Raw genomic sequence first — 57,671 nt, forward strand, 5'->3', positions numbered from 1 at the left:
TCGTCCTGAGCCAGGATCAAACTCTCCAATAAAGTATTGAAAAGAGCGATTAGCTCATTTTGAATCTGACGAGATTAAAAATCTCATTTGTGCTTTGAAAATCATACCGTCCGAAGACAAATACCGATTTCTCAGCGTCGATCTTGCAAGCAAGATCATTACTCACTCGTTGTTCAGTTTTCAAAGATCAAACTTATTTCATTGTTGTGCGTTGTTCGCCACAGCAACTTTTATATCTTATCACATCCGAACCAACTTTGCAAGCTCTTTTTTTAAGTTTCTTACGAAGCTTATTTGATTTGCTTGCCGCACCGTGTTTCTCGTGTTTTCTTGGCCGGAATTAGAATATACCATGTACAGATTTCGATTGCAAGCTTTATTTTCAATAAATTATATCTATGCGGATCACCTTTCTCTCACGGATAATCCGCACGTTCTCCCACCTTATCCAGTTATATGTTACTTCACTTTGTTCACAGGCATCTTTCGAGGCCATAAGCTATAACTGAAGCTGATTATAAAATCGATCCCAAGTATGATTCCCCATACCCTTATGAGATTAGAGAATGCCGCAGTACGCTCCGCATCACCAATCCACCAGATCATCGCGAGCAGAAACAAGCTACCTATACTCCACGCCAATAGATGTCTAAGCCATCCCATTCTCTCACGACTAGCATGCTCACTGCCGTACACCTTGCTGCTCCGAGGATTATCTCCACCCTTGAACCAGTACAAGAAATAACGATCAGCCCAAGCGATCATCTGATGACCATAGGCAATACTCACACCTATATATATCGCTGCAATGCCATGAACCATACTTGCCGTAGCCCCACGTTGAAGATCCATTACCGTCGCAATCATAAGAAGAACATCCACAATGGGTGTCGCCAATAACAGCGCCATCCCTATCCGTTTCATCCCAAGCAGATAACGCACACTCAGACCTGCGGCAACAAATATCCAGAAAGCAATCTCACATCCAATGATAAAATAGGCAATCAAAGAATCCACTCCCTTTATAATACAAATGTATTAAATACAATTTAACACGTTTGTATTATAATAATCAACAATGATATAATCCTTTTATGCCTAAAATAGTTGATCATGATAAGCAGCGTCTGCTCGTGGCTGAAGCGGCCTGGCGCGTCATTCGAAGAGATGGCATGGAACAAGCCTCTGTTCGAAATATTGCAGTAGAGGCTGGCATATCAGCCGGATCTATGCGCCACTACTTTTCAACCCAATCGGAACTACTCCTATATGCAATGAATCTGGTATCGGAACGGGTCTCGAATCGAATTGCCCAGATGTCCTTTGATGCTTCTCCATTGGAGAATATGAAGCTTCTGTTGCTAGAACTCTTGCCAAGTACGGATGAAAAAATGGCCGAAATGGAGGTGTGGTACGCTTTTACAGCCAAATCCAAGACCGAACCCGCTCTCAAAGAGCATGCCGACAAATTATATGATGAACTCAGACACGCGATGGCTACGGTTATCACCTACCTTATGGAGCTCAATCTCTCCCGTACAGATCTCGACAAGGAACTGGAAATTGAACGGCTGTACGCTTTGATCGACGGTTTGGGAATTCATGCGATTCTTCGTCCTGACCAAATGAACACCAAGATCATGGATGACATTCTTACCATGCATCTTGTAACGTTATGCCGGGATCCAGAATAGCATTCAGTCCCGCAATTAAATACAGCTCTATCCATCACACAACAGGAACCGGGTAAATACTTCTATAAAACAAAAAAACCGCAAGGCATTCGTTGTGACTACCCTTTATATATCCATATTAGGGTTAGTCCTAGATGCCTGACGGTTTTTCTTTTTATCCGATAATAATCCGACCTTCCGGATGGCGATACAATTTCTTTTCTTTGCGTGGACGGAGCGCGTATGCAATGGTTAATGGCCCAATCCGTCCTATAAACATGGTAAAAACGATAATGATTTTGCCCCAATCGGTTAATTCATGCGTTACTCCCACCGACAAACCTACCGTTCCGATCGCTGAGGCCGCCTCAAACATAAGTGCAAGAAATGGGGCATCCTCTGTCGTTAACAAAAGCATCACCACGACCATGAATATGATCAGGGAGACCATAATAATCGTCAACGCTCTCATCAATAGCTCTTTGGGAACACGCTGACGGAAAAACACAATATCTTTATTACCGCGAATCATGGCATACACCGCCCCGATCATGATCAGGAACGTTGTTGTCTTGATCCCGCCCCCGGTTGATCCTGGAGATGCCCCAATAAACATCAACAGAATAAAGAAGAACTGGGTAGCCTGCCTCATTTCGGTAATATCAATGGTGCTCGTACCCGAAGAACGTGTGGAGACAGATTGGAAGAAGGAGGCGTAGATCTTTTCACTCCAACTAAGAGAAGCCAGTGTGTGCCCATTGGTGAATTCAAATACAAACAGTACAATTGCACCGATACCAATCAGTGCACCCGATACAGACAATACCAGTTTGGACTGTAATGATAAACGACGTCGCTTGCGAAACTCAAACAAATCATTCAACACCACAAATCCGAGTCCACCCGATATAACCAGCACGGAAGCTGTGACGTTAAACAGCCAGTCCCCTGTATAATATTGAAAACTGTTCCCAAACAGATCAAAACCACCATTATTAAATAATGAAACCGAGTGAAAAGCGCCATAGTATACCGCCTGTCCAAAAGGCATTTCCGTTGCCCAGCGCACTGCCAATATAATGGCAGCCACTCCTTCGATGGTAAACGAAAAGATCAGCACCTTGCGTATAATGCGTACAATGCCTTCCATACTGTCAGAATTGATAGCTTCTTTGAGCAGCAGCCTGTCCTTAAGCGAGATTCGCTTGCCCAGAACCAATGCAAACAGCGTTGCAATCGTCATGAAGCCAAGACCACCAAGCTGCATAAGCACCATAATCACGATCTGACCAAACAGGTTAAAGGTCGTACCTACATCCACAACAACTAACCCGGTCACACATGCAGCAGAAGTCGAAGTAAACAGCGCATCAATAAACGCCAAATGCCTTCCGCTTTGATTGGATACAGGCAACATGAGCAGAATCGTACCGATCGTGATAATTAGCATAAAACCACCAACCAGGATCAATGGAGGCGATAGGAATTTAGCAATGTGAAGCCTAAACTTCATGGAGGGCACCTCTTTTAACATATTACAAGCAGATAGGCGAACAAGGTCTGTCACCAAACTTTGGAAAAACAGGCTCGGACGAATCACTTCGATGCCTGTGTAAACCTAAAGAGGAACTTGCCACCAGCAACATACTGAACGGCAGGTTCCTCTTCTATTATGAACGCGTTAAACGTTCCTTATTTAATCCTGTGTACGAGGACGCATGTGCGGGAAGAGCAGTACGTCACGGATAGACGGCGAATTGGTCAACAACATGATCAGACGATCGATACCGATTCCCAGTCCACCTGTTGGTGGCATACCATATTCGAGCGCTCGGATGAAATCATCATCCATTTCGTGCGCTTCGTCGTTTCCGTGTTCTTTCTCGAGCAATTGTGCCTCAAAGCGCTGACGCTGATCGATTGGATCATTCAGCTCCGTAAAGGCATTGGCATGCTCACGTCCAACGATAAACAGCTCGAAGCGGTCCGTGAAACGTGGATCTACATCACTCTTCTTCGCCAGCGGAGAAATCTCAACCGGATGCCCCATGATAAAGGTTGGTTGAATCAACGTTTCCTCTACAAAATGTTCGAAGAATGCATTCAGGATATGCCCAAATGTCATATGTTTTTCAACTGGAACCTTATGTTCTTTCGCCAAACGGTGAGCTTCCTCATTTGTCATATGCACGGAGAAGTCCACACCCACAACTTCCTTAACAGCATCTACCATCGTAACGCGGCGCCATTGTGGCGTAAGATCCACTTGATAGTCTGCATATTGGATAACTTGCGTGCCAAGCACTTCCTGTGCGATATGGGCAACAAGATTCTCAGTCAAACGCATGATATCCTGATAATCAGCATATGCCTCATAAAGTTCAATCATCGTGAACTCAGGGTTGTGACGTGTCGACATCCCTTCGTTACGGTATACACGCCCGATTTCATATACTTTCTCCAACCCGCCTACAATCAGACGTTTCAGGTGAAGCTCAATCGCGATCCGCATGTACAATTCCATATCCAGCGCATTGTGATGCGTGATGAATGGACGGGCAGCAGCTCCACCAGCAATGGTGTGCAGCGTCGGAGTTTCCACTTCCAGATAGCCCAGGGAATCCAGATACCGGCGCATCGACTGAATGATCTTGGAACGGGTAATGAAGGTCTGCTGCACTTCACGATTCATAATCAGGTCAACATAGCGCTGGCGGTAGCGCAGCTCCACATCCGCGAGTCCATGATATTTATCCGGAAGCGGGTAGAGTGACTTGGACAGTACTTCGAGATTTTGAACCTTAACCGAAGTTTCACCTGTCTTGGTCTTGAAGATTACACCCGAGACACCCACAATATCCCCCAGATCAAGCAGGCTGAATGCAGCGTATTTGTCTTCCGGCACAGTATCCTGACGAACATAGATCTGGATTCTGCCGCTCAGGTCCTGAATATGTGCAAAGCTCGCTTTACCCATTCCCCGCTTCGCCATAATCCGTCCGGCAATACTGACTTCGATGTGCTTCTCTTCCAGCTCTTCCTTGGTCAGTTCATCATACTTCTTCAGAATGGAGCCGGCTTCTTCCGTACGTACGTATTTTTGGCCAAAAGGGTCGATCCCCAATTTGCGGAGCTCGTCCAATTTGTCGCGGCGAATTTGTAAAAGCTCACTTAGTTCGGTTTCCTGATTCAAGACTTCATCCGTCATGATCTATATTCATCTCCTTATTTACATTGCAGACATCTTCAGAGGTGTTCTTCCTCAAATGTTGAAAAAAGCTTCCCTAAGGAAGCTTTTGTCTCAGTGCCCGACTGCTTCATTGCTTATATTACTTTTTAATATCTACAATTTTATATTGAATTACGCCAGCAGGCACGCTTACATCAACAACCGTACCTTTTTTCTTACCCAGAATGGCTTTTCCAACAGGGCTTTCGTTCGATATTTTGTTCTGAAGCGGATTCGACTCCGCAGTACCTACGATCGTATATTCAGTGATGTCGCCGAACTCAAGATCTTCTACTGTAACTGTCGCACCAACGCTTACGGCTTCGGTATCGATCTCGTCGCTATTGATAATCCGTGCATTCCGGAGCAATTTCTCCAACGTGATCACGCGGCCTTCAATGAAAGCCTGTTCGTTCTTCGCGTCTTCGTATTCGGAGTTCTCACTAATATCTCCATACCCGATGGCCACTTTAATCCGTTCAGCCACTTCGCGGCGCTTCACCGATTTTAGCATTTCCAGTTCTTCTTCAAGCTTCTTAAGTCCCTCTGGTGTAAGGATAACTTCCTTATCGCTCATCTCAACCGATTCTCCTGTCATGGGAATAATTTGATTGCACGGCAACGGAACCAGTGCTGTTTACAGAGCTCCGCCCGCATACATCTTCAAAAACTATATGAAGTTCTCCGGAGAAACAGAACGTTCCTCCTGATGCACTAGCCTTATGACGCACATGGCGAATTTATACTGTGAAATTATAGGGTAACGGTCTCGAAAAGTCAATGTTAGGCCCCTATAGCTGTAAACGTTTCACAGCCCCGGTTCAGGATACATTTTCGACTACTGCCGATTCTTGCTCCAGATTGCCTTCAATATGCAGCCCACTTACAAAGTTGTTCAAGATTTGAACCATCTCATCCCGTTTCGTTTCTTCCATAATAACATCCTTGATACGTGCAGAACCTTTGAGGCCTTTCAGATACCAAGCCAGATGTTTACGCATCTCTCGTACGGCAACCGCCTCACCCTTCAGTGCGATCAGGCGATCCATATGCAGGATGGCCACACGGATCTTCTCTTCTCCATTTGGGTCAGGAAGCAATTCACCCGTACTCAGGTATTGAATGGTACGATACAGCATCCATGGATTACCCAGGGCGGCACGACCGATCATAACGCCGTCACAACCGGTTTCATCCAACATGCGACGGGCATCTTCTGGTGAAGATACATCTCCATTGCCGATCACCGGGATGGAGACAGCTTCTTTTACATTTTTGATGTGTGACCAGTCCGCTGTACCTGTGTAGAGCTGCTCACGCGTACGGCCGTGAACACTGACCGCCTGTCCACCGGCCCGTTCAACCGCAAGTGCATTCTCAACCACGTAGATATGCTCGTTATCCCAGCCGATCCGCATCTTGACTGTAACTGGCTTATCTACCGCGTCCACTACAGCGGATACCATCTCATAAATTTTGTTCGGATCAAGCAACCAGCGTGCACCTGCATCACAGCTCGTCACTTTTGGCACAGGGCATCCCATGTTGATGTCGATAATGTCTGCATTGGTTTCTTTGTCCACAATTTTGGCTGCTTCTACGAGGGCTTCACGATCTCCCCCCCAAATTTGCAGGCTCAGCGGTTTCTCACGCTCATCTACAAACAACATCTCACGTGTACGCTTGTTGCCATGCACGATGGCTTTGCCACTCACCATCTCTGCACATACGAGACCTGTTCCGAATTCTTTTGCGATCAGACGAAAAGCCGGATTACACACGCCAGCCATCGGCGCAAGTACGACCTGGTTTTTCATTTCAATGTCACCAATTTTAAGCATGGTAGTCGTTCCACTCCCTTTTCAATCCGCAGACTCTTGCATAAATCCTGGCTGTGGTTAATTTGCTGTATAAATAAACGGATAATGACGATGTTTTCTGGTTCATAAAAAAGCGGCTTAGTTACCCTGTAATTCCTCAGTACTGATCAACAGTACCCCGGCAATAAGATTCAACTCCCGTTCGGATACCTTGCGGTTGCCCCGTTCGATCATACCCAGAGTGGCCAGCGATATGCCTGTCTCCGCAGCAAGTTCCTGTTGTGTTAAACCTTTCAGCTTCCGGAAAGCCCGGATTCGATTGGCCAATTGCACGTTTTCCAAAGCTGTATTCCATCCTTTCCATCCAGTACAGACAATGATGAATGCACAAAAGTATACAAACCTGAATGCTCATCTTCGGTTACGATGTCAGCCAGCGGCACCAATACAAACGCCCGTTCACCCATCCGTGGATGCGGCAATTGCAGCCGTTCGGTATCACTCGTCTCTCCATCCATCCAAAGCAGATCCAAATCGACTGTACGCGGGCCCCAACGGATATCACGAACTCGCCCAAGCCGTGTTTCAATATCCAGCAGTTCCGTGAGCAGCTGCTCCGGCAAAAGTGTGGTCTCTACCGCCGTTGCCATATTCAGAAACGCTGGCTGGTCCACATAACCTACTGGCTCCGTCTCATACAGCGCAGAACAGCGCAGGACGGATATATGAGGATGTGCATCCAGCAACGTTAATGCCTCAAGCAGCGTCTGTTCCCGGTCACCCAAATTAGCCCCTAAAGCAATATAAGCCTCTGAAGATTCAGAGGTCGAATGTGCAATCATGATCGGTTCTCACTTTCTTGTGCGGCGAAGCTCTACCGTCACGCCCCCAAAATGAATATCAAACGGCGGATGCGGCTTCGTCACTTTGACTGTCAATGCATTGATAACAGTATAAGTGTCAAGTAACGAAGATGCAATATGTTCGCCCAAAGCTTCAATTAACTGGAATGATTTATTTTCGACGATCTGTTTTACCAACTCATGGATTTCCGCATAATTGATGGTTTTGGTCAAATCATCGTTACGCCCAGCCTCGCCCAGATCCATATCGATCTCCAAATCAATATAATAACGCGCCCCCAGCTTCCGTTCCTCGGCAAATACGCCGTGATATCCGTAATACTCCATTCGATGCAATACCATTCTATCCATAAGTTCCGCCTGCCCTCTATATATATTGAAATCATGGTTCGATGTTCGTTCCTATTGTAAAACGCTACGCTTCAACTGGACGGGTCACCAGACCCGCCAGCATTATGTCCTCCGCAAGCCTGGAGATGCATATAGCATGGCATCACACATGTCCACCGTACGTCGTATCGGCTTCACATCATGAACCCGGACCATCTGGCATCCTTGGGCTATGCCAAAAGCAACCGTAGCGGCTGTACCTTCCAGCGCATCATCCGATTGTACCTGCAAGGTGTTCTGGATGAATCTTTTACGCGAGGTAGCGAGCAGAACAGGATATCCCATCTCATTGAGCAATCCTAGCGATGACATGAGCGCCAGATTTTCGTTCAGATCTTTTACAAAGCCAATGCCCGGGTCCAGAATAATCTGATCAGGATGTACGCCAGCCTCCAACGCGATCTGTATACTTTCCTGAAGATCACTGACTACATCAACCAGATAGTTGGTATAGTCTCGTTCATGCCGGTTGTGCATCAGGATCAAAGGGCATCCCAGTTCTGCGGCAGTGCGTGCCATCTCGGGGTCAGCCTTGGCACCCCACACATCATTGATGATGTGTGCACCAGCCTGAATAGCCTGCCGAGCAACATCCGCCTTATAGGTGTCCACCGAAATCGGAATATGTGGAGCCTGCTGCTGCAGTGCCTCAATGACCGGAATGATCCGGCTGAGCTCCTCATCAGCGCCAACGATATCTGAACCCGGACGTGTAGATTCCCCTCCAATATCAATGAGATCCGCGCCGTCTTCCATCATCTGAATGGCGTGAGCCACCGCTCGCTCCACACGGGTATAACGTCCCCCATCCGAGAAGGAGTCCGGTGTGACATTCAGAATGCCCATTATAAGCGTACGTGTGCCAAGTTTTAACTCTGCCGGGCCACACGCATAATTCCGTTCATAGATGACTGGTGTAAGTGTCATGAAGTATACCCCGCTTTCTGCCGGTACATACCCAAAAGCGCTTCTGTAACCGGGCCTATATGTCCGCTACTGATTACCGTTTCCGTTCCATCCAGATCCCGTAATATAGTAACTGGAACGAGTTCAGCAACAGAGCCTGTCAAAAAGATCTCGTCTGCCTGTAACAGTTCCTCCCAAGGGAACAAACCTTCCTGGCAAGGCATTCCTTGTTGTGCTGCAAGCTCCAGTACGACGGCTCTTGTGATTCCTGGCAAAATGCCAGTCGCAAGTGCTGGCGTGTAGAGTACGCCTTTTCCCACCCAGAACACATTGCTGACAATACCCTCAGCTATATAGCCATCTCGGGTTAATTGCAGCCCTTCCGCACTCTGCACAGGCTGCCCGTATCCGTTCAGCTCCCGTTTCGCCAGAATGCTATTCATGTAATGCAGCGATTTGAACCGCACCTCTCCTTCAGGCGTGTTACGGGGCGTCGAGAGATGTTGCAGCATTTTTCCATTTTCATATAGCGATGGGGAGGGTTCAGGTAGTGGTTTTGCCAATACGATATGATTGGGTTTCCCATAATCCCCTGAAGGGAGCCCGAGCGGTGCTTCGCCCGCAGATACCGTATAGCGCACATAGGCATCCTGGAGTCCATTAGCAAGCAGCAGGTTTTTGATCCAGTCCGTTACCTCCGCTGCTGTTGTTGTAAAAGGAATGCCCAGCTCACGGCACCCAGAAGCCATTCGTTCCAAGTGACGTTCCAGCAGAAAAGGAACTCCATGGTACGTCCGAAACGTCTCAAACAATCCGAGTCCGTACAAAAAGCCGTGATCCGTTACCGGAACCACGGCTGCCGCCATATTGACCAATGCTCCGTTTATCGCGGCATATTTCATCGTTATACCTTTACGTGCTGAGACAGGAAGTTACGCAGCATTTGATGACCATGATCCGTAATAATGGATTCGGGGTGGAACTGAACGCCTTCAATGGCGTAATCCTTGTGGCGCAGGCCCATAATCTCGCCTTCTGCCGTCTCAGCCGTAATCTCCAGACAATCTGGCAGACTACTGCGCTCTACGATCAAAGAGTGATATCGCGTTGCTGTGAAGGGAGATGGCAATCCGGTAAATACGGATGTTCCGTTATGGTGCATCTCCGATGTTTTGCCATGCATCATGCGTTCCGCTCGAATGACGTTGCCTCCGAATGCCTGTCCAATCGCCTGATGTCCCAAACAAACGCCGAAGATCGGAATGCTTCCTTTGAAGTGATCAATGACAGCCAAACTGATGCCTGCCTCATTCGGAGTACATGGGCCCGGCGAGATCAAAATATGATCAGGTGCCAATGCCTCGATGCCTGCCAGATCAATCTCATCATTACGGCGAACTTCCACCGTCTCTCCCAGTTCACCCAAATATTGAACCAGGTTGTACGTGAAGGAATCATAATTGTCGATAACCAGTATCATATCCTTGTTCCTCCTGTTCTTCCGTCCACACCTGGGACGGTTGCTTGATTATTTTAATCTAACGGCTTCAGCTTCCTCACTGTAATTCACAGCTCTCATCATGGCTCTTGCCTTGTTGCGGCACTCCTTGTATTCCCGGTATGGATCGGAATCAATAACAATGCCTGCTCCTGCCTGCACATATCCCATGCCATCTTTAATGGAAAGTGTACGAATAACAATGTTCAGTTCCATGTTCCCACTGTAACCGATCCACCCGATCGAACCTGTATACGGTCCGCGGCGCACAGGCTCCAGCTCTTCAATAATTTCCATCGTGCGTACTTTGGGTGCACCCGTAATCGTTCCACCAGGGAACGTCGCTGCGATCACATCGAATACAGAGAGTCCGTCAGCCAGCGTTCCCTCGACTTGAGAAACCAGATGCATGACATGCGAATATTTTTCGATCGTCATCAGCTCAGGCACATGGACCGATCCATAGGCTGCAATTCGTCCGATATCATTGCGCTCCAGATCGACCAGCATAATATGCTCTGCCCGTTCCTTCTCGCTGTTCAGCAACTCAGCGACCATCAATTCATCCTCAGCCTCATCCCGCCCTCTTCTCCGTGTACCAGCAATAGGACGAGCGCTCACCTTGCGATTATCCACTTTGACGAGCAACTCAGGTGAACCGCTCACCAGTTGGAAATCCGGACTGCGCAGCATTCCCATGTAGGGAGATGGATTCACGAGGCGAAGCCATTCATAGATATGCTCTGCACTGGACTTCAGACGTTTCTCCTGTCGCAGCGACAGGTTCACTTGAAACACATCACCCTGCCGGATATATTCCTGCACCGTGCGTACCGCCTGCTCAAAGTCCTCTTGAGGAAAAGAAGTATGCCATCCTTCCGTCTCCCGATCCGAATCTGCTGTCTGCGAAGTGAGATGAACCTGACTATGCCGATGCTCCAATGCCTGCTGTTGCTCTTCCGCCTGTGCAAATCCCAGAATATGCAGCCAGCGGTGCTGCATGGCTGCTGCTCGCTCTTCTGCTTCTGTGTATAGCCTGCGAAGCTGAGCTTCATCCTGATCCGGCTGCACAGCCAGATGAACCATGCAGAACAGCGCCTGCTGTTCATGGTCATACGCCCATATTTCTTCAAAACGCATCCACCAATAATCCGGAAGAGCCGGGGTATCTTCAGCCAAAGTTGGCAGCTTTTCCAGAGATCTGGCTACGTCGTAGCTGAGATAACCCGCACATCCGCCACCAAAGTCCGGAGCCCCACTCACCTTGGGTGCACGGTATGGCGCAGCCCACCTTTGTAACACCTCAAGCGGTTTTCCGCTGTCTGTTTGGATATCGCTTTTAATAAGATCATGAATAACAGCCTCGTTGCCTTTGCCGGAAATAACGGATACCGGGTGCAACCCCAGAAATGTATATCTTCCGCCCTTTCCATTCTCCAGCACCATGGCATAAGGCGAAGCCTCTTGCCAAGCTGCTTCCCACGTTAACGGTAAACCGCCATGATACGGCCCTTCATCCGACTTAATCATATAAGGCATCATGGTCCATCCTTGTCCGGCCCACTCTGTCCAGTCGGCGTATGTTGTCATCAGGTGTGTCATTGCGGTTTGCCGCCCTCCATCTGTCGCTAGTTCTATTGTCTGATAGTATACTAAAGCGCCGCTGCTTTTAAAAGCATTCAGCAAAAAATCCTCCACACCCGACATCCGGGCAAGGAGGATTTGTTTCATCACTGGTTAACCTTAAGCTTCGAAATTGTAAAGAGGCGTGCTGAGGTAACGTTCGCCGTTACTTGGTACGATAACCACAACGCGTTTGCCTGCGCCCAGTTGTTTCGCCACTTGCAGACCTGCACGAATAGCTGCACCGGAAGAAATGCCGGACAGAATGCCCTCTTCCTTCGCTACCTGACGAGCCGTCTCAAACGCATCGTCATTCTCGATGTGAATGATCTCGTCATAGATTTCCTGATCAAGAATCTCAGGAATAAAGTTAGCACCGATTCCCTGAATTTTGTGGGGGCCTGGTTTGCCACCTGCCAAGATTGGGGAAGCTGCTGGTTCAACGGCAACGATTTTAATCCCAGGGAATGATTCCTTCAACACTTCACCTGTACCTGTAATCGTTCCGCCGGTACCGATTCCTGCAACGAAAGCATCCAACGTACCACCTACAGATTGAATGGCTTCAACAATCTCAGGGCCAGTCGTTTCACGGTGGATCTTCACGTTGGCTTTATTTTTAAATTGCTCAGCCATGAAATAAGATGGATTTTCCTTAAGCAATTCCTCAGCTTTTTTTACTGCACCATTCATACCTTCGGCTCCCGGTGTAAGCACAAGCTCAGCTCCGTAGGCGCGAAGAAGGTTACGACGCTCCATGCTCATCGTTTCCGGCATAACAATAACAGACTTATAGCCTTTGGCTGCAGCCACCATAGCCAGTCCAATTCCTGTGTTACCACTTGTTGCTTCGATGATGGTATCACCCGGTTTCAGCTTGCCTTCTTTTTCCGCTTCTTCCACGATGCTAATCGCGATACGGTCTTTGACGCTTGAACCTGGATTCTGGTATTCCAGTTTCACGAATACTTCAGCACTGCCTTCAGGTACGATACGGTTCAGACGAACAAGCGGAGTACCTCCGATAAGTTCTGTTACGTTATTAACTACTTTAGCCATATGAATGCCCTCCTTAGTGGGATGAATACTACTTAAGTCCTGTTGCCATATACATGTGTGGCCGAGCAGCCTCTAGATGTTATAGAAGAACTGCGGAAATCCGTCTGAGTTCATTCCGTCTGCAATAGACCGGGCAGAAACTGGGTTTCCGAAGATTTCTTTGTGCAATTTCATGGTTTTATTCCGAGTAAACGAGTAGGTATTTGATTGTTTTTATCTTATCAACGTTATACTCTATTGTCAATATGAGTTCTCAAAAAAATACTCTGCCCTAGGCCCTAAGGCCGTAGACAGAGTATTTTTATCACGATGCAGCAGGATATTGAATTGAGTGAATATCAGGAAGCCGGAATTTCGGCGATGATGACAGCTTCGTACTTGTTGCGCAGCCATTCCTCGACTTGGGACAACGGATCAGCCTGACTCAGTGCCAGCTGCATTCGAATCTCTTCACGTGCCTCTTCTGCTGACTGCACTTGACGCTCTTGCTTGTCGTTCAATTTGATGATAGCGTAACCTTCTTCAACCTGAACCGGTCCTGCAATATCACCAATTTCCAATTGCGCTGCAAGTTTCAGGATTCCTTTGGGCTGGAACGGATCATTCTGCTCAATCCAGCCCAGTCGGCCTCCCGAGTCACGAGAATAACTGTCTGTCGATTCATTCCGTGCAGTTTCTTCAAAGTCAGCTCCCTTGTCCAGCGCATCCAGAACCGATTCCGCTTGCTCTTCTTCCTTCAGTACAATGATGGACAGATCATACTTCTCCGGGGACACATAGTCTTCATGGTGTTCGTTCCAGTAATGTTCAATATCTGCATCCTTGATCTGAATGCCGATTGTTGCAATTTTCTCAAGTAGCAGTCTGTACCCCGCCTCTAATTCAAGATCCTGCCTGGATAAACCAAGCTGAGATTGCATTTCGTCAAAATAAGCCTTCTCCGAGTCATACCCGTCCATAGCTGCGGCAAGTTCCTTCGCAATTTCTTTGGGAGACACTGTCAGATTATGGTCGATCGCTTCCGCATAAACGGCTTTGCGGTTGAGCATCTGGAGCAGCAGCTCGCTTCCATAACGTTTTTTTAATGCCTCGGTCCATTCCTTGTCCGTAATGACTTCTCCATTGATCGTGGCTACAGTACTCCCTTCTTCCTGGTTGGCATCCTGAGTGGAATCCGCTTCATCACGCCCAGTCCGCAAACCATGCACAACCATCAACGTACCCATGACCAACACGCCAAGCGTTAAGACAATTACAGCTGTCCATAACCCTTTTTCCTGCTTTGTCATTCCGCGTCCCGTCCCCGCATATTATCAGTTCTTGGCTTGCTCTAGGATGGTCTCAAGTTGTTCCTTGTTAAACTCGTAAGCTTCGTTGCAGAATTGGCAGACCACTTCAGCACGGCCTTCTTCCTCGATCAGTTGCTCCATTTCGGATTGGCCCAAGCTAATCAATGTCTTCTCTACCCGTTCACGCGAACACTCACAGCGGAAATGAATATCCATTTCGTCCATGACTCGTACATCAGGCAGTATCCGGCGGAGCAGCTCTTCCAGCTCTAAACCCTCAGCCAGCAAAGATGTGACTGGCGGCAAGTTGCCGATTGATTTCTCGATTTCGGTGATTTCATCATCCGTTAACCCAGGAAGTAACTGTACAATGAATCCACCCGCTACAATAACGGAATTATCGGTATCAACCAATACGCCAACTCCCACGGCAGAAGGCGTTTGTTCCGATTTCGCAAAATAGTACGTAAAGTCTTCGCCCAGCTCCCCCGATATAATGGGCACACTTCCGCGATAGGGCTCTTTCAGGCCAAGGTCCTTGGTTACGTTAATAAATCCTTCTGTTCCGACTACACCCGCAACGTCCAATTTACCCATACTGTTGCTCGGAAGGTGTACGTGCGGATTGGTTACATAGCCACGAACTTCGCCTTTGGCATTGGCATCGGTAACAATCTGCCCAATGGGACCGTCTCCCTTAACCTGAATGGTCAGTTTCTCTTCTCCCTTGAGCATTGCACCCATAATGGCTGCTGCTGTAGCCGTACGCCCCATGGCAGCTGTAGCCGTGGGAAACGTGTCATGTCTTCTGCGCAGCTCTTCGACCAGCTCCGTCGTCTGGACAGCGAAAGCTCTAACCCGTCCATTCATTGCTGTACCACGAATTAACCGGTCTTGTTTGTTATTGTTTTCCAAGTCATTCAGCCTCCTTTGGCGTAATCGCCAGTTATAATAAAACGGCATAACACGAAGACTGTAATCCCAGCCCGCTGTCTGCCGTCTCTGTTCTTACCTTTCCCGGTTCCGCTCATAAATGATACGCAGCCCTTCAAGCGTAAGCAGCGGATCCACTTCCTCGATGCTGCGGGTTTCTTCTGCAATCAGTTTGGCAAGACCTCCGGTTGCAATCACTTTGGGCTTTGCCCCCATTTCCTCACGGATGCGATCCACAATGCCATCCACTTGACCAGCATAGCCATATATGATTCCGGCCTGCATCGCATGGATGGTATTACGACCAATGACCTTCTTGGGTTTCTCCAGTTCAATGCGAGGTAGCTTGGATGCCCGTTCATAGAGCGCTTCAGTTGCAATATGGATGCCGGGTACAATGGCCCCGCCCAAATAGTTTCCTTTATCGTCAATACAGTCAAAGGTCGTCGCTGTGCCAAAATCGACTACAACGAGTGGGCCACCGTATTTCTCAACGGCTGCCACTGCATTAACGATGCGATCCGCGCCAACTTCACGGGGATTCTCATACCGCAGGTTCAGACCGGTTCGGATACCGGGTCCAACAAGCAGCGGTTTTTTGCCTACGTACTTCACACACATGGCCTCAATGACATTCACCAGTGGTGGTACCACGGATGAGATGATCACACCCTCGATATCACGTGTGGAAATACCCGACATATGAAATAAATTATAAATCAATACGCCGTATTCATCCACTGTGGACTGACGAGATGTACTCAGACGAAAGTGGTGCAGCAACTCCCGGCCTTGATATACCCCGAGTACAATGTTGCTGTTCCCCACGTCTACAACTAGAATCAAAGAGGTTCACCCCTCTTTCTTTTCGTTTAAATCCAGGCTGATATCCAGGCTCTCAAAAGAATAGGTTAACCTGCCAACCGAAATAACATCCACTCCGCTCTCTGCAATCCCACGAATGGTATTTAACGAGACGTTGCCTGAAGCTTCAACCTTCACATGCGGAGCCTGCTCATGGATAAGCGCAACGGCCTCACGCATCCGATCTGGATGCATGTTATCCAGCATAATGATATCTGCCCCTGCCTGCAAGGCTTCTTGCACCTGCTCCAGATTTTCCGTCTCTACTTCAATGGTCATGGTATGTGGAATGCCAGCTCGTGCACGCTGTACCGCTTCAGTGATACCACCCGCGCCCTTGATATGGTTATCCTTAATCATCACTGCATCATACAAGCCAAACCGATGGTTCGCTCCACCACCGACCCGGACTGCATATTTCTCCAACAATCGATGTCCGGGTGTTGTTTTGCGTGTATCCACCAGACGTGTAGCAAGTCCATCCAGGGCATCGACATAAGAACGTGTACGGGTGGCAATACCGGACATACGCTGCAGCAGATTAAGCGCAAGACGCTCTCCAGTCAGCAAACTATGCGTACTTCCTTCTACTTCAGCCAAAATTGCGCCATGAGTGACTGCATCGCCGTCTTTGACCCTTGGTGTGAATACAAGGCCTGAATCAACTACCTGAAATACGAGTTCAGCTACGGCTATTCCCGCAATGATTCCATTGTCTTTGGCATGTATTATCGCCTTGGATTGGCTGCCTGGGGGAATCGTCACGCTGGTCGTTACATCTCCTGCGCCGACATCCTCACGAAGCCAGTTTTTAATCGATTCAATGAGTCCTTCATTATATCCGTTCAGTATCATGACATCAATTCCTCCACAATCGCTTGTTCTCGCTGCTGCAGACTATGCTTCTGCCACTCGGCGTCATCCCGTTTCGGGAAATCCTCACGGTAATGGGCTCCCCGACTTTCTTTGCGGTGTAATGCTCCGTTGGTAACCAACCAGGCACAGGTCAGAAGGTTGGCATATTCCATCTCTTCTTTGTGAGTAAGCACCTGATCAAAAAAATGCAGTTCAAGCTGCAGCTTATCCATGGCCTCTTGCAGGTTTGCTCCATTCCGGCGCAATCCCACTTGCCGCACCATCATTTTTTGCAGTCGTAAACGTCTTTCGGATACCGGTCTCTGGTCTCCCTTCAATCTTCTGTCCATGATCACAGGTGTTGAACTCTCTGTCTCTAGTGGAGCAAGCGGGGGAAGAGATAGAATGCGCTCAACGATTCTCCGGCCAAATACAATGGCTTCAGACAGTGAATTACTCGCCAAACGATTCGCTCCGTGTACTCCTGTAGAAGATACTTCACCACAAGCAAACAATCTTCCAATGCTGCTCTCTCCACTAAGATCGGTCTTCACTCCGCCCATCATGTAATGTGCAGCAGGAGCCACTGGAATCCAGTCTGTGGTCATATCCAGTCCATAGCGCATACAGGTTTCGTAAATGGTAGGAAACCGATGCTTAATCATCTCTGCCGGTTCATGGGTGATATCCAGATAAACAAATGTACTGCTTGTCGATTCCATCTCACTGACAATCGCCCGGGCTACCACATCACGCGGTGCTAATTCAAGCTGTGTATGATAGCGATCCATAAAGCGCTCACCCTTCACATTACGTAAAAAGGCTCCTTCCCCACGTACAGCCTCCGATACCAAAAAACGTGGCGCTCCCGGGTAACAAAGTGAGGTCGGATGGAATTGGATAAATTCCATATCCCGCACGACTGCTCCGGCACGGTAGGCCATCGCAATACCATCTGCTGTAGCTACTTCCGGGTTAGTCGTGTATCGATACAGCTGTCCGGCCCCGCCGGAGCATAGGACGGTCGCCTGTGCCTTCACAAATACCTTCGAACCGTCCGCCTTCTGAACCAAAGCACCTACACATTCTCCATGCTCTGTGACCAGGTCGATAACAAAATGTTCATCCCACACCTCAATTCCAGGATGTTCATTCGCCTGTGCAGCCAGAGCCCGCACAATCTCATATCCCGTCGCATCCCCATTGGCATGCAAAATACGGCGGTGGCTATGCGCACCTTCCTGCGTCAATGCCAACTCGCCGTTCTCCAGATCAAACAACGTGCCCAGTCGAATTAGTTCTTTCACTCCATCCGGGCCCTCATTTACCAATGCTTCCACCGCCTCGGAGCGGCATAAGCCTGCTCCGGCAACAAGGGTATCCTGCAAGTGGTAGGCAGGTGAATCGTCTTCAGCGATAACCGCAGCGATACCCCCCTGTGCATACCGGGTGTTACTTTCCAGCAATGACTTCTTCGTGATCATCAACACACTGCGTTGTTCACTAGCCTTAATCGCAGTGAACAAACCGGCAATGCCTGAACCAATAACCAGCACATCCGTCTCCACTGTCGGCAGTGCGGACAGATCAAATTGAACTAAATATTGCGGTATCATGTTATTTCACCTGTCTTGGAGCAAGAGTAGCGCATGCTACTTCACCAGTAACATGCGCTCTAGTGATTCTCTGGCCTTGTCGGCAACGGCTGGTGGCACGTAAATTTGCGGCTTCATCGTCTCCAGGCATTTAACCAGCTTTTTCAAATTATTGACCTTCATGTTCGGACATACGAGAAACTTGGTAGCGAAGTGGAAATGTTTATCTGGGCTATCGAGACGAAGCTGGTATCCTGTACCATCTTCGGTACCTACGATAAATTCCTTGGCTGATGAATTTTTGCAGTATTCCAAAATGGCTGTTGTGCTGCCTACGAAATCACCCATCTCTACAACCTCGGGACGACATTCCGGATGAACTACGAATTCCGCGTTTGGATACTTCGCTCTCATCTCAACCACGTCTTTGACCGTCAGCATATCATGGGTATTGCAGTAACCTTCCCAGATAATCATTTTCTTGTCTGTATGTTGTTGCACATAGTGTCCCAGGTTCTTATCCGGCACCCAGATGATTTCATCCGAATCCACAGATTGAATGACTCTGACAGCATTGGCAGACGTACAGCAAATGTCGGTCTCTGCTTTGATTTCAGCTGAAGAATTGATATACGTGACAACTTTGGCATTCGGGTGCTGTGCTTTCAATTTACGCAGACCTTCAACATTCACCATGTCTGCCATTGGGCAGCCTGCGCGTTCATCTGGAATGATAACCGTCTTGTTCGGGGCTAGAATTTTAGCGCTTTCACCCATAAAATGAACGCCGCAGAAAACGATAACATCCGCATCCGTTTGTGCTGCCTTCTGAGCGAGCAGAAACGAATCTCCACGGAAGTCGGCTACCTCCTGCACTTCGTCACGTTGATAATAATGGGCAAGAATAATGGCATTACGTTCCTTCTTCAACTCCATCAGCCGCTCGCGCAGCTCCCGGTTCATCTCAGCCTTGCGCTCTAAAGCCAGAGCTTCCACCTGCGATCCTCTCCTTTATCGGGACAGCGCTATGCGCTGTTTCATATGGCTAACCTAAGTCGTTATTTTTCGCTTGAGAAACGAATCACAAGCGGTTTAACACCTAATGTACACAACGTTCACGACTCTGTCAATAAATGAAAACACCCCATAATATCAGCATAACCGCCCATTTCCTACGCGGTTCGCCCCAAAGCTCCCGGATATCTGTATCTATATAATTTGAATTAATTCATAAAAAAAAGAGAGCCCTAGGGCTCTCTTCAAGATCTGCTTTGCTTAGCCAAATCGTTTTATAACTTAAGAGGTTGGCTTCGTTCCACCATCATCCGGGCCATTGCTGTTTCCTTTGTCCAGATTCGGAGCTTCGTTAGGAATATCTCCAGCTGGTGGCTCAGGCGTTTCCTCTTTACCTTGGATACGGACGCGTACATCACCGATGTTGTCAATGATCGCTTCTCCGCCTTCGCTAGGCGTACCTTCACCATCGTTGCTGTTCTCTTCTTTTGGAGTCAGGGAACCTGTCTCGATCAATTGCTTGATCTGATCCATTTCCAATGTCTCCACTTCCAGCAACGTTTGAGCGATCAGATGCACTTCTTTCGAATGTTTAACAAGCAAGTCTTTACACTTCTCATAACATTCGTTAATGAAGCGTTGCATTTCCTGATCGATCTCGTAAGCAATGGAATCCGAGTAATTCTGTTCGTGACCGATATCACGACCCAAGAATACCTGTCCCTGCGAACTACCAAACTGCATAGGTCCCAATTTCTCACTCATACCGTATTCCATAACCATGCTACGGACAATCCCCGTCGCTTGTTGGAAGTCACTGTATGCACCCGTACCGATTTCACCGATAAACAGTTCTTCGGAAACACGGCCGCCAAGGAGTCCAGTAATTTTGTCCAGCAACTCTTGCTTGGTCACAAGCATACGATCTTCTTTTGGTAACATGATTACATATCCACCCGCGCGTCCACGCGGAATAATAGTAACTTTATGTACCATATCGGCATGTTCCAGGAAGTAACCTACAATGGTATGACCTGCTTCGTGATAAGCGACAATACGTTTCTCGCGATCACTGATGACACGGCTTTTCTTCTCCGTACCTACAATGACACGATCAATCGCTTCGTCTACCTCTTTCATGGAGATATCTCTTCTGTTACGGCGCGCCGCAAGCAATGCCGCTTCATTCAGGAGATTTTCCAGATCTGCACCGGAGAATCCGGTCGTGCGCTTCGCAATAATGTCCAGCTTCACATCTTTAGTGAGTGGTTTGTTGCGTGAGTGTACTTTCAGAACCGCTTCACGACCTCTTACGTCAGGGCGATCAACCGTAATTTGACGGTCAAAACGTCCTGGACGCAGCAAGGCAGGGTCCAGAATATCAGCACGGTTCGTTGCTGCAACGATGATAATACCTTCATTGGCACCGAATCCGTCCATTTCAACGAGCAACTGGTTAAGCGTTTGTTCACGTTCGTCGTGACCACCGCCAAGGCCAGCACCACGCTGACGTCCTACAGCATCAATCTCATCGATAAAGATGATACATGGGGCATTTTTCTTCGCATTTTCAAACAAATCACGTACACGAGATGCACCGACACCGACAAACATTTCAACAAAGTCGGAACCGGAAATACTGAAGAAGGGTACACCCGCTTCACCGGCAACGGCACGAGCGAGCAATGTTTTACCGGTACCCGGAGGACCGACAAGCAATACGCCCTTCGGAATACGAGCGCCTACTGCTGCGAACTTGCGAGGGTCCTTGAGGAAGTCCACGACTTCAACAAGCTCCTGTTTCTCTTCGTCAGCACCCGCAACGTCTTCAAACGTAACCCGCTTCTTCTCTTCGTTATAAAGACGGGCACGGCTTTTACCAAAGTTCATTACTTTACCGCCGCCGCCTTGAGCCTGATTAAACAGGAAGAAGAACAGCAGGAACATAATGATCAAAGGAATAAAGGAAGTCAGCAACGTCAACCAGATGCTGTCACCTTTCATTGGTTCCTGATGATATTGGAATTTGTTCGTTTCGCTTGCAGCTACAAGCTCACTAATCGCCTCATCCGTAGGAGGAATATACGTTGAGAAATTTTCTGATTTGGCTCCGTCAGGCGTCTCCCTATATTGTCCGGTCACGAGATACGTCTGACCGTTGAATTGAACTGTCAATTCAGAGACGTTGTTGGCCTTGATTTGCGCGCGTAACTGATCATATCTAGGATTATCGGTGGCTTCGCCGCCATTGCTGACGAACTGGACTATCCCCACCACAACTAAAAAAAGAATCAAATAAAAACCAGAATTCCGGATGAACCGATTCATCCCCTACCTCCTCTCGAGACACTTTAATTATTTTAACATAGCCCGACATGGCTTCTCAACAGAAGCCACCAACAGATCAGGGCTTGGGACTAGCTTAAACACTAGTTACTGTAAATTTCCGGTTTCAATATCCCGATGTAAGGGAGGTTCCGGTACTTCTCGGCATAATCCAGACCATATCCAACGATGAATGCATCTGGAATGTCAAAGCCTGTGTAATGAGCTTCAAGTTCCACTTTGCGACCTGAGGGTTTGTCAAACAGCGTGACAACACGAACAGACTCGGCACCGCGGTTTTCCAAGAGTTCAATCAGATAGCTGAGTGTAAGCCCACTATCGATAATGTCTTCTACGATCAGAACTTCGCGTCCTTCAACGGGTACATCCAAATCCTTAATGATTTTGACAACGCCAGATGATTTGGTGGAAGCACCGTAACTTGATACTGCCATGAAGTCCATCTCAACATGCACCGTAATGTTCTTAACCAAATCAGCCATAAATATAAACGCACCCTTGAGCACACAAATGACCAAAGGATTGCGATTTGCATATTCGGCACTTAGTGTTGCGCCTAATTCCTTGACTTTACTCTGAATCTCTTCTTCACTGATCAATACTTCCTGAATGTCGTTCTGCAACTGTGCGAACCTCCTAAGTTATACTATGAAAGCCTTACCTGAACCATAACCACTACCCCTGAATCGCTGAATCGCCTACAGTCATGTACAGGATTGCGGAAGTATCCTCCTTGACAGGAGCTACACTGGACCGGCGAACGCCCGGTAACCAGATGATATTGCCTGCTCCATCACATACCACGGGAACCCGTGAACGGACAGAAGGGGGGATTTTCTCATCAATGAAAATATTTTTCACCTTTTTGCTTCCGTTTAATCCCATCACTTTCATGGTATCTCCAGGTAACCGTGAACGCACAATCAGCGGCATAAGCAGTTGATCCGCATCAAATGCGGCTTGATCCGCCGATTCCGGTACATGATAGTCCTCGGGACTCATCGGAACAAGCCGAACATGTCGGTCGATTTCCGTGAGAGAAAGCTCATAAGATCCGCTCCATTGAGCAAGACGATATTCGTAAGATTGATCCTGTACGTCAGTCCGTATGCCGAAAGAGATCAGATCATACTCCCGGGTGCAGGCGAGTGTCTGTCCTATATCCAGGCTCCAGGTCGTCGCGTCAGGCTGAATTACCTTGCGGCGAATGGTCTCAATACGGGTAAAGTCGACAAAATCACTGTCCAAAGGCAGATAATTCAATATTAGTTTAATCAACCTTCGTTGTAAAGCGACATGTAACTTCAAAAAGGAAGGCACCTCAAAGGTTTGCCTTCCGCCGTTCGCCTGCACTAGACACCTGTATGCGTCATATGCACCTTGTTCGATGAAATCGTCTTCATCGCCCACAATTTCGGCAAGTCGATTCAAAGACGGCGTGAGCTGTCCATTATATTGCCCCAAAAAAGGAAGCACATCCAAGCGAATGGCATTACGCCGATATTTACGCAGGGAATTGCTTTCATCATTAAAGTACAGAAAACCCTGGGTATTACAAGCTTCTACAAGGTCTGTCTTGTTTATACGAAGGCATGGACGAATAAGTTCCACATTTTTTTCTCGCCGTTTAAACTTCATTCCCGCGAGTCCGGTTAGGCCACTTCCACGCAGTAAATGGAGCATAACCGTCTCTGCCTGGTCGTCTGCATGATGGGCAAGCGCAATGCTCGCCGCATTGTATCGGGCAGCTACTTCATGCAAAAACTCATATCGTTTGTTGCGCGCGGCCTCCTGCGGGCCTTGACCGGTAAGCTTCATATAAGTAGGCACATCGGCCTTCACCCATTCAAATGCAATGCCGAGCTGGCAAGCAAGCTCCTTCATCATCTCGGCTTCATGATCGGATTCACTCCGAAAGCCATGGTGTACATGGGCGCATATCAATTCCAGCGGAACATGTCTGGTACTGATCTCATGCATGATATGCAAAAAAGCTACCGAGTCCGGTCCGCCCGATACTGCGACGACAATCCGATCCCCGGGAACCCATAACTGATGCTCTTCCGCTGCATTCAGCACGTTATTCACCAGCTTGTTCCAGCGTAAAGCCTCCATACCTGTTCCTCATTCCTTACGTTATGTATATGCACGCTCAAAGGTCAGAATCGCAGTGCATAGATGAGTACCCCAATAAGTAATATAACGGATACAGCAAATGCATTTTTGAGCCAACGCGGAGTTGTACTTTGGGAACGACGACGAAGAGGAGAAGGGCGTACCATCATCTCTTTCCAGACTTTAGCCGCGTGTCCAGCGTCCTGAAACTGACCTCGCAACGCCTGGATTGTCCAATTTCGAAAAGGGGCGAGCCGTTCACTACGTTCCACCAGAGCTACGAGCTGGTTCACACTCCGCAGTTGTGGCAATCCTTCTGCGGCCAGCGCTTTGAGGGCGTCGGCTTCCAACACATGAATGAATAACAACGCAAAAGCAAATACATCATAGGTGCCATCTGCTGTGCGGCTGCCTGCATTCCAGAATCCCCGGTCATACCACTCGGTGAACTGCTTGACGCTACGACCAATAGAAGTAACCCCGCCATAATCGATCAGCTCTACCTGCCCATAATCGGACACCAGTACATTCTGAGGTTTGAGATCGCCAAATACCCATCCAGCTTGATGCAATTGGGCCAGCTTCTGCAATAGCCTAAGTCCAACCAATAGTGTCCAGTCTGTACCTTGGCGCCGAATGAAGTGGTGCAGAGATTCACCCCGAACATAGCGCATCACATAAAAGGGAATATCAAGGCCACGAACGGCATAGTCATCCACATCTTTTAAGTAGGAAGGAATGCCGCTCTGCCGAAGAGCCTCATGATTACGTTGCAATTGAAAAGATTTGAGCACATTAATTTCCGATTGCAGATCTACAGGATCAAATCCCATTTTAAGTGCATAATGTTTGCCATTCTCACCCCGCTGGACAAGAAAAACGATGCCGTTGGCTCCTTTGCCCAAAAGCTTCCGAATCGTATAACGACTGCGATTCCATTTCCCTGTTATGACTGTTCCTGGCGGGAAAGAGGCGTCAGACAACGTTGTCACCGAGCATCCCTTCTCTTTCAATGCGATAGTTCCCTTCTATTTCCTGCTGTTTCTCCAGTGTACCATAACGGTAAAAATCAATCACCCTTTGAATCGCAGGACCTGTCGGGGTTGCTCCCTTCATCTGCAAACGCCCAAACAGAGAACGTACACGGCTCGGATCAGTTGTCCAGTCGATGTCCATGACGGCTTCTTCTCCGCTATGTCGACCAGGAAAATGAAATACGGAAAGATGGCTCTGACCCATACGTGACTGCAAACTAAGCATTAAATCCCGAATTCCTTCTTCCACAGCAGCAAGCTTTGGCTTCATACTGGCACTAACGTCAATGAGAAGAATGACTTGCAGCGGTGTTGTCTCCGCCATATCCTCCATCACTTCAACCACCTGCGCACGTTTGGCTGGTTCAAGATCGGTTACCGTTTTGGGCTCGTGTTCTCCCAGTATTTGTGTTAACTCTCTATTAACCGCCTGCTGAATGGTCTGAACCACCGTTTTTCTTGTCATCATCTGCATCGTATGTGCAAGTTGTCTTGTACCTACGATCTGACTAATGCCGCCTCCAGCCTTGGCAATATCCTCAATCTCCCGACTCCCCAACTCACCAATGGTTCCATAATCGATGACACCAACCACATTGACTGTAATGCCCTCTTCACGTGCTTCCGCCGCAGCCAGAACCGGACTTGTGCCTACATTGGAACAACCGTCAGTGATTAACAAAATTTGTTTCATCCGATATCCCTCCGTTTTGGGTTACTCTCCAACTCTATGACTAGCATTGCCAGAATGAAGAGACTTCAAACCGAGGAATATGTGATTAACTGACAGTACGCGGACGCTCCATCCGGTTGATGCCAGGCACCCGCAGTGTGGCCCATTCAGGGCGAAAATGCTCTATTTTGCCTACAACTACGGTCATATCATCATAGATCTCGTGCTGCTGATATCGAATAACACTTTCAAGCAAACAGTCCGCTACCTCCTGAGGATCCTCGCTATCAATTTCCTGGATGAGACGCTTGATCCATAATTCTTTATTGACGGCATACCCCGGCGCATCATAGATCCCATCCGTCATCATAATCAAAATATCCCCTGGCTGAAGCTGTACGGTTACCAGATCCACTTCAATGTCCTTAATAATCCCAATCGGCAGATTACTGGCCGAAACCTGGATAACCTCCTGCCCTCGTTTAATAAAACTAGGAGTCGAGCCAATTTTCATAAATGTGGTCTCCGCTGTATATTCATCGATCAGTGCCATATCTACCGTCGCATACATCTCTTCAGGAGAACGCAGCATCAGAACGGAATTCACCGATTTGATTGCCAGCTTCTCATCCATGCCTGACTGTAACAACTGCTCCAGTATATTCAGTGCAGCACTGCTCTCCATACGTGCCCGTTCCCCATTGCCCATGCCATCGCTGAGTGCAACCGCAAATGTGCCGTTGCCCAGTTCAACTGTGCTGAAACTGTCTCCGGACATCACATCTCCCCCTTTGGCGGCAGCAGCAACACCCGTTGTGATCTCAAATGTTTTGGCAGAGCCAAATGTGACTGTCGCCAGCCCTTGGCGCGGGTCGAGCATCGTCTCACTCAAGACGGCAATATGCTCGTCCAGTACATCCGAGATCAGCGGAGCGATCATTTTCCGGCACTCGTCAAATCCGCGTGTATAGGCATGAACAATCTCGATTTCCACATTCCCCGCTTCCAGATTAATGATTTCAATAGAATGTATGGACAGACCTAACGATTCAAGCGCATCTCGAATCTGTTCCTCCTGTTGTACCATCTCCTCACTTTCCCGTTGAATTTCTTTCGCCAGGTCCTCCATCACCTGGGATACCCCTGATAATTGCTCTGCAACCAGCTGACGACTATCTATAATTTGACGTTTCCATTGCATGTTATGTTGATGCAGACCATACTGGGCGCGCATCACTTCAAGTACTTCCTCCGGTTTCGCACATACCCTGTTCCATTCCACCGGAATCTGCTTGCCTGACATCTCCGGGTTGGTTTCAATGGAACTCATCACATCCGTCATATATTTATAGGTCTGAATAAACTTCGCATCCCAGCACTGGGCCCGTTTAAAGCAACCCGAACATGTCCCTTCAGCTACAGCATTCATGAAATGCTCCATCCCGCCCTCGTTCTGTACCGGCTCCCCCGCCCCGGACATCTGATCGAAGCTTCGTGACAACTGACGGAATACCTGCGAGAAGCGAGTGACTCGTTCGGCGGTGACATCCCGTATTCGCTTCGCATATTCATGCTGCGATTTCGTGTGATCCTGTGTACCAGGAACATATTTGGAGATGGCCGTCATCATGCTCTTTGGCGTTAACATAAACAGAACAATGGCCGCACATGTCTCCCATAAAGAATTCATGACGTCTCCTGGTCCACCCAGGTAGATGGACAGAATAGAGGAACCCAGCAGCATGCCCAGTGCAACCGCCGCACGTTTTCCCTCTCTCAGCATACCCGCAAGCATCCCTGCAAAAGCAAGCAGGCTCATCTGATACACCGCTGACATATCGGCCAAACTCAGAATGAGGCCAGTAATGACCCCTACCGAGGCTCCGAGGGGGGCTCCGCCCACCAGTGCGAAGATCAGAATAAGATATCGGGATAGCATATGCTCGACCGACAGAGACTGAATGGTCCAGCCCACCGCCCCCGTCATCACAGAGGCCAGTAATATGATCAAACAGAGGATTTCCTCGTTTTTGAGGTTGAACTTTTTTTTGCGATAGGTGAAGATCGGTATGGCCTGTATGAAAACCAGAGTGAGCACGAAACTGAGTATAGAGTCCATCGTGAGCATCAGCATGGCGTACCAACTGAACGATGGCCCAATAACAACAGCGAACAACTTGACCATAAAAGTAGTCGTAAACACCATCGTCGGCGCATAAGATAATTCAGCGCGGTCATAAGACTCCAGTCCTCGGAACAACAGATAGAAAATTGCAAGTTCCGATGCTACGATGAGCGGTACCGGGAAAGGGGCAAAGAGGCTTCCGGCCAGCAACGCGGCGCCTACCGGAATAATATAATCCCTGCGCATAAAGGCAATGACCGCAAAGTAAGCGATCGCAAAGGGCGATAATTCATTCAGAATCATGGCTTTTCCGAGCAAGAATCCCATAAAGGTGAGGAGCAACACCCATTTACGGGCAGCAACGATCTGGACAGCCTTGCGGGAGCTAACCCACTGTTTGAGACGTACTGACAGCTCCTCACGAGCTTCTGTACCTCCTTTACCAGCTTTCATTCCCGGAAATTGAATGACATTCCACTTTTCCATCATCCTCAAGGCACCCCATTCGATTAAATGTTTTTTCGTGTTTCGTTCTCGATGGTTCTGATTATAGATAGAATAGAAGACGTAGTTTGTCACAATTGGTGGGCAGGCCCCAAAAACTTTACGACAAAAGAAACAGACACGGCGCGGTGGTGCGAAACCCCCGGCCTTATTATGGTTTCATCCATTTGGCACACACCCTTCCAACAAGGTACTTGTCTGATTTTGAACCGAAAGCGCTTCGTCATCGCCACGATCTGAGCAGGATACCTGTGGAATGCCATGGAAACCTGTCGGTAAAAAATAGTAGACGACAAATGTTCTTATGTACTTTTTTCCTGTGCAGAAAAACTGGGGATACGGAACCCCACTTTACAAAAACGGCTATAAATTCGGTCTATTGTCTATATGCAAACGATAACTGCAAAAGTTAAGGAAAAACGCAAAAAAACCGCCAGCCCCAAGGCTAACGGTTTTTCTTATATTTTAAATCAGGTTGAACCAGATTACACGCGTTTGGCTCCGCGGCCACCACGTTTGCCTTCTGTGTTCTTCTTCAACGAAGAAATCCGCTCTTCGCTATCTTTCAGGAAGCGTGACATTTTATCCTCAAATGAAGGTTTGCCTGCTGCGGGCTTGAAAGAACGGCCTCCGCGGTCACGGTTAAATCCACCACCACCGCCGCCACGGCCTTGGCCACCACTTGGGCCTCCACCGCTGAATCGTTCGCGATCTCCTCCACTGCGTTCCGGTCTAGGAGCTCTTGGGGGTCTGGACTGGGTTTGTTGCTCAACCGGTTTGTCAACAGCTTGCTTAATGGAAAGACCAATCTTGCCATCCTTGTCAACGTTGATGACCTTCACTGTAACGAGGTCATTAAGTTTCAGGTGGTCGTTGACATCTTTGACATAATTGTCGGCGATTTCCGAGATGTGAACGAGACCCGTGACACCTCCTGACAGATCCACAAATGCTCCAAAATGCGTGATGCCTGTCACCTTGCCCTCTAACTTGGTGCCCACTTCAATTGCCATAGAATAAAATGATCCTCCCTTAAAAATATACAACCCGATTTTTTGAATGCCAAAATCAATGCTGTGCTAATGTAATTATACCTTATGCCGCAAACCAAGGTCAACAGAGCTCTGCCCCTTAAGGGAGCCTATTTTTTCCGGTATGGCGGCTTCAGACATATAGATAACAAATCTTGCTCCGTAATGAGCCAAATTACATCAGTTCCCTGACTCTTCAACCTTAATTGGTGTTTCGTCAGGCAGATAGTATCCTCTTTTTCGTGCCAGTTGTCCTATGTATTCGGGATCCTTCAACCGGCTGACTTCATACTTCAACTGATCCAGCTTCTTCTCTGTTTCTTCCTTTGAAGCTTGCTGTGCCGCCAGGTGAGAACTCTTGTCCGAAATTTGTGCAGTCTGCACAAGGAACGTATAACCTGCCCAAATGATAAACACAACCATAAAAGTCATCCAAAGCATAAGACGCCTTTTTGCACCAGTAGATTTTCCTTGGCCTGCTTGTACTTTTGATTTGCTCATAGGTGTTTTACCCATTATTGGACCTCCTTAAAACCAGCGTTTCCACATCGCTGCAATACTTGAACCCGCACGGATCAGGAAGCGTGGCGTTACCCAGTGCTTCAGGAGCGGCCTAAACATCCAGCGGAACAACTTGCCGAAAGGTACCAAACATTGCAATACCAGCTTGCCCAGAAATAACAGGATTGCGAGTATAAAACCAAATAATACACGCAATAGCCTATAAAGCCCTTTTGCCGGCATAACGATCAGGATGTTAAGGATATGTCCACACCAATGAATCAGCGTTCTTGCGAGTTTAATTAACATTACCACAAAACGCTGGGTTGTAACACTTAAAAGCCAAAAATAGAAGCAAACCCCTATAATCAGCCCCAAAAAGACATAAAACCGCAGCTGTCCGTGATTACCGGCGTACAGCATCCGGAAGACGAACAGCGCGGAGGCGACCCAGTACAACAGATCTAGCGTGTGGACACTCCATCTCGGGAACCGCAGCTGACCGGACAGTACCCGGTAACTGTCGTAGGCCATCCCCATCACGGCTCCCGATATCAGCATCCACATCAATGTGATCCATTGAGTATCGGGACTCATCGGAACATCTTGCCGAACAGGCCTTTACCGTTCTTGGATTGGGAACCGGGGTCCAGATATTGCAGAGAACTGACCGTTCCCTCGATAGATAGCAAACCGTCCTCCAGGCTAAGGTTTTTGATATGTAAATTGTGCCCCCGGATGGTCAGATGCCCAAGTTCAGTTTGCAGTAAAAATTCCTCACTGTCGAAGCTCTCCACATTGGAGACACCTGTCAGATCCAGCAGTTTCCGATTCTGCATACTCAGATGATGCTGTTTCGTTTTATTTTGCTCAACCATGGCATGTACCCCTCCTTCTTACACCTAGCTTATGGATCAGAAGTGCGGAATAGAACCAAGGGCGGATGAAACGAATGTCAGATAAATACGCATCAAAAAAACGCCCCTCCCTCTAGGGGAAAGGCGTTCCATTTCATGCCATGAATGGAAACAAAAGCATGTCGGGCATTCCTATTACCAGTTCAACCCATTATCCTTGGCGATCGGCTCTTCCTTAACCAAGGTGTAGAGGCTGCTTGCCTCGTCCTTCTTGGTACTCTCGGCAAGGCGTTCTACCTTTACGGTGACCAGCTTTTGACCGAACTGAACCGTCAGCTCATCGCCCACTTTAACAGCGGCGCTGGGCTTCGCTTCGCGCCCGTTCACCAGAACACGTCCCTGTTCAGAGACATCCTTGGCAACGGTGCGACGTTTGATCAGCCGAGAGACCTTCAGGAATTTATCAAGACGCATTATTTTACGGCTTCTTTAAGTTTGTTGCCTGCTTTGAATGCAGGAACGGTGGACTCAGGAATCACGATTTCATTCCCTGTTTGTGGGTTACGTCCGGTACGACCGGAACGTTTGCGGGTCTCAAAAGTGCCAAAGCCGATCAATTGTACTTTGTCTCCGCTGGCAAGTGCATCTGTAATCTCTCCCAAAAAGCCGTTCAATACGGACTCAACGTCTTTTTTAGTCAAACCGCTTTTGGTGGAAATGTTGTTAATCAGATCTGTTTTGTTCATTTTTAAAAGCCTCCCAAATTGAAAAAAAAGTATCTGCGAATTCATGGCAACAGATCTGCTGCCGCTGACTCCGCGCTAGGTTACTACACATGTATTCTGGCTTGGCATCTGAAATCCTGCCTTGGCCCTCGACTTTTTTCACATTCTGTCGGTCCTGCCCAAGAACAGTCTAAGTCCAATACCCGAAACAACCCTCCATTAATCACACAGTGATCATTGGCGTTGCTTCGACTAACATAATACACATGATGTTCCTAAGCAATTTGCATAATTCGATTCATCTCGCTCCCGGGTACAAAATATAGGCGAATAGAAGCATTTCGATCTATATCTTGCTGATTGGAAGACCGCTCTTTGGATTTATGCAAAATGCTCACTATGTGAATGATATCGGATCAGCGCTCAAAATGCCAGAACCCTTTACAATCCAGCCTTCTTCGCTGCCTGCCAGTATTCCTCCATTTCATCGACATTACTGTCTGACGGAGTTCTTCCCTGTTCACGCAGGCGCTCCTCAATATACTGGAAACGCTGAACGAATTTCCGATTGGTGGCGGCAAGTGCCTCCTCCGGATCTGTATCAATGAATCTAGCGACATTGGCAGCTGCAAACAGTAAATCGCCCAGCTCCAGCTTCCGTTCTTCAGCAGATTGGTTATGCTGCACTGCTTCTTTCAGTTCGGCCAATTCTTCTTCGATCTTAGCAAAGACACCCTCCACATCATCCCAGTCGAAACCAACCTTGGCCGCTTTCTTCTGCAATTTATATCCTTTCATCAAAGCAGGCAAGTCACGGGGAATACCATCCAGCACGGAGGTCTTCTGCAGGTCCTGTCCTTTACGCTTTTTCTCCTCTGCCTTCATCTGTTCCCAGTTTTGCAGTGCCTCATTCGCATCACCTGCCTGGTGTTCGCCAAAGACGTGCGGATGACGGAAAATAAGCTTGTCGTTCAATCCTTCGATAACGTCGTACACGTTAAACGTGCCAACCTCTTCTTCCATCTGGGAGTGCAGCAAAATCTGCAACAGGAGATCACCCAGCTCTTCCTTCATGTGATCGGGGTCATCTTCATCAATGGTTTCAATAACTTCATAGGTTTCCTCAATCAGATTTTTGCGAATCGACTGGTGGGTCTGTTCCTGATCCCATGGACAGCCCCCTGGACTGCGGAGGATATTCACAATTTCATGCAATCGTGCGAAGGAACGTCGACGAAGCGCGTCATCTGTATTTTTTGGCACATAGATCAGTGAAAGATTACCGTACCCTTCAATACGGTCCAGATCATGCAGTGGCACCTTGTGAATGATCTCCTGCCCCTGTACACCCAAGGCATGTCCAACAAATACCGGATAATCGTCAGGATAAACGTCCATCAGGCACAATTTTACGTCGGAAGCGGTAAACACATCGTAGACTTGCCCGATCAAGGTATGAAGCCGGGGTTGCACCAGTTCCATATTCAGACTGCTGGCGTCCAGAAGCTGAAAACCTTCAATGGGGTCGAATCCCAGACGAATGAATGCTTCATCCAGAAAACTCTCTCCGCCCATGATACGCAGCGAAATGCCCATCTGGGGGCAGCGCTCTTTCAGCAGGCGTACACTCGCTTCTGCAACCATGGGATGCCCTGGCACGGCATAAACGATCTCAGTGCCTTGTTCACCCGTGCGTGCGGCATCGATCAGCCGATCTGCAATTTCATCGTAGACTTCGGGAAAAGAAGCCTTAGCCTCATAGATAGCATCAAAAGATGTCATCTCAAGCCCTTCCTGCTTCAGATCATTCAACACGGGATGATCCAGTGTACGCACAAACAGCGTGGCCGCATGTTTCATTTTTTTAATAATCCCTACCGTCAGCTGGTCTGCGTCTCCAGAACCAAGACCAACTACTGTCAAAGCTGCACTCATCTTTGTAAACCTCCATCCGAACCATCCTGTTCCGACTTCCCCATCCCTGGATCGCTTTCGATGTGGATGAGCCATGAAGCAGAACAGCGCTCTATAATTACACGTATTATACCAGAATCAGACGTTATCCTATAATTGCATATTCCACGGCGCTGGATGTAGACTCCGCGGGGGTTTAGCGCAGCACACGCAGTCTGCGCAGCAGCTTGGCCAGAAGCGGCCCCAGCTTGGGCACGGCCGCCAGCTCTGCGGCGGTCAACAGCCCCGTGAGGGCCGCGGCCAGCACGAACACGGCCGAGCCTGCGGCTACGCCAAGCAGGCTCACGCCCACCGCGGCCAGCCTGCGTTCGGCCGCGATGCCGATGCCGCCGAGCGCTGCTTCGGCGGCCCAAGCCGTGCCTGCCGCCGCCAGGCTCATGGCGGCGATGACGAGCGCCGGCTTCGCCAGGACGGCGCCAGGGGCCGGGCGCATGGCGGTGAGCCGCGCCAGCAGCGCCACATTGAGGCCAGCCGCCAGCATATAGGCGACTGCGCCTGCCAGAGCCGCGCCGCTGATGCCCAGCGCCGGCACAAGCATGACGTTCAGCAGCGCCTTGACGCCTGCGGCGGCCAGCATGCTGAACGCGGGTGCGCGCACGGCGCCGAGGCCTTGCAGCAGCGCCGCCGCAATGATGCTGACGGTGCTGCCCGCAGCCATCAGCGCCATGTACCGCAGAGCTTCGGTGCCTGCGGCATCCCCGTACAGCATGCGGTTGATTGGCTCAGCCAGCACCGCCAGTCCCGCGGACGCCGCCAAGCCGATCAACCAGAACCAGCGCAGCGCAAGGCCTGCTTGCTGCCTCACTGCTTCCGGCCCGCCCTTGAGCCGGGCTTCGGCCATCGCCGGAATAAAGAGCACAGATAGTGACGTCGCAAGCATCGTCACCAGTTGAACTAACGGCAAGCCCCGATTGTAAATCCCGAAGGAGACCATGGATTGAAGCTCATCCAACCCTTCTCGTCTTAATAAACGGGGTACCGTAAAGGTATCCACCAGATTCATCAATGGCACGGCCAATGATCCGAGACAGACCGGAATGGCATAGATCAGCAGCGTCCGAATCCATTCGCTGTTGGAACGCCGTTCCACGGGAAGAAGGCTGCTCCCCCCGCTTCGGTGTTCCTTGGTTTTCTGCATTTGCTCAGCTGTGTCAGCATCTTTCTTAACAGTGAACTGTTCCCGATTTTTCCGTCGATGACGGTACATATAACCAAGCATGGCGACTAATCCGGCAATGCCTCCAGCCACCGATCCAAGCATGGCCCCAGCCGCGATGGTCTCCATCGAAGCATTTCGCCCCATGAGCCATAGTAAAAGCACGATCATCACCGTAACCCTGACCATCTGCTCCACCACTTGGGACACCGCTGTAGGCACCATTTGCTGCAAGCCCTGAAAGTAACCACGCAATCCTGTCATCACCGGTACGAACAACAATGCCATGGACGCTGCGCGAATGGAAGATACAACACTTCCATTACCAATAAGATCCCCGATAAAGGGTGCGCCTATATACATTAACAAAGCCAATACTAATCCAATTCCACCAAGCAGCATTGAGGATAAACGTACAATCCGCCTACCCTCCTCCGGCCTACCCATTGCATTCTGTTCCGCTACAAATTTGGATACAGCTACAGGCAATCCGGCAGCCGCGATCGTAATAAGAAGCATATAGAACGGGTACACCGTGTTGTAGATCCCAAAAACCCCGTCTCCGCCGAGATTTTGCAGCGGGATCTTCTGAAAAGCACCAATGATTTTGGATATAATAGCGGCAAACCCAAGCACAAAGGCGCCCTGAAGCAACCTTGAGCCTGTAGACGACTGTTTCATATGTCCCTCCTGCGTGTCCGTTCGTTCAAAGTATACTTAACTATTATACCTGTCTATAGGCACTCAGACTAACCCCTTAGGCAGAGCTTCCTTTTAGGTCATCACCCTGGATCTCGCCCAATCCCCAAAAAACGCAAAAACTCCTGGTTGCCCTCAGGGCACCAGGAGTTGATCTGCGGTTTATTGTTCCATCTGTTTACCAAGGAATCCAGCAGCTGTCTCAGACATTTTAACTTCCATCTGAGACATTTTCACTGATTCATCCTTGTTGAACAGGATAACCGTTCCGATGGGGTCACCACCAGAAATAATCGGGGCAATAACAAAAGAAGATAACGTCTCGTCATGATCTTTGCTAAGCTCATAAGACCCGTTGTTTGTCTCCAGGATCGTCTTGCGATTCTCCATGCAGCTCTCCAGCAGTGGCCCTACCTGCTTGTCCAGATACTCTTTCTTGGAACCACCTGCCACCGTAATAATGGTATCACGGTCAGAAATCATCGTTACATGACCAGTACTTTCATACAGGGATTCCGCGTATTCTTTGGCAAAATCACCAAGTTCGCCAATCGGCGAATATTTTTTAAGGATAACTTCTCCATCACGGTCCACAAAAATCTCCAGTGGATCGCCTTCACGGATACGTAACGTACGGCGGATTTCTTTTGGAATGACCACACGACCGAGGTCATCTATACGGCGGACAATACCAGTAGCTTTCATTTCACATGTTGCCCCACTTTCTCGAGAAGATTTTTCAACTACTGTTCCTTAATGGGTAGAGGAAAGTCCCAGAACGTTTAGTGTGATATCTTGACCATAGTATTCATCTGTTCCCATTTCCTTATACATGATTTGGAGAATATAGTTGTGTCAATTCTGCAGAAGGAGACCATATACCCATTTGGCAGCCCTGAATACAAATAGAAGCAAGAAGGAGGCCATAAGACCTCCCCTTGCTCCTCTGTATGGTTGTCCATATTTCAATCGTTCCAGATTTCATTAAGATGAAATTGAATCAGGAAACGTTCACGCCTGCGGTCTTATTTCCCGCTTGTGTCTGCACCTTCACCTGTTGTTGCATCTTTATCGGTTCCAGTTGTTCCTTCATCCTTTTTGGTATCTGTACCTTTGGTATCATCCGTTTTAGTTTCGGTTTTATTACCTTCCGTACCTGTACCGGATGTACCTTCTGTTTTGCCTTCTTCAGCTTTATCTGTTTTCGGCAGTTTCACTTCTTTAACTATTTTGTCCAATTCACTGTTCATGAATGTATCGATTTGGGCAGCAGCCAACTGACTTTTCAGCGTTTCTTTCTGCTCATCCGTCAATTTGCTGTAATCTGCTTCCGTACGGGATTCCACTTTCATCACGTGATATCCGTATTCTGTTTCAACAGGATCGCTGATTTTGTTCAACGGCAATGTTTTGGCAGCTTCCTTGAAGGCATCTACCCAATTGGCTACAGGAGTATTTTCATATAAACCGCCTTTTTCTGCGGAACCTGGATCTTCAGAGTATTTTTTCGCAACTTCAGCAAAATCGGCTCCGCCATCCAATTTCTTTTTAACTTCTTTTGCAATTTTAAGAGCATCTTCTTTCTTGCGCTCTTTTTGCGTTTTTGGATCTGTGAAGTTAATCAGTACGTGGCGAACGGAGGCGGTTGTAAACTGATCTTTGTTTTTCTCAAATTCAGCCTTAATCGCATCTTCAGTAACGCCTGTTTCCTTGTCTTTAATTACGGTCATGATGCGAGTCATGTAATCTTTGATGTTCTGATCCGTCAGGTTCTGAGCTTTTTGCATCTCGGTCCATTGATCGGCTTGAACAGAAGCTTTCATTTTGTCGAATTGTTCTGTTGCTGTTTTGGCACCAGCAGTCTTGGCTTCATCACTTGCTTTTCCACTCAAATATTCATATGCAACTTCCTGTTTCACCAGGTATTCCTTGAAATCATCCATATCCATCATTTGTGCATATTCCGGATAGAGGAATTTCATGACGCGTTGCTCCATGTCGAATTCATTGGCTGTAATGGTGCCGCCCTCATACGTAGCGACTACAGCACTTGTATCAGTCTTTTCCGGTGCTTTTGCTTCTTCTTTCTTGCCACATGCAGCAAGCAGTGATAAGGACAGTACTGCGACCATACTCACAGACAGTACCTTCCCTACTTTTTTATACTTTGCTAACATCCTTTAGTTCCCCCTTTGATTTAAAAGCACTTTTCATGGACTCCAGAAATTTCTCTACCAGCTCCATCAGTTGCTTGTCCCCAATCCCTTTGCCTTTGACATGAATAAGCATATGGGGTCCTTGTTCAAATTGTACACGTCTTTCGAACTGATTTCCAATGTGTGCGATCTTCGAGAGCTCAAAGGCATGTTCACGGCCTTCATAGAACTTCACCGTTAGGTCATCTCCTCGTTGAGAGATCGACTCTATGCCGTAGATTTTGCCATAGACTTTCAGTCTGGCAACTGCCAACAGATTGATCACAGCTTCCGGAAGATCACCGAATCGGTCAACCAATTCGTCTTCCAGTTCCATCGCATCGTCGAAGGAGGCAATAACCGCCACTTTTTTATAAATTTCAATCTTCTGAATGCTGTCATAGATATAATCTGACGGCAAGTACGCATCGATACTGAGATCCAGCGTGGTATTCCACTGATCGGACGGCACCGGCTCTTCGCCGAGCATGGTCACTTTGCGTTTGTTGATTTCCTCTGCAAGCATCTGAGAATACAGATCGAACCCGACGGACGCAATGAAGCCATGCTGCTCTGCTCCGAGCAGATTACCCGCACCGCGGATCGACAAATCGCGCATCGCGATTTTGAAACCCGAACCCAGTTCGGTAAATTCCTTGATCGATTGCAAGCGTTTCTCGGCAACTTCGGTCAATACTTTATCCCGTTGGTACGTGAAATACGCATACGCAATCCGGTTGGAACGACCCACCCGTCCGCGCAGCTGATACAACTGGGATAGCCCCATTTTGTCCGCATCATGTACAATCAGGGTGTTTACGTTAGGAATATCCACCCCGGTCTCGATAATGCTTGTGCTGACGAGCACGTCATATTCCCCGTCCAGGAAGTCCAGAATGGTTTTCTCCAGCTCTGTTTCCGACATCTGGCCATGTCCCACTCCGACTTTCGCTTCAGGTACCAATTCGGAGATCTCGGCAGCCATCTCCTGAATTCCCTGTACCCGGTTGTACAGGTAGTAGACCTGACCACCACGGGCCAATTCACGTTCAATGGCTTCCCGGACAAGCGCCTGACTGTGTTCAACCACATAAGTCTGTACCGGGAAACGATTCTCTGGAGGTGTCTCAATAACCGACAGATCCCGAACGCCCAGCATGGACATGTGAAGGGTACGTGGAATCGGCGTCGCTGTCAGTGTCAACACATCGACATTGGTTTTCAGCTTTTTCAGTTTTTCCTTATGGGTTACACCGAAACGCTGCTCTTCATCCACAATAAGCAGACCAAGGTCCTTGAACACCAGATCCTGCGATAACAATCGGTGCGTACCGATGACAATATCGACGGTACCTGCCTTAATGCCTTTGGCTGTCTCGTTTTGTTCCTTGCGGGAACGGAAGCGGCTAAGTACATGAATGTTAAAGGGATATCCAGAGAAGCGTTCACGGAACGTCTCATAATGCTGCTGCGCCAAAATGGTTGTAGGGACCAATACAGCAACCTGTTTCCCCTCAATAGCAGCCTTAAACGCGGCACGAATAGCAACCTCGGTTTTGCCGTAACCGACGTCCCCACACAATAAACGGTCCATTGGCCGGTTTTGTTCCATATCTTTTTTGATTTCTTCGATTGCACGCACCTGATCGCGTGTCTCGTCATACGGGAACATGTCCTCGAATTCCTGTTGCTCCGCAGAGTCTTTGTCGAAACCAAAACCTTTGGATGTCTGGCGTTCCGCATAAAGCTTGATTAGATCATCAGCAATATCCTGTACGGATGTACGGACTTTATTTTTAACCCGTGTCCACTCATTGCCGCCCAGCTTATATATTTTCGGCTCTTTCTCTTCGGAACCGACATATTTCTGAATCAGATCAATCTGCTCAATCGGTACAGACAGTTTGTCTCCACCCGCATAAAGAATATGCATGTAGTCCTTGTGAATGCCGCCAACCTCAAGTGTACCGATCCCGAGATACTTACCGATCCCGTGATTCTGGTGAACGACATAATCGCCCACTTTCAGCTCACTATAGGATTTAATCCGTTCGGCATTGTCCACATTGCGAATCGGTTTACGTACCTTGCGCTGCTTCTGGGAGAACATCTCGCCTTCTGTTACGACAGCCAGATGAATGGATGGCATTTCAAAGCCTGTCTGAAGGTTACCAATAAGCATTTCCGGCTCAGGGATATCATAATCCATGAGAACCCGGCGCATCCGATCGAGTCTTTCCTCACCGTTTGCCAGCATAAGCACTTGAACTCCAGCCTTCTGCCATCGCTCCATCTCTGCTTTGAGCACATTCATCTGACCATGGAAATCCTGCATTCCACGGCTGATAAAGTTCAGAATATTCTGGGGTTGAGTGTGAGGAACCTGCCGTAAAAAGATGGACATAAACAACGTCTGAAATGGACGCTCATATATCAGATCATCGCCATCCGCCGATAGATGCAGATCAGGAAGTGTTTTCCCGTTTTGCATCAGATGCAGATTCCACTCCGACTCATCCCGGTCCAGCTGTTTCGATGTCTCTGCGAGCCTTGCCGGCTCATCGAGTACAAGCAAGGTATCTTCCGGCATGTAGTCGTAAATCGTTTTATTTTCCGGATAGAGCGGTGAAATATATTTATACATTTCGGAGAAATATACATGCTCCCGCAACAGTTCAATCTCCCGATGAATTTCTTCACGCAGACGCAGCTTCGCCTGCCGGTCGGTCATCTTCTCCAGCTGTCGTTCAAGCAAAGTAACAGCTGCATCTGCAGCCTTCTCCATGCGTTCCCGGTCTGCAATTAGCTCTTTACACGGCAGTACCGTGACTTCTTCGATCCGTTCAATGGAACGCTGGTCCGCCGGGTCGAAGGTACGGATGGAATCAATCTCATCATCGAACAGCTCCACTCGATACGCGATGGATGATGTGACAGGATAGAAATCAATAATTCCTCCGCGAACACTCATCTCACCACGTGATTCAACACGCTCCACACGCTCATATCCGAGCTTCACCATCTCTAGCAGGAACGAATCCAACTCAAGCGTGCTGCCCTGTTTAATTGTAATCTGGGCATTAGCCATAACTTCAGGAAGCGGAACATAACGCCGTACCCCGGAAAATGGAATAACAACAACGCCCCTAAACCCCTGGGCGCAACGGACTAATACATCAATACGCTGACCCAATGTTTCCGGACTGGAAACAGCGGCTTCAGCGGCAACAAGCTCATTGGCAGGGTAGAGCAGTACCTGATCAGGTGAAAGCGCTTCCTGTAAATCTTCTGCAATTTTTTGTGCGGAAAACATATTATGTGTCACAACGAGCAGCGGTCGGTTCATTTCCTGATGTAGGGCAGCCAGCATAATCTGACGCGCCGATCCGGATAAGCCCGAAACCAATTGCTCTTTCATGCCGGATGTAATGCCGGCCGTAATGGACCCGAAGTCCGGATCTTTGGAAAAAGCCTGTATAAGTGCTTGTAACAAAAGGGGCACCTCTCTTATAACTTACTTGAGTATCTCACACCTGCGTGCAGGTTCACCAATATAAAATTGGATACAAATTCCTTTTTGTCCTGTTTCATCATAAAGGATTCATCGCTACTTTGCCACATCCGTTTGATGTGGCTCGACCGTCATTTGAGTATAGACTGCTTTCATCCCAACTGAAAAGAAGCCTCAGCAGTCTGCCAAGGCTATAAAGGGGGAGCGGTATTCCGCAGCCCCCATCATCTGTCATCGGTTCTTGCTGCATCGCGAGCTACTATTGGAGCGGACTCGCAAGCAGACTGAGCTCAGGATTAAGCTCCAGAGCTTCCTTGCAATAATCACATGTAATCCGGACGGTAATATCGCCACCGGAATTATACGCTATTATATCCCTCCGCTCGTCGGGGGTCAAGAAATGAAAGCCCAATTGCGCTTCCGTTATCCGGGCAGAATCGATTCGTCCAATAAAAGTACGGCAATGCCTGCACACATAATTCACTGACATGTTTATGCCTCCTGAACATGGTTTTATACGTCCAGTATGCCCATTAAGACTGAATTGAACCCGAATCTTGATCATTTTTCCAGTGTCAATCGCTGCGGTCATCCGTTGAACTTGGCCATGGTTTGTTCAAACGTGTGATCCAGACTGTACTCCAATGCATCGCAGGTCTGTTCAATCGTTTGATCAAGAGCTTCCTTTTCATTCTTCATAAACTTCGAAAGCACGTAGTCTACAATGGCATGTCCTGGTTCGGGTCTGGATATTCCCATCCGTACCCGGTTAAACTGCTGTGTACCGGTATGCTGAATAATGGATTTGATTCCATTATGGCCACCTGCACTGCCTTGGTAACGCAATCTGACCTTGCCTGTTTCTGTGTCCATATCGTCATAGACGACAATCAGGTCTTCCAGACTAACTTTATAAAAATCCATATAGGCCCTTACCGATTCACCGGACAGGTTCATAAACGTCATCGGTTTAATCAGCACGGTTTTGACGCCGCCGATTACCCCTTCTCCAATCAACGCCTTGCACTTGCTCTGCGTAATCGAAATGCCATGCCGATCTGCCAGTCGATCGAGTGCCATAAATCCAATATTATGACGGGTTTTGGCGTAATTCGGGCCCGGGTTCCCGAGGCCGACAATCCACTTCATCTCGTTCCCTCCTTTGGATCCGCGTAAGGTGAAGCATAGACTTCGAATGTTATATTTCATATAATATCAACAAAGTGAGATTCGAATTGGTTATATAATTTGAACGATTATTACACCTAATCACTTCGATTGCAGTACCATCTTTTGATCGCTCTTATCCCCAGATTTTCTTTATTCCCTTAATCCAAGGGTAAAATCCGGTGATAGCATATGCTTCCGAAGTAGCTTTCTTGCAGAAAGCTTTCAGGCGTACGCTCCGCTTCTTCAGATTGGTTCTGCACTCTCCGTTTTGGTGTAAACGTCAGTTTCAACTTATATAGTGTTTACAGCTTTTATTCATCAACCCAGGAAGGTGAGCGGGTTTTGCGCGAAGACAACGGACAACTGACTCAACATAGCGATTTCATCTATCATCTGGAATATCACGTACCTGTACAGGTATATGACCGCGACACCCATATTGAGATTGGACTTATCACCCGTTTCGATAATCAATTTGTCGAAATTGCCGACACTCTTTTTCATCGGCGCAGGTTCCGGTTCATCTCCCGTCCCGGATACTAGACATTCGGCAGGCACTGTTTCACTTCCAATATAACGGCACGCCGACAGGGGTTACATTTTCCATTGATCCGGAAAACGTAACCCCTCTACTACTTTATGCAGACATCCTTATTCAATTTCAAACAGCTTGCTGATTGATAATTCCTCATGAACCCGGATAATAGCTTCTCCGAGCAACGGTGCTACGGACAACACTTTAAGTTTGCTTGTCGGATTGGCATGCGTAATCGGAATGGTATCCGTAACGATGACTTCCTTCAGTGGAGCATTCTCCAAGCGTTCCATCGCAGGTCCGGATAATACCGGGTGAGTACAGCATGCGTAGACTTCCTTCACGCCGCCTTCCATCAGAGCATTCGCTCCCAATACAATCGTTCCCGCTGTATCAATGATATCATCGATCAGGATTGCTGTTTTGCCTTCGATGTTACCGATAATGTTCATCACTTCGCTGACATTCGGCTCCGGACGACGTTTGTCGATAATTGCGAGCGGTGCATTCAGAAAGTCCGCCAGTTTCCGAGCGCGTACTACGCCGCCGTGGTCAGGCGAAACTACAACTGGATTTTCAATCTGTTTCGAGCGGAAATATTGAGCCAAAATCGGCACGCCGAGCAGATGATCGACCGGAATGTCGAAGAATCCTTGAATCTGCATCGCATGCAAGTCCATCGCGATTACACGGGTTGCACCCGCTTTTTCAATCAGGTTGGCAACCAGTTTCGCTGTAATCGGGTCACGCGAACGTGCCTTGCGATCCTGTCTTGCATAGCCATAGTACGGAATAACGACGTTAATCGTCTTGGCAGATGCCCGTTTGAGTGCATCAATCATCACGAGCATTTCCATCAGGTTGTCATTAACCGGCAAGCAAGTTGACTGCACAATGTAGACGTGACAGCCCCGAACACTCTCAGAGAGCTTCACTTGGATCTCACCATCACTAAAGCTAGTTGTGTGAGATTCACCCATAGGAATTCCGATATAATCAGCAATTTGATGGGCAAGCTTGGGGTTAGAATTGCAAGTAAATATTTTTAATTTCGAATCAAAATAAGTCATAAAATAAAAACCCTCCGTGCTGGTTCATTGGAATCTATAAGCGTCTGCGACATGTCGGCACCTCCCGATGATCGGAAGGCAATCTTAATATCAATACCCCTTATTCGGGTTTGGCATTTTGTTTTTTAGCTTTGGCACGCCCGCGAATTTTCTCCGCATATCCAGGTTTGTTCTCCTGGCGTGGACGGGCAATCGCGAGATCGTTCTCTGGAACAGAGTGGGTAACAGTAGAGCCCGCAACAACATATGCGCCCTTACCTACTGTGACAGGTGCAATCAGATTGACATTGCTGCCTACGAACGCATCATCCTCAATCGTCGTTACAGCTTTATTATATCCATCATAATTCACCGTTATTGCCCCGCATCCAACATTTACATTTTTTCCTACTTTGGCATCCCCAATATAACTGAGATGAGATACTTTGGAGCCTTCATCAATTGTAGCATTTTTCACTTCGACAAAGTCACCGATTTTTACTTTACGGCCCAATATGGTACCTGGACGCAAATAAGCAAATGGACCTACGGTTGATTCCGAACCTACCTCTGCCTGTGACAATACAGAATGCTTGATTGTAACCCCATCCTGAATAATGCTGTCTTCCACATCTGCCTGAGGACCAATATGGCAAGCTTCACCAATGGAAGTGGTGCCTTTGAGTATGGTTCCCGGATACAATACTGTATCTGATCCAATGGTAACATCTGCCCCGATATATGTCGATGCCGGATCGATGATTGTAACACCGTTCAACATATGTTTTGTCGCCAAACGTTCACGCATGAACGCTTCTGCTTGTGAAAGAGCAAGTCGATCATTAACTCCGATGGATTCTGCGATGTCATCCGACATATAAGCTTCCACCACTTCCCCATCATTACGGAAAATGCCAACAACGTCAGTGAGATAATACTCACCTTGAGCATTCTCGTTCGTTACTTTCTCCAGTGCAGCGAACAATTTGGCATTGTCGAAGCAGTATGTGCCTGTGTTGATCTCGTTCACAGCATCTTCCTGCTCTGTGCAATCCTTTTGTTCAACAATACGCTGTACAGAACCATCTTCTCCACGAATCACGCGGCCATACCCTTTGGGATTGTCCAAATGGGCCGTTAGTACCGTCGCCGCTGCTCCGCGACTCTCATGAAGTTTCATCAGACCTTCCAGCGTCTCGCTGGTCACCAGTGGTGTATCTCCACAGACGACAATGGTTGAGCCTGCTTCTCCGCCGAGCAAAGATTTAACCTGCTTCACAGCATGTCCTGTTCCCAGTTGTTCAGCCTGAAGAACATATTCTGCTCTGGAACCCAAAAATGACTGCACCGCTTCGGCACCGTGACCGACCACGACGACACTACGTTCAACGCCTGCGCGAAGAGCTGCATCCAGCACGTGACCCACCATAGGTTTACCGCATACGGGATGCAGTACTTTGTACAATTTTGATTTCATCCGTTTGCCTTGCCCTGCCGCAAGAACAATTGCCATTCTTTTCAAAATTTACGACCTCCTGTTCTGAATACCCCCATCGTTGGACCTCGCCTTTATATATCCGATGAGTACCGTTCAGCCGGCTCTGCGCCGGTCTTGTTCATCGCCTGCTGTCTCTGTAATCACGCGTAACAACGCGGACACCTACGAATCGTGACCTATATGTATACGCCGTGTACCTGCGAGCTTAACCGAATCCCATGATTCCTAAGATGCCGCCCTGTAACCAAGCGCACGCTGCGCTTTTTTGTTCTTTCAACATTTTGCAACAATCCGGCTGCAAATGTTCTTCTATGAATAAACTCAATACTGAATATATCTTATTCCGGTCAAAAAGAAAAGAGAGCCATAAGACATGGCTCTCTTTTCCTTCGAACCCCAATAATGTTCTCAGGCACCTTCTTCAATGACTTCTTCCTCAGTTGCAGCGCGATCGTATTCAGTCAATACAGCTGCCTGAATCTTCTCACGAGTACCGGAAGAGATCGGGTGGGCGATATCACGGAATTCTCCGTCAGGAGTCCGCTTGCTCGGCATAGCAACAAACATTCCGTTGTTACCATCAATGACACGAATGTCATGAACGACGAATTCGTTATCGATGGTAATGGATGCGATAGCCTTCATTCTCCCTTCCGAGTTAACACGGCGGAGTCTGACATCCGTAATTTGCATGTGTGTGTTCACCACCTTTTTCCATCAGAACTTGGTGTATAATTCCACACAGCCTATACGAACTCCTTCTTTTTATAACCATAAAAATGTCCTAATTTCAGGAATTTTTTTATTTAATACACAATTCGACAATGTTAGTGCCAGGTCGATGGAAAAGAACTTTTCCCGACATGTAATTCGTCATGATTCTACAGGTCAAAATAGTTGCCAGGCTTAACGGAAATATGTCTGCTCTTGGCATCCACAGCTGTCAGTTTCGCCAGAGACACGTAATCCGTCAGGAGTCTTTCTTCGGAATCGACCGATCCGGATTCTACCAATACCCCTACTCCGGCTACCGATGCATTAAACTCGGCCAATAGGTCGATCATCCCCTGCACAGTGCCTCCAGCTTTCATAAAGTCATCCACAATGAGCACTTTGGAGTGTTCGCGCATCGCCCTGCGGGACAGGGACATGGTGTGCAGACTTTTATGAGATCCGGAGACATAATTGATACTTACGGCTGATCCTTCCGTAGCCTGATGGTCCCTGCGCACGAGCACAACAGGCAGGTTAAGCTGGGCTCCGGTCGCATAGGCGAGCGGAATGCCTTTGGTCTCAACCGTCATGACCACATCAATATCCATATTGCCAAAGGCTGTTGCAAAAATCTTGCCGGCTTCGTTCATCAAAGCAGGCTGTCCTAGCAGGTCGGACATGTACAGGTATTCTCCGGGCAGAATCCGGTCGGGTTGCGCGAGCTGGGTAGAAAGTCGTTCGGCAAAACCGAGTGCCAGTTCTCTAGACACCTTTGGAATCCATTTTACTCCTCCGGCTGCCCCAGCCAGTGTATGCAGTTCTCCCGAACCACCTTCTTCGAACACTTCCTTGATAATCGCCAAATCTTCGCTGATCGAAGATTTCGCGGCTCCATAGCGTTCGGCAAACGTGGTCAACGGAATAACCGTATGTGGTCTAGACAATAAGTACTGCGTCATTTCAACCAGCCTTGCGCTTCGTTTTAATTTCTTCACAGAGATCCATCCTCACGATCACGGAAAACATCCAAATCCGAATAATTATATAAAAATATACCACCTTTATACGTGTTTGTACATTATAAAAGCGAATTTTAAGTCAGCATGCGTACAGCATATACTTCTTTACAGAAGCCCCGTAGGCCATTATAGATCCGTGCAACCTTGGACTCCTTGGAGACCAGACCGAACACCGTTGGTCCACTGCCTGACATCAATACTCCGTCTGCTCCCAATCGGGTCATAGCATCCTTCAGATGCTGAACCTCCGGATACAGCTTCAACGTCACATCTTCAAGCACATTCCCCATTTGCGCACATACTTCAACAAAAGACTGGTTGCGAATGGCCTGTTCCATTTTTGCCGCGCTTGGGTGACGAACAATCTTGTCGCTACGAAAACGTCCGTACACATCCGCTGTAGACACATTAATTGGCGGCTTGGCCAAGATCACCCAACATTGAGGAGGATTAGGCATCGGTGTCAACTTCTCTCCACGACCTGTGGCGAGCGCTGTTCCTCCAGTGATGCAGAAAGGTACATCCGAGCCCAGTTCGGCTCCAAGCTCTTGCAGCTCTTGATCCGGGATGTTGAGACGCCAAAGGCGATTCAATCCCCGCAGCGTTGCTGCCGCATCACTGCTGCCCCCAGCAAGTCCAGCAGCAACAGGGATTTTTTTGTCCAAATGAATATGGACTCCGCTCCTCACGTCATATCGCTCTTTGATGAGTCTGGCCGCCTGAAAGGCCAAATTCTTCTCATCCAGCGGGATATAACCCGCCTGACTGGAGATAAAAATGGTGTCCCGAGGCAGCTCAGACATCTCCAAACGATCGGCAAGATCGACCATGGTCATGATCATCTCAACTTCATGGAATCCATCTCTTCTTTTATGTAAAACGTCCAGCATCAAGTTAATTTTAGCAGGCGCTTTTTCGTAAATTTTCAAGGCGTTCACCCGTCCTCACCTTTTCCCTAAGACAACTTAACATATTATATCAAAATGGGGCTGTCAAGTCATTTCTATTCCGCATAGATGGGGAAAAAGCGAGGCGATCCTACCGGATTGCCCCGCCCTCCAAACCGATGGACCCGGATTACGATTTGCGTGCTGCTTGTTCAGCAAGTTGAATGGCCCGTTTCACCATATTGCCCGCATCCTTCGCTTTGATTCCGCCCCAGCCTTCCTCTTGAACGGTATCATAGAAACCCAGGTCTTTCGCAAGCTCGTTCTTGAGTTCATCCGACATTACACTTCTTCTTCTCCGGCTCATGGATGGTCCTCCTCCAAATTGGTTTAATTCATGATAAGTGCTTTAGACCCTGCCATTACATCAGACCAAGTTCATTTTCCTTGAGTACTTTGGAAAACACCTTGAGCCTGTTCAAATAGTATGCCGCTTCCTCTCCCTTGTCATTCCTGATCCTATATGATTTCAATTCATCGAGTGTGGCTGTTTGAAAATAAAAAAAGCGATCTGCCTCAAGGGCAAATCGCCGTAATCCATACTTACGTCTCCAAGTAGGAGCTATGCGTCTGGCTGCCTGGATCAAATACCATGACTTCCACCGATTCCGTAAGTATATCCGCATAACTGTAAGATACTCGCTTGAAAGTTTCTTGCTCCTCATCAAGCTTGACAATAAAAACAGAAGGGTACGTTTCTTCCAATACACCTGTACGCTCAATGGTCTTACGACGGCCACCATTAGCCCGCAGCATAATTTTCTGACCAATATGTGCGTCGAGATTGCGCTTGATATCCAATAGCGTGTTTTTAGCCATTGTAGACGACCACCTCTTTTCTTGTCCATTATACTGGATTTTACAGTCATTGTCAAATCAAAACTAATTATTATATCAGTATCAAAAAGTTGTTGTCAATGAATTTTTTTACGAACAAAAAAAGCCCCTAAATGGGACTTTATTCTAACTTCATCAGACAGCTGACGGATTCACCTTTAGGGTGGATAAATCGTTTAATCCCGGCAGTCCTACTCGATAACTTCCCCGTGTTTCTACACCCCCGACGCCCTGGCTACCACTGATCGTGTTATGCAGAACATCATTCATGTTTACTGTTTCCCGCACCGATGTAAAGGCTGCCTTGGCTGCCACATAGACCGGGTCAAGGGCATGAATGAGAATTCTGCCTGGTGAACTGGCAAAGTTCGCTCCAGCCCGAAGCAAGGCCTCAAAGTGGGACTGACAGGCCCCTGCAACAATGGTGAGTGCATCCAGATGACGTTCATATTGCCTTGCCACCTGAATGGCTGCTACAAAATTCTGTGAATTCTTGTAACTGCCCAAGCTATATAAGTCATAAGGCTGACGTGTCTTTAGTACCCCATCATGGCCCGTAATGACGACGATATCCGGACGTACTTTAGGAAGGAGCCGGTACAATGTATCCGCCATCGCTGATTCATGTACATATTGACCCTCTGCGGGAACACGAAGTTGCTCGTAAAGGTTCATGCTTTTTTTCAAATAATTCGGGTCTCCATCCAAATGCAACACTTTGCCTGGCATCTCGAAATAAGCCGGGTCCTGCTGAACAGACCATTCTTGAATTAAGCCTTCACGATTACGTTCTGCCTGTTCCATCCGATTCTGTTGCAGGCGTGAGAGCGTCTGATGGGCCTTTACATGTGCCTGCCGGGTCTTAGCACTCTGCGGTTCAAATGGAACCTGTATCAAATCGTCCACAGGGGAATCAGCCAGCAACCGGAACTCGGTCCCTTTAATGACCGCAGCATCCAACTGAAGGCGTTCCACCCGGAAAGTCACATCTCCGCCGTATGACTTCCGAACGACCAAGTCTCCGATATTCATCAACATAATCACCTCTACCCCATCGTATGGGCAAGGACCCGGATTGGTTCATCCGAATTTTACAGAGCTTGGCGTACCCCGGCTTCCCACATCACGGTGCTGAGCGTTGCGTATTCCTGCAAACTTAAGGTTTCCCCCCGCCTTGAGGGTTGAATACCAGCCTGTTCCAGCAGCTGATCAGCCTGGTCTCTGTTCTCCTTCGTAAAGAAGCGGGCCTTCAGATTGTTGGAGATCGTCTTTCTGCGCTGGGCAAATGAAGCCTGTACCACTTCGAAATAGTGTGCTTCGTCCGGAATCTCCACTGGTGGTTGCTCACGAACCTTTAACTTGATCACAGCCGATTCCACATTAGGTTGCGGAATAAAGACCGTAGGTGGCACGACACAGACCAATTCCGGCATACTGTAGTACTGGACTGCGATACTCAAACTTCCATAGTCCTTAGATCCTGGTGCAGCAGCCATCCGCTCAGCCACTTCTTTTTGAATCATGACCACAATGCTATCCACAGGCAATTTCTCTTCCAGCAGCTTCATCATGATTGGCGTCGTTACATAGTAAGGCAAATTGGCTACAACACTCACCTTATCTACCGATGCAAAGTCCGTGCGGAACAACTCCGCCAGATCCAGTTTCAATACATCCCCGTGATGCACACGAACGTTCGGATAAGGCTGCATCACTTCGCCCAAAATGGGCAGCAGTCGCTGATCAATCTCTACAGCCGTTACAGGGCCGGCTACCCGAGCCAGACGTTCTGTAAGTGCTCCAATACCAGGTCCGATCTCAAGTGCTCCCTTGGTCTCGTCCAAATCGGCAGCATTTACAATCTTGTTCAGTATATTTTGATCGATCAGAAAGTTCTGACCCAAGCTCTTTTTAAAAGAGAATCCGTGTCTTTGAATAATTTCTTTGGTTCGTTTCGGTGTTGCAATCTCAATCGTTTCGTCCATGCCCTTCATACGCTCACAATCCTTCACGTTCAATTTGCGATAATGCTTCGGAGAATTCTTCCCGGGTAATCTGAAATACACTGAGCCGCTTGTGAAACTGCTTGCCATTACAATATCCAATGCCGAGCAGATTGCCCATCTCCATACGACGTGCAGCAGCCTGTGGATGCACAATCAGTCCTGCCGCGATGAGATCCTCCCAATCGATCAGGCTCGGTGCACCTTCATATGACGTATGAACACGTGCCAGTGCATGACGAATAGCTTCCGGTGAGGCATTCTCTACCCCGATGTCCCCTTTGCGCGTAGCATCAGCCTCGGGTATAAAAGCATGCTTGCAACCCGGTACTTTATTGGCAATGATTTTGCGAATCCGTTCACCCGCATGATCCGGGTCTGTCAATACAATGACGCCACGTCTCTCTTGGGCAAGTGCAATCCGCTTTAGAATGCGCTGGTTGATGGCCGACCCGCCGGTCTCAATTGTATCTGCCTGAACCGCCCGTCGAATAGCTACGGTGTCGTCACGGCCTTCCACCACGATCACTTCTTTTATCATGTTCCATTTCTTCCTTTCTAACGCAAAAAGAAGAGGAATATCCTCTTCTCTGCCAAACGGCGGGGAGACTGATATCAGCCCCCTCCGCCGCATATTCCGCATGAATCATTCATGCAACTATTTTATAGCATTCCCATTTCAAAGTAAAACGATTTTAGTTCGCTTCCGGCTTCACCGGTCCGATCACATATACCGTCTTGCCTTTCTTCCGTCCGAAGTTCAGGGCATGCTTCACACTATCATAATACACATCAATTTTGTGGCCTTTAATGGCACCACCTGTGTCTTCCGCACGACGGAAGCCAAGGCCTTCAATATATACCCACCATCCGATTGGAATGACTTTGGGATCAACTGCAATGGTACGTCCTTCAGTTACGCGGGTACCCGATGCAGTTTTTGTACCAATACCGGGCTCTTCGGAAGAGTATGCCGTCATGGATACATTTTTAAGGATCTTGGAATATTTAAAAGAAGTGCCTGAGACGGTAATGACTTTGCTGCCCGAGGCAGCGGTTTTCTTCGAGTTCGTGGTTGTTGCCTTTTTGGTTGTGGAAGTCTGCGCGGATACCGTCTGAATCACCGGCTCTTTCACAACTGGTTTTGCTTTGGTACCAACAGCGATCACTTTATCGACGCGATTCGTTGCAATCGATTTGCCCACCATTTTTTTGGAGACCAATTCTCCGTCCTGAAACACCTTTTCAATATGCTGTACAATGGTGCCTTCTTTACCACTCACAACGACACGATTATCGCCTTTGTACAAGCTGGGATCAGCCGTTTTGATCACTTTGTAAGCAATCGGCTGTTTCACGTCCACTGTACGCTTTGTTACACGCACTACACGGATTTTCATATCCGCTTCAACAGTGGTTCCAAGCGCCGGATACACTTTATCCTCACTTGCAATTTGAATACCTGATTTTTGAATTGCTTCTTGTACCGATGAATCGGTTGTATACAGTGTCTTGGTGTCTCCGTCTGCCGTAATTTTAACTGGAACGGCCCGCTCAATAACGATGCGGTCTCCATCTGCGATTGCCCCGTTTAAGGGCATGGATACCTGATCGTGAGGGCTGACTGTGATTGATTGCTCCTCCAGCATTTCCTGAAGCATTCCTGTACGAGTCTCTACCGCTTGAGCTTTGCCATCAATAACCAGTGAAATTTGTTTCCCGGCCTGACCGTAAACGACTAACAAGATCATGATTGTAAGCGCAATTGAGAAAATCGCGATCAATGCCATTTGACGCAAGTTCTCATGCTTCCACCGCAACGCGAAAGACTTACTGGATGATCGTGACTCATGGGTCTCTTCTGGTTGGAATGTGCCCACTTCTCCGTCCTCCTTCATAGCCTCGCCGTCTTAAGTAATGCATGATGTCTTTGACGCGACTATACCAAATTTTCTACAGAACACAGGTCGGACCAACATAACCGGTTCTGCACCATGAACCACTCTTCGCAACATGATGTCATCCTCCTGAATACTTACCGTATGATGACCGCATTTCTTTTATTCAAAAACAAAAAAGCCAAAGAAAGAGTTTAAGAGGAACTCTTTCGTGGCTTCCGAATGATTTTGAATATCGGAAATTCATGCACGAGGTTGCCTCTCTTTTTCCGCTTGCGAGGTTAGCTGTCGGGTTCGGGCGAAAGAGAGCCGCCCTATCTCCGGTCATCCGCTCATGGCGGACGCCCTTGAATTCACCCCGAGACCCAAAGAAGAAATCAAATATGGCTTCGCAAAGGTATTCACTGTTTTGGGTCAGCGAATATTGCGCATCAGCTACATTCACCGATGTTTAAGCCCTATTGGTTCCCCCGCTCTCCGTTAACGGAGACTCAGCGAGACTGATTCATGAAAGTAATGTTGTTTCATCGGAAAGTGTCCCTTTTGTTCATCCCCCGAACATCTGTCCAATTTTCCGCACAACAATTCACTGAAAAGATGATATCGTGTTTCTATGCATGTTGTAAAGCGTTGTTCAAGTACGTTTTTCTAAATATTTGGTTAAAATATTGTAATATTCTTGATTTATTTGGATCAAAAAGCAAATTAACTCCGTCTAACTCACTTTTTTACCCCTTTTGCTCGATATTTTAGCGAATTCCAAATCGTTCCATGGCATTTTTGGTGGTTATTGCAGCAATTTCCTCTATCGAAATGCCTTTAATTTCCGCAGCTGCTTCTGCAACCAGACGTACATGCGCTGTCTCATTTCGTTTCCCTCGATACGGGTGAGGTGTCAAATATGGTGCATCCGTCTCGATGAAAAATCGGTCCATCGGAACCTTCTCAAGTACTTCCTTTGGCTGTTTTGCATTTTTGAACGTGATGGGCCCTCCAAAGGAAAGATGAAATCCCAAATCCAGGCACATTTTTGCCGTTTCCCAGCTGCCAGAGAATGAATGCATGACACCGCCAACTTCTCCAGCCTTCTCTTCACGTAGAATCTTCACAATATCCTCGTGCGCATCCCGATTGTGAATGACGATTGGCATGTTCAACTCTCGAGCTAGTCCAATCTGTTGTCGTAATACGCGATGCTGTACCTCCTTCGGAGAAGTGTCCCAGTGATAGTCTAGACCAATTTCACCGATAGCTACCACCTTTTCATGCTTGCATAAAGATGCAATCCATTCCAGATCACCTTCCTGCATTGTGATTGCATCCACCGGATGCCAACCTACCGCAGCGTATATAAAATCATAGGTTTCGGCCAGCTTCATCGTAGTTGGAATAGTCTCCCGGTTAAAGCCCACGTTAATCATGCGACCAACGCCCGCATCTACCGCCCGCTGAATCATATCCTCGCGGTCTTCGTCGAATTGTGGTGCATCTAGATGAGTATGTGTGTCGAACAACATCATTTTGTATTGCTCCCTTCATGTCGAATAAAAGACTCTCTCTTTTCAAATATCTTTGCAAATCTTGACTTGACTTCATTGATTGCAATATAGATCAAAGCTATGTTCTACATTTAATTCCAGTGTCAATGAGCACAACATATAGATTAAGAAAAACTTTTACATCTATATGTTGCTGATCTCTAGATTTTAGGGTTGTATTCTAATTGCTCATATTACAAAATTATGTCGATCTACATGTACTCTCCATTAAAGCAGATTACTGTATCATGAAAATAGCTCTTATAGAAAGCCTTTCGCCTATAGACTCATGAACAGCTTTGCACCTCATTAATGTGAGAAATAGGGGCGTATATGAGAAGGTAAATCATGAATAATTGCATCTACCTTATTTTGCGGATAGTACATGTGATGTTTTCCCCGATGAAGACCACTGATTGACCGGACAATGTCGGAAACCTCTGACAACTCATGTAACTTGTCTTGTCGATCCAGCAGTAAAATCTGTTTGTCCGTCGATTCATCTGGACGAAACACATCATACGGATTATCCGATGGAAAATCAATTTCAAGATCATATTCGGGATTGAGGCCAGCAAGGGTAAAGGCTTCCCGAATCTCTTCCATCATGTTTACGTCGATCTGTTCAATCTCTACATACTTATATAATTTGCGATCCATGAAACGTTCGCACAACTCACTTAGAACAGCATCGTCCTCTTTACGCCACTGCATAAATGCCGTCTGAATTAAAGCTTCGTCCAGCTGTAAGTATTCATCCACCGATATCGTTCCATCGAATAACTGGGGCAGGGGATCAATCATGAAGCGGAATTGAAAATGTTGCTGGATAAGACTTTTCGCCCGTTTAAATATTTGCCGCAATATGATTTCCGAACTTCGGGTAACCGGATGGAAGTATATTTGCCAGTACATCTGATATCTGGACATCAAGTAATCCTCTACGGCGTGCATGCCCGATTCCTTAACTACGATTCGTCCGTGATATGGACGCAGCATACGCAGGATACGGTCAAGGTCAATTGTCCCATAATTTACACCAGTAAAATAGGCATCCCGAAGCAAATAATCCATGCGGTCTGCATCAAGCGGACTGGTGACCAGATTAACAACAATAGGCTGCTCATATGTTTTTTGAATTACCGAAGCGACTTTCTCAGGAAAATCAGGTGCATACCTTCTTAAGATCGCCCCTACTTCGGTATCACCTGTAATGATACGACAGGTCCAATCCTCATGATTCATATCGAACGCTTCTTCTATGGAGTGAGAGAACGGCCCATGCCCAAGATCATGCAGCAATGCTGCGCAAAGGGCAACCGTCTTTTCCTCCTTCGGCCAATCGGAATAATGACTTCTTTCGAATTGGGAGATGATTTTACGCGTAATCTCGTAGACACCCAGGGAATGGGAGAACCGACTGTGCTCTGCCCCATGGAAAGTAAGATAAGATGTTCCCAATTGGCGGATACGACGCAATCTCTGAAATTCAGGCGTATTGATCAACTGCCATATAATCGGATCTTGTACATGGATATAATTATGTACTGGATCTTTAAACACCTTTTCTTCCGTCAAACGCTGTTCCATGTATATTCACTCCTTTATTATCTATTATATTTGTCGCTTTTCAGTATAGCGAACCAACGATTCGACACCATTTGACGAATCGTGTCGAATAAGGTAGTTTTAACGTTTTCCAAATCGACAAAGCTGACATTGATGTTTAAATACGAAAAATTGCTGCCAATCCCTTGCCATCCCTATTATTATAAAAAATAACCTTCATTTTAAGCTAATTTTAAGGTTGACTGTTTTGGGAATCGTTGGTATGATGAGTATCATAAAACATAAAATAATGTCGAATAATGACAATGATAGTTAGCTGAGAGGAGCACTGATTATAATGATGAAATCAACAGGTATTGTAAGAAAAGTGGATGAACTGGGACGGGTAGTTATTCCAATTGAGTTGCGCCGTACGCTCGGTATTGGTGAAAAGGATGCTCTTGAGATCTATGTGGACGGCGAGCGCATCATGTTGAAAAAATACGAGCCCGCTTGTATCTTCTGCGGCAATGCAGAGAACGTTACTTACTTCAAAGGTAAAATCGTTTGTAACGAATGTATTTCCGAAATCCCTGCACCTGTGACAAAATAAGAAAAACCAGATATAATGGACTTATCCAATTGTTATTTCTAACCTTTTTATATTCCTTATTGACCTTCCCGGTGTGAAACCCACCGCTGGAAGGTTATTTTTTGCCTTGATATTGGTTTCATTACCCAAAGGTCAATATCAATCGTGTTAACTCCCCGGGGAGGGAGAGCGAGCGGCCAATGTATTTTCTACATTTTTAAATTCCACTCTGCTCATTTTAATATTCCATTAAGGTTGGTTATAAGGTTCTTCTCAGGTTATATTCCCCAGCACAGAAGAGATTCAAATATCCATTAGAGTCTGTTACTCAATTAAGGCATTGTACACGTCGCGTTTGGCCAAACTGCGATCTGTTGCTGTTTTCTTCATTGCATCTTTGCGACTCATGCCCTCATCCTCATAATGGCTCACATGATCCGACAAAGACAATGGTTGCCACCAGGCTTCACGCTCTGCTTTTCGTTCCTCTTCCTTGATGCCTTCCACCAACAGACAATATTCACCAATTGGCGGATGCTCCTCCAGCCAGTCTATGCACTCCTGAACACTGCCTCGCGCAAATTCCTCATGGCGTTTTGTCAACTCGCGTGCCAGTACAATCGATCGATCCCCCAGAATCTCTTCGAGATAGACTAATGTTTTGCGAATACGGTGAGGTGACTCATAAAACAACAACGTGCCGTTGGACTCATCAAAAGCCTCTAACACTTTTCGCATATCCTTTTTCTCCCGCGGCAAAAAACCGCCGAATGTAAAACGCTCCGTCGGTAACCCGGACACGATCAGAGCAGACAAAGCTGCATTCGCTCCCGGGATGGGAATGACCGTAATTCCAGCTTCAAGCGCAAGTTTTACAAGGTCAGAACCCGGGTCCGAAATAGCCGGCAAACCGGCATCACTGACGAGTGCCAAATTTTTTCCTTCTATTATATAGCGTATCAGTTCAGGTCCACTGGCTGCCTTATTATGCTCATGATAACTGAATAACATCGATGGTGTAATTTCAAAATGAGTAAGCAGCTTTCGGGTCTGGCGTGTGTCTTCTGCTGCAATGATGTCACAGCTCTGCAGTGTTTTAATTGCTCGAAATGTCATGTCCTCTAGATTGCCGATTGGTGTTCCGACCAAATATAACTTCCCCATGCCTTCCGACTGTTCCGCATAACTTTTCTGAATATGCAATGCCATCTATATTCCTCCTTCCGTTTGTTGTTCTGTACGTTGTGAACCATAATAGATGTCCAT

At 47.7% G+C, this 57,671-nt stretch carries 56 protein-coding genes and 1 riboswitch (1 of these 57 running past the window's edge); of the genes, 3 read left to right on the plus strand and 53 right to left on the minus strand.

The window, feature by feature from the left end; translation table 11 throughout:
- Nucleotides 1–459: 459 nt before the first annotated feature.
- On the minus strand, nt 460–1,017 hold the full coding sequence (locus tag ACFTRD_RS31070) for a hypothetical protein (protein ID WP_379386774.1): 558 nt from the start codon (nt 1,015–1,017) through the stop codon (nt 460–462).
- 77 nt (nt 1,018–1,094) lie between these two features.
- Here ACFTRD_RS31070 and ACFTRD_RS31075 point away from each other — a divergent pair, with 77 nt between their 5' ends.
- Nucleotides 1,095–1,694 carry a TetR/AcrR family transcriptional regulator gene (locus ACFTRD_RS31075; RefSeq protein WP_379386776.1) on the plus strand — a complete coding sequence of 200 codons (600 nt, stop codon included), beginning with the start codon at nt 1,095–1,097 and terminating at the stop codon, nt 1,692–1,694.
- A gap of 154 nt (nt 1,695–1,848) precedes the next feature.
- Here ACFTRD_RS31075 and ACFTRD_RS31080 read toward each other — a convergent pair whose 3' ends face one another.
- The 37 genes from ACFTRD_RS31080 to pth form a co-directional block, all read right to left on the minus strand.
- Nucleotides 1,849–3,186, minus strand: a complete 1,338-nt coding sequence (locus tag ACFTRD_RS31080; protein ID WP_379386778.1) for a TrkH family potassium uptake protein — start codon at nt 3,184–3,186, stop codon at nt 1,849–1,851.
- Between the two features lie 183 nt (nt 3,187–3,369).
- The gene (gene lysS / locus ACFTRD_RS31085) at nt 3,370–4,881 is read right to left on the minus strand and encodes a lysine--tRNA ligase (protein ID WP_379386780.1); all 1,512 of its coding nucleotides are present in this window, start codon (nt 4,879–4,881) and stop codon (nt 3,370–3,372) included.
- Nucleotides 4,882–5,002: 121 nt separating this feature from the next.
- Nucleotides 5,003–5,479: a transcription elongation factor GreA gene (gene greA / locus ACFTRD_RS31090; RefSeq protein ID WP_076292137.1), complete on the minus strand. Its 477-nt coding sequence runs from the start codon at nt 5,477–5,479 to the stop codon at nt 5,003–5,005.
- Nucleotides 5,480–5,723: 244 nt separating this feature from the next.
- Nucleotides 5,724–6,743 (minus strand): tRNA dihydrouridine synthase DusB, encoded by a 1,020-nt coding sequence (gene dusB, locus ACFTRD_RS31095; RefSeq protein WP_379386783.1) that lies wholly within the window; start codon nt 6,741–6,743, stop codon nt 5,724–5,726.
- A gap of 117 nt (nt 6,744–6,860) precedes the next feature.
- Entirely contained in the window at nt 6,861–7,064 is a 204-nt protein-coding gene (locus ACFTRD_RS31100) for a helix-turn-helix domain-containing protein (protein WP_192272279.1), read from the minus strand.
- A complete protein-coding gene (gene folK / locus ACFTRD_RS31105; RefSeq protein WP_192272278.1) occupies nt 7,016–7,564 on the minus strand; it encodes a 2-amino-4-hydroxy-6-hydroxymethyldihydropteridine diphosphokinase in 549 nt (182 codons plus the stop codon). Before folK ends, ACFTRD_RS31100 begins: the two co-directional genes overlap by 49 nt.
- 9 nt (nt 7,565–7,573) lie before the next feature.
- Nucleotides 7,574–7,936, minus strand: coding sequence for a dihydroneopterin aldolase (folB, locus tag ACFTRD_RS31110; RefSeq protein WP_379386786.1), 363 nt, complete (start codon nt 7,934–7,936; stop codon nt 7,574–7,576).
- 102 nt (nt 7,937–8,038) lie between these two features.
- Entirely contained in the window at nt 8,039–8,902 is an 864-nt protein-coding gene (gene folP / locus ACFTRD_RS31115; RefSeq protein ID WP_379386788.1) for a dihydropteroate synthase, read from the minus strand.
- On the minus strand, nt 8,899–9,783 hold the full coding sequence (locus ACFTRD_RS31120; RefSeq protein ID WP_379386790.1) for an aminotransferase class IV: 885 nt from the start codon (nt 9,781–9,783) through the stop codon (nt 8,899–8,901). Before ACFTRD_RS31120 ends, folP begins: the two co-directional genes overlap by 4 nt.
- A gap of 2 nt (nt 9,784–9,785) precedes the next feature.
- The gene (gene pabA / locus ACFTRD_RS31125; RefSeq protein ID WP_192272270.1) at nt 9,786–10,361 is read right to left on the minus strand and encodes an aminodeoxychorismate/anthranilate synthase component II; all 576 of its coding nucleotides are present in this window, start codon (nt 10,359–10,361) and stop codon (nt 9,786–9,788) included.
- A gap of 48 nt (nt 10,362–10,409) precedes the next feature.
- Entirely contained in the window at nt 10,410–11,981 is a 1,572-nt protein-coding gene (locus ACFTRD_RS31130; protein WP_379386865.1) for an anthranilate synthase component I family protein, read from the minus strand.
- A 141-nt stretch (nt 11,982–12,122) separates the two neighbouring features.
- Nucleotides 12,123–13,061 (minus strand): cysteine synthase A, encoded by a 939-nt coding sequence (cysK, locus tag ACFTRD_RS31135; RefSeq protein ID WP_062329357.1) that lies wholly within the window; start codon nt 13,059–13,061, stop codon nt 12,123–12,125.
- A 338-nt stretch (nt 13,062–13,399) separates the two neighbouring features.
- Nucleotides 13,400–14,350, minus strand: coding sequence for a peptidyl-prolyl cis-trans isomerase (locus tag ACFTRD_RS31140; protein ID WP_379386793.1), 951 nt, complete (start codon nt 14,348–14,350; stop codon nt 13,400–13,402).
- A 24-nt stretch (nt 14,351–14,374) separates the two neighbouring features.
- Complete coding sequence (gene hslO, locus ACFTRD_RS31145) at nt 14,375–15,265, minus strand: Hsp33 family molecular chaperone HslO (RefSeq protein ID WP_379386795.1); 891 nt, start codon at nt 15,263–15,265, stop codon at nt 14,375–14,377.
- A gap of 93 nt (nt 15,266–15,358) precedes the next feature.
- Nucleotides 15,359–16,129, minus strand: a complete 771-nt coding sequence (locus tag ACFTRD_RS31150) for a type III pantothenate kinase (protein ID WP_379386797.1) — start codon at nt 16,127–16,129, stop codon at nt 15,359–15,361.
- 6 nt (nt 16,130–16,135) lie between these two features.
- Entirely contained in the window at nt 16,136–17,002 is an 867-nt protein-coding gene (gene nadC, locus ACFTRD_RS31155; protein ID WP_379386799.1) for a carboxylating nicotinate-nucleotide diphosphorylase, read from the minus strand.
- Nucleotides 16,999–18,618 (minus strand): L-aspartate oxidase, encoded by a 1,620-nt coding sequence (gene nadB / locus ACFTRD_RS31160; protein WP_379386801.1) that lies wholly within the window; start codon nt 18,616–18,618, stop codon nt 16,999–17,001. Before nadB ends, nadC begins: the two co-directional genes overlap by 4 nt.
- 36 nt (nt 18,619–18,654) lie before the next feature.
- On the minus strand, nt 18,655–19,593 hold the full coding sequence (nadA, locus tag ACFTRD_RS31165) for a quinolinate synthase NadA (RefSeq protein WP_379386803.1): 939 nt from the start codon (nt 19,591–19,593) through the stop codon (nt 18,655–18,657).
- A 300-nt stretch (nt 19,594–19,893) separates the two neighbouring features.
- A complete protein-coding gene (gene ftsH, locus ACFTRD_RS31170; RefSeq protein WP_192272260.1) occupies nt 19,894–21,939 on the minus strand; it encodes an ATP-dependent zinc metalloprotease FtsH in 2,046 nt (681 codons plus the stop codon).
- A gap of 101 nt (nt 21,940–22,040) precedes the next feature.
- Entirely contained in the window at nt 22,041–22,580 is a 540-nt protein-coding gene (hpt, locus tag ACFTRD_RS31175) for a hypoxanthine phosphoribosyltransferase (protein ID WP_192272258.1), read from the minus strand.
- A 52-nt stretch (nt 22,581–22,632) separates the two neighbouring features.
- Nucleotides 22,633–24,072, minus strand: a complete 1,440-nt coding sequence (gene tilS, locus ACFTRD_RS31180; RefSeq protein ID WP_379386806.1) for a tRNA lysidine(34) synthetase TilS — start codon at nt 24,070–24,072, stop codon at nt 22,633–22,635.
- Between the two features lie 44 nt (nt 24,073–24,116).
- Nucleotides 24,117–25,064, minus strand: a complete 948-nt coding sequence (locus ACFTRD_RS31185) for a serine/threonine protein kinase (RefSeq protein ID WP_379386808.1) — start codon at nt 25,062–25,064, stop codon at nt 24,117–24,119.
- Nucleotides 25,048–25,800, minus strand: a complete 753-nt coding sequence (locus tag ACFTRD_RS31190) for a vWA domain-containing protein (protein ID WP_379386810.1) — start codon at nt 25,798–25,800, stop codon at nt 25,048–25,050. Before ACFTRD_RS31190 ends, ACFTRD_RS31185 begins: the two co-directional genes overlap by 17 nt.
- 85 nt (nt 25,801–25,885) lie before the next feature.
- Nucleotides 25,886–28,393, minus strand: coding sequence for a stage II sporulation protein E (gene spoIIE / locus ACFTRD_RS31195; protein ID WP_192272249.1), 2,508 nt, complete (start codon nt 28,391–28,393; stop codon nt 25,886–25,888).
- A 500-nt stretch (nt 28,394–28,893) separates the two neighbouring features.
- A complete protein-coding gene (locus tag ACFTRD_RS31200) occupies nt 28,894–29,421 on the minus strand; it encodes a S1 domain-containing RNA-binding protein (RefSeq protein WP_024633724.1) in 528 nt (175 codons plus the stop codon).
- A 198-nt stretch (nt 29,422–29,619) separates the two neighbouring features.
- Nucleotides 29,620–29,955 (minus strand): FtsB family cell division protein, encoded by a 336-nt coding sequence (locus ACFTRD_RS31205; RefSeq protein WP_379386813.1) that lies wholly within the window; start codon nt 29,953–29,955, stop codon nt 29,620–29,622.
- Nucleotides 29,956–29,967: 12 nt separating this feature from the next.
- On the minus strand, nt 29,968–30,537 hold the full coding sequence (gene yabQ, locus ACFTRD_RS31210; RefSeq protein WP_379386815.1) for a spore cortex biosynthesis protein YabQ: 570 nt from the start codon (nt 30,535–30,537) through the stop codon (nt 29,968–29,970).
- Nucleotides 30,534–30,818: a sporulation protein YabP gene (gene yabP, locus ACFTRD_RS31215; protein ID WP_192272245.1), complete on the minus strand. Its 285-nt coding sequence runs from the start codon at nt 30,816–30,818 to the stop codon at nt 30,534–30,536. The genes yabQ and yabP overlap by 4 nt, the downstream gene beginning before the upstream one ends.
- 174 nt (nt 30,819–30,992) lie before the next feature.
- Entirely contained in the window at nt 30,993–31,271 is a 279-nt protein-coding gene (locus ACFTRD_RS31220; RefSeq protein WP_024633720.1) for an RNA-binding S4 domain-containing protein, read from the minus strand.
- Nucleotides 31,271–31,543: an HU family DNA-binding protein gene (locus tag ACFTRD_RS31225; protein ID WP_017691362.1), complete on the minus strand. Its 273-nt coding sequence runs from the start codon at nt 31,541–31,543 to the stop codon at nt 31,271–31,273. Before ACFTRD_RS31225 ends, ACFTRD_RS31220 begins: the two co-directional genes overlap by 1 nt.
- A gap of 420 nt (nt 31,544–31,963) precedes the next feature.
- On the minus strand, nt 31,964–33,457 hold the full coding sequence (gene yabN / locus ACFTRD_RS31230) for a bifunctional methyltransferase/pyrophosphohydrolase YabN (RefSeq protein WP_379386819.1): 1,494 nt from the start codon (nt 33,455–33,457) through the stop codon (nt 31,964–31,966).
- A gap of 175 nt (nt 33,458–33,632) precedes the next feature.
- Nucleotides 33,633–35,333: a putative polysaccharide biosynthesis protein gene (locus ACFTRD_RS31235; protein WP_379386821.1), complete on the minus strand. Its 1,701-nt coding sequence runs from the start codon at nt 35,331–35,333 to the stop codon at nt 33,633–33,635.
- Nucleotides 35,334–35,513: 180 nt separating this feature from the next.
- A complete protein-coding gene (spoVT, locus tag ACFTRD_RS31240) occupies nt 35,514–36,056 on the minus strand; it encodes a stage V sporulation protein T (protein ID WP_192272240.1) in 543 nt (180 codons plus the stop codon).
- A 320-nt stretch (nt 36,057–36,376) separates the two neighbouring features.
- Nucleotides 36,377–37,528: a peptidylprolyl isomerase gene (locus ACFTRD_RS31245; RefSeq protein WP_379386823.1), complete on the minus strand. Its 1,152-nt coding sequence runs from the start codon at nt 37,526–37,528 to the stop codon at nt 36,377–36,379.
- Nucleotides 37,512–41,039, minus strand: coding sequence for a transcription-repair coupling factor (gene mfd / locus ACFTRD_RS31250; protein WP_379386825.1), 3,528 nt, complete (start codon nt 41,037–41,039; stop codon nt 37,512–37,514). The genes ACFTRD_RS31245 and mfd overlap by 17 nt, the downstream gene beginning before the upstream one ends.
- A gap of 277 nt (nt 41,040–41,316) precedes the next feature.
- A complete protein-coding gene (gene fin / locus ACFTRD_RS31255; protein ID WP_192272234.1) occupies nt 41,317–41,547 on the minus strand; it encodes an anti-sigma-F factor Fin in 231 nt (76 codons plus the stop codon).
- A gap of 98 nt (nt 41,548–41,645) precedes the next feature.
- A complete protein-coding gene (gene pth, locus ACFTRD_RS31260; RefSeq protein WP_379386828.1) occupies nt 41,646–42,206 on the minus strand; it encodes an aminoacyl-tRNA hydrolase in 561 nt (186 codons plus the stop codon).
- 363 nt (nt 42,207–42,569) lie between these two features.
- On the opposite strand from pth, the gene ACFTRD_RS31265 reads away from it, so the two are divergent.
- Nucleotides 42,570–42,770 (plus strand): hypothetical protein, encoded by a 201-nt coding sequence (locus ACFTRD_RS31265; RefSeq protein ID WP_024633712.1) that lies wholly within the window; start codon nt 42,570–42,572, stop codon nt 42,768–42,770.
- Nucleotides 42,771–42,878: 108 nt separating this feature from the next.
- Here ACFTRD_RS31265 and ACFTRD_RS31270 read toward each other — a convergent pair whose 3' ends face one another.
- The 13 genes from ACFTRD_RS31270 to ACFTRD_RS31330 all read right to left on the minus strand — a co-directional run bounded on the left by ACFTRD_RS31270 (nt 42,879) and on the right by ACFTRD_RS31330 (nt 55,855).
- Nucleotides 42,879–43,832 carry a ribose-phosphate diphosphokinase gene (locus tag ACFTRD_RS31270; protein WP_017691370.1) on the minus strand — a complete coding sequence of 318 codons (954 nt, stop codon included), beginning with the start codon at nt 43,830–43,832 and terminating at the stop codon, nt 42,879–42,881.
- 100 nt (nt 43,833–43,932) lie between these two features.
- Entirely contained in the window at nt 43,933–45,324 is a 1,392-nt protein-coding gene (glmU, locus tag ACFTRD_RS31275; protein ID WP_379386867.1) for a bifunctional UDP-N-acetylglucosamine diphosphorylase/glucosamine-1-phosphate N-acetyltransferase GlmU, read from the minus strand.
- A 393-nt stretch (nt 45,325–45,717) separates the two neighbouring features.
- On the minus strand, nt 45,718–46,002 hold the full coding sequence (gene spoVG / locus ACFTRD_RS31280) for a septation regulator SpoVG (protein WP_017691372.1): 285 nt from the start codon (nt 46,000–46,002) through the stop codon (nt 45,718–45,720).
- A gap of 188 nt (nt 46,003–46,190) precedes the next feature.
- Entirely contained in the window at nt 46,191–47,018 is an 828-nt protein-coding gene (purR, locus tag ACFTRD_RS31285; RefSeq protein WP_379386831.1) for a pur operon repressor, read from the minus strand.
- Between the two features lie 98 nt (nt 47,019–47,116).
- Complete coding sequence (gene ispE / locus ACFTRD_RS31290; RefSeq protein ID WP_379386869.1) at nt 47,117–47,971, minus strand: 4-(cytidine 5'-diphospho)-2-C-methyl-D-erythritol kinase; 855 nt, start codon at nt 47,969–47,971, stop codon at nt 47,117–47,119.
- A 148-nt stretch (nt 47,972–48,119) separates the two neighbouring features.
- Nucleotides 48,120–48,296 (minus strand): small, acid-soluble spore protein, alpha/beta type, encoded by a 177-nt coding sequence (locus ACFTRD_RS31295; protein WP_192272228.1) that lies wholly within the window; start codon nt 48,294–48,296, stop codon nt 48,120–48,122.
- A gap of 236 nt (nt 48,297–48,532) precedes the next feature.
- Nucleotides 48,533–48,808 (minus strand): biofilm formation stimulator Veg, encoded by a 276-nt coding sequence (veg, locus tag ACFTRD_RS31300; RefSeq protein WP_379386833.1) that lies wholly within the window; start codon nt 48,806–48,808, stop codon nt 48,533–48,535.
- Between the two features lie 153 nt (nt 48,809–48,961).
- Nucleotides 48,962–49,858 (minus strand): sporulation peptidase YabG, encoded by an 897-nt coding sequence (gene yabG, locus ACFTRD_RS31305; protein ID WP_379386835.1) that lies wholly within the window; start codon nt 49,856–49,858, stop codon nt 48,962–48,964.
- A 59-nt stretch (nt 49,859–49,917) separates the two neighbouring features.
- Nucleotides 49,918–50,820, minus strand: a complete 903-nt coding sequence (gene rsmA, locus ACFTRD_RS31310) for a 16S rRNA (adenine(1518)-N(6)/adenine(1519)-N(6))-dimethyltransferase RsmA (protein WP_379386837.1) — start codon at nt 50,818–50,820, stop codon at nt 49,918–49,920.
- 4 nt (nt 50,821–50,824) lie between these two features.
- Nucleotides 50,825–51,370, minus strand: coding sequence for a ribonuclease M5 (gene rnmV, locus ACFTRD_RS31315; protein ID WP_024633704.1), 546 nt, complete (start codon nt 51,368–51,370; stop codon nt 50,825–50,827).
- Between the two features lie 154 nt (nt 51,371–51,524).
- On the minus strand, nt 51,525–52,709 hold the full coding sequence (locus ACFTRD_RS31320; RefSeq protein ID WP_379386840.1) for a resuscitation-promoting factor: 1,185 nt from the start codon (nt 52,707–52,709) through the stop codon (nt 51,525–51,527).
- Between the two features lie 272 nt (nt 52,710–52,981).
- Nucleotides 52,982–53,234, minus strand: a riboswitch (cyclic di-AMP (ydaO/yuaA leader).
- A gap of 242 nt (nt 53,235–53,476) precedes the next feature.
- The gene (locus tag ACFTRD_RS31325) at nt 53,477–54,247 is read right to left on the minus strand and encodes a TatD family hydrolase (RefSeq protein ID WP_379386842.1); all 771 of its coding nucleotides are present in this window, start codon (nt 54,245–54,247) and stop codon (nt 53,477–53,479) included.
- Nucleotides 54,248–54,574: 327 nt separating this feature from the next.
- Nucleotides 54,575–55,855 (minus strand): HD domain-containing protein, encoded by a 1,281-nt coding sequence (locus tag ACFTRD_RS31330; protein WP_379386844.1) that lies wholly within the window; start codon nt 55,853–55,855, stop codon nt 54,575–54,577.
- A gap of 316 nt (nt 55,856–56,171) precedes the next feature.
- Here ACFTRD_RS31330 and ACFTRD_RS31335 point away from each other — a divergent pair, with 316 nt between their 5' ends.
- The gene (locus tag ACFTRD_RS31335) at nt 56,172–56,426 is read left to right on the plus strand and encodes an AbrB/MazE/SpoVT family DNA-binding domain-containing protein (RefSeq protein WP_024633700.1); all 255 of its coding nucleotides are present in this window, start codon (nt 56,172–56,174) and stop codon (nt 56,424–56,426) included.
- Between the two features lie 303 nt (nt 56,427–56,729).
- On the opposite strand, the gene rsmI is transcribed toward ACFTRD_RS31335, so the two are convergent.
- Entirely contained in the window at nt 56,730–57,614 is an 885-nt protein-coding gene (rsmI, locus tag ACFTRD_RS31340; protein WP_379386846.1) for a 16S rRNA (cytidine(1402)-2'-O)-methyltransferase, read from the minus strand.
- Nucleotides 57,615–57,671, minus strand: partial view of a tRNA1(Val) (adenine(37)-N6)-methyltransferase gene (locus ACFTRD_RS31345; protein ID WP_379386848.1) — the 3' portion only. The gene runs 723 nt beyond the window's last position; the window shows 57 of its 780 coding nt (coding positions 724–780); its start codon lies off the right edge, out of view; the stop codon is at nt 57,615–57,617.

Origin of the sequence: Paenibacillus sp. NPDC056933 (assembly GCF_042674385.1) — a bacterium.
Taxonomy (GTDB): Bacteria; Bacillota; Bacilli; order Paenibacillales; family Paenibacillaceae; genus Paenibacillus.

What these genes read in the sequence shown, in the direction of transcription:
- ACFTRD_RS31075 (WP_379386776.1), top strand. Translation starts at nt 1,095, where the DNA reads ATGCCTAAAATAGTTGATCATGATAAGCAGCGTCTGCTCGTGGCTGAA.
- ACFTRD_RS31080 (WP_379386778.1), bottom strand. Translation starts at nt 3,186, where the DNA reads ATGAAGTTTAGGCTTCACATTGCTAAATTCCTATCGCCTCCATTGATC.
- lysS (WP_379386780.1), bottom strand. Translation starts at nt 4,881, where the DNA reads ATGACGGATGAAGTCTTGAATCAGGAAACCGAACTAAGTGAGCTTTTA.
- greA (WP_076292137.1), bottom strand. Translation starts at nt 5,479, where the DNA reads ATGAGCGATAAGGAAGTTATCCTTACACCAGAGGGACTTAAGAAGCTT.
- dusB (WP_379386783.1), bottom strand. Translation starts at nt 6,743, where the DNA reads ATGCTTAAAATTGGTGACATTGAAATGAAAAACCAGGTCGTACTTGCG.
- folK (WP_192272278.1), bottom strand. Translation starts at nt 7,564, where the DNA reads ATGATTGCACATTCGACCTCTGAATCTTCAGAGGCTTATATTGCTTTA.
- folB (WP_379386786.1), bottom strand. Translation starts at nt 7,936, where the DNA reads ATGGATAGAATGGTATTGCATCGAATGGAGTATTACGGATATCACGGC.
- folP (WP_379386788.1), bottom strand. Translation starts at nt 8,902, where the DNA reads ATGACACTTACACCAGTCATCTATGAACGGAATTATGCGTGTGGCCCG.
- ACFTRD_RS31120 (WP_379386790.1), bottom strand. Translation starts at nt 9,783, where the DNA reads ATGAAATATGCCGCGATAAACGGAGCATTGGTCAATATGGCGGCAGCC.
- pabA (WP_192272270.1), bottom strand. Translation starts at nt 10,361, where the DNA reads ATGATACTGGTTATCGACAATTATGATTCCTTCACGTACAACCTGGTT.
- ACFTRD_RS31130 (WP_379386865.1), bottom strand. Translation starts at nt 11,981, where the DNA reads ATGACACACCTGATGACAACATACGCCGACTGGACAGAGTGGGCCGGA.
- cysK (WP_062329357.1), bottom strand. Translation starts at nt 13,061, where the DNA reads ATGGCTAAAGTAGTTAATAACGTAACAGAACTTATCGGAGGTACTCCG.
- ACFTRD_RS31140 (WP_379386793.1), bottom strand. Translation starts at nt 14,350, where the DNA reads ATGACAAAGCAGGAAAAAGGGTTATGGACAGCTGTAATTGTCTTAACG.
- nadC (WP_379386799.1), bottom strand. Translation starts at nt 17,002, where the DNA reads ATGATACTGAACGGATATAATGAAGGACTCATTGAATCGATTAAAAAC.
- nadB (WP_379386801.1), bottom strand. Translation starts at nt 18,618, where the DNA reads ATGATACCGCAATATTTAGTTCAATTTGATCTGTCCGCACTGCCGACA.
- ftsH (WP_192272260.1), bottom strand. Translation starts at nt 21,939, where the DNA reads ATGAATCGGTTCATCCGGAATTCTGGTTTTTATTTGATTCTTTTTTTA.
- tilS (WP_379386806.1), bottom strand. Translation starts at nt 24,072, where the DNA reads ATGGAGGCTTTACGCTGGAACAAGCTGGTGAATAACGTGCTGAATGCA.
- ACFTRD_RS31190 (WP_379386810.1), bottom strand. Translation starts at nt 25,800, where the DNA reads ATGAAACAAATTTTGTTAATCACTGACGGTTGTTCCAATGTAGGCACA.
- spoIIE (WP_192272249.1), bottom strand. Translation starts at nt 28,393, where the DNA reads ATGATGGAAAAGTGGAATGTCATTCAATTTCCGGGAATGAAAGCTGGT.
- ACFTRD_RS31200 (WP_024633724.1), bottom strand. Translation starts at nt 29,421, where the DNA reads ATGGCAATTGAAGTGGGCACCAAGTTAGAGGGCAAGGTGACAGGCATC.
- ACFTRD_RS31205 (WP_379386813.1), bottom strand. Translation starts at nt 29,955, where the DNA reads ATGGGTAAAACACCTATGAGCAAATCAAAAGTACAAGCAGGCCAAGGA.
- yabQ (WP_379386815.1), bottom strand. Translation starts at nt 30,537, where the DNA reads ATGAGTCCCGATACTCAATGGATCACATTGATGTGGATGCTGATATCG.
- yabP (WP_192272245.1), bottom strand. Translation starts at nt 30,818, where the DNA reads ATGGTTGAGCAAAATAAAACGAAACAGCATCATCTGAGTATGCAGAAT.
- ACFTRD_RS31220 (WP_024633720.1), bottom strand. Translation starts at nt 31,271, where the DNA reads ATGCGTCTTGATAAATTCCTGAAGGTCTCTCGGCTGATCAAACGTCGC.
- ACFTRD_RS31225 (WP_017691362.1), bottom strand. Translation starts at nt 31,543, where the DNA reads ATGAACAAAACAGATCTGATTAACAACATTTCCACCAAAAGCGGTTTG.
- yabN (WP_379386819.1), bottom strand. Translation starts at nt 33,457, where the DNA reads ATGAGTGCAGCTTTGACAGTAGTTGGTCTTGGTTCTGGAGACGCAGAC.
- ACFTRD_RS31235 (WP_379386821.1), bottom strand. Translation starts at nt 35,333, where the DNA reads ATGAAACAGTCGTCTACAGGCTCAAGGTTGCTTCAGGGCGCCTTTGTG.
- spoVT (WP_192272240.1), bottom strand. Translation starts at nt 36,056, where the DNA reads ATGAAAGCTACTGGTATTGTCCGCCGTATAGATGACCTCGGTCGTGTG.
- ACFTRD_RS31245 (WP_379386823.1), bottom strand. Translation starts at nt 37,528, where the DNA reads ATGTTAGCAAAGTATAAAAAAGTAGGGAAGGTACTGTCTGTGAGTATG.
- fin (WP_192272234.1), bottom strand. Translation starts at nt 41,547, where the DNA reads ATGTCAGTGAATTATGTGTGCAGGCATTGCCGTACTTTTATTGGACGA.
- pth (WP_379386828.1), bottom strand. Translation starts at nt 42,206, where the DNA reads ATGAAGTGGATTGTCGGCCTCGGGAACCCGGGCCCGAATTACGCCAAA.
- ACFTRD_RS31270 (WP_017691370.1), bottom strand. Translation starts at nt 43,832, where the DNA reads ATGACTTATTTTGATTCGAAATTAAAAATATTTACTTGCAATTCTAAC.
- glmU (WP_379386867.1), bottom strand. Translation starts at nt 45,324, where the DNA reads ATGGCAATTGTTCTTGCGGCAGGGCAAGGCAAACGGATGAAATCAAAA.
- spoVG (WP_017691372.1), bottom strand. Translation starts at nt 46,002, where the DNA reads ATGCAAATTACGGATGTCAGACTCCGCCGTGTTAACTCGGAAGGGAGA.
- ACFTRD_RS31295 (WP_192272228.1), bottom strand. Translation starts at nt 48,296, where the DNA reads ATGAGCCGGAGAAGAAGAAGTGTAATGTCGGATGAACTCAAGAACGAG.
- veg (WP_379386833.1), bottom strand. Translation starts at nt 48,808, where the DNA reads ATGGCTAAAAACACGCTATTGGATATCAAGCGCAATCTCGACGCACAT.
- yabG (WP_379386835.1), bottom strand. Translation starts at nt 49,858, where the DNA reads ATGAATATCGGAGACTTGGTCGTTCGGAAGTCATACGGCGGAGATGTG.
- rsmA (WP_379386837.1), bottom strand. Translation starts at nt 50,820, where the DNA reads ATGAAGGGCATGGACGAAACGATTGAGATTGCAACACCGAAACGAACC.
- rnmV (WP_024633704.1), bottom strand. Translation starts at nt 51,370, where the DNA reads ATGATAAAAGAAGTGATCGTGGTGGAAGGCCGTGACGACACCGTAGCT.
- ACFTRD_RS31325 (WP_379386842.1), bottom strand. Translation starts at nt 54,247, where the DNA reads ATGATGTTGTTCGACACACATACTCATCTAGATGCACCACAATTCGAC.
- ACFTRD_RS31330 (WP_379386844.1), bottom strand. Translation starts at nt 55,855, where the DNA reads ATGGAACAGCGTTTGACGGAAGAAAAGGTGTTTAAAGATCCAGTACAT.
- ACFTRD_RS31335 (WP_024633700.1), top strand. Translation starts at nt 56,172, where the DNA reads ATGATGAAATCAACAGGTATTGTAAGAAAAGTGGATGAACTGGGACGG.
- rsmI (WP_379386846.1), bottom strand. Translation starts at nt 57,614, where the DNA reads ATGGCATTGCATATTCAGAAAAGTTATGCGGAACAGTCGGAAGGCATG.